General features: G+C 72.2%; 49 protein-coding genes and 5 pseudogenes (1 of these 54 running past the window's edge). 20 read left to right on the top strand and 34 right to left on the bottom strand.

Annotation, left to right across the window (positions count from 1 at the left end; all coding sequences use genetic code 11):
- Window positions 1-79: pseudogene (locus ABT245_RS46215) on the top strand (IS200/IS605 family transposase); the annotation flags it as partial.
- 360 nt (window positions 80-439) lie between these two features.
- Here ABT245_RS46215 and ABT245_RS29420 read toward each other — a convergent pair.
- Window positions 440-1,687, bottom strand: a complete 1,248-nt coding sequence (locus tag ABT245_RS29420) for a helix-turn-helix domain-containing protein (protein ID WP_351739055.1) — start codon at window positions 1,685-1,687, stop codon at window positions 440-442.
- Window positions 1,688-2,147: 460 nt separating this feature from the next.
- On the opposite strand from ABT245_RS29420, the gene ABT245_RS29425 reads away from it, so the two are divergent.
- Complete coding sequence (locus ABT245_RS29425) at window positions 2,148-2,813, top strand: pyridoxine/pyridoxamine 5'-phosphate oxidase (RefSeq protein ID WP_351739057.1); 666 nt, start codon at window positions 2,148-2,150, stop codon at window positions 2,811-2,813.
- Between the two features lie 12 nt (window positions 2,814-2,825).
- On the opposite strand, the gene ABT245_RS29430 is transcribed toward ABT245_RS29425, so the two are convergent.
- The 3 genes from ABT245_RS29430 to ABT245_RS29440 all read right to left on the bottom strand — a co-directional run bounded on the left by ABT245_RS29430 (window position 2,826) and on the right by ABT245_RS29440 (window position 4,365).
- On the bottom strand, window positions 2,826-3,341 hold the full coding sequence (locus tag ABT245_RS29430) for a GNAT family N-acetyltransferase (protein ID WP_502982219.1): 516 nt from the start codon (window positions 3,339-3,341) through the stop codon (window positions 2,826-2,828).
- A gap of 182 nt (window positions 3,342-3,523) precedes the next feature.
- Window positions 3,524-3,916, bottom strand: a complete 393-nt coding sequence (locus ABT245_RS29435) for a Zn-ribbon domain-containing OB-fold protein (protein WP_351739060.1) — start codon at window positions 3,914-3,916, stop codon at window positions 3,524-3,526.
- On the bottom strand, window positions 3,916-4,365 hold the full coding sequence (locus tag ABT245_RS29440) for a DoxX family protein (RefSeq protein ID WP_351739063.1): 450 nt from the start codon (window positions 4,363-4,365) through the stop codon (window positions 3,916-3,918). The genes ABT245_RS29435 and ABT245_RS29440 overlap by 1 nt, the downstream gene beginning before the upstream one ends.
- 310 nt (window positions 4,366-4,675) lie before the next feature.
- Here ABT245_RS29440 and ABT245_RS29445 point away from each other — a divergent pair, with 310 nt between their 5' ends.
- From ABT245_RS29445 to ABT245_RS29460, 4 genes are all read left to right on the top strand, one after another.
- Window positions 4,676-5,860 (top strand): flavin-containing monooxygenase, encoded by a 1,185-nt coding sequence (locus ABT245_RS29445; protein ID WP_351739066.1) that lies wholly within the window; start codon window positions 4,676-4,678, stop codon window positions 5,858-5,860.
- A gap of 263 nt (window positions 5,861-6,123) precedes the next feature.
- Window positions 6,124-8,352 (top strand): acetate--CoA ligase family protein, encoded by a 2,229-nt coding sequence (locus tag ABT245_RS29450; protein WP_351739069.1) that lies wholly within the window; start codon window positions 6,124-6,126, stop codon window positions 8,350-8,352.
- Between the two features lie 35 nt (window positions 8,353-8,387).
- On the top strand, window positions 8,388-9,173 hold the full coding sequence (locus tag ABT245_RS29455; RefSeq protein ID WP_351739252.1) for an enoyl-CoA hydratase/isomerase family protein: 786 nt from the start codon (window positions 8,388-8,390) through the stop codon (window positions 9,171-9,173).
- A 288-nt stretch (window positions 9,174-9,461) separates the two neighbouring features.
- On the top strand, window positions 9,462-10,061 hold the full coding sequence (locus ABT245_RS29460; RefSeq protein ID WP_351739071.1) for a flavin reductase family protein: 600 nt from the start codon (window positions 9,462-9,464) through the stop codon (window positions 10,059-10,061).
- Between the two features lie 65 nt (window positions 10,062-10,126).
- Here the strand turns inward: ABT245_RS29460 and ABT245_RS29465 are convergent.
- Window positions 10,127-10,717 (bottom strand): annotated as a pseudogene (locus ABT245_RS29465) (MFS transporter); the annotation flags it as partial.
- A gap of 633 nt (window positions 10,718-11,350) precedes the next feature.
- Window positions 11,351-11,515 (bottom strand): hypothetical protein, encoded by a 165-nt coding sequence (locus tag ABT245_RS29470; protein ID WP_351739074.1) that lies wholly within the window; start codon window positions 11,513-11,515, stop codon window positions 11,351-11,353.
- A gap of 416 nt (window positions 11,516-11,931) precedes the next feature.
- Between ABT245_RS29470 and ABT245_RS29475 the strand changes: the two genes are divergently transcribed.
- From ABT245_RS29475 to ABT245_RS29485, 3 genes and pseudogenes are all read left to right on the top strand, one after another.
- Window positions 11,932-12,240 (top strand): hypothetical protein, encoded by a 309-nt coding sequence (locus tag ABT245_RS29475; protein WP_351739077.1) that lies wholly within the window; start codon window positions 11,932-11,934, stop codon window positions 12,238-12,240.
- Complete coding sequence (locus tag ABT245_RS29480) at window positions 12,233-12,787, top strand: hypothetical protein (protein WP_351739080.1); 555 nt, start codon at window positions 12,233-12,235, stop codon at window positions 12,785-12,787. The genes ABT245_RS29475 and ABT245_RS29480 overlap by 8 nt, the downstream gene beginning before the upstream one ends.
- A 181-nt stretch (window positions 12,788-12,968) precedes the next feature.
- Window positions 12,969-13,496 (top strand): annotated as a pseudogene (locus ABT245_RS29485) (helix-turn-helix domain-containing protein); the annotation flags it as partial.
- On the opposite strand, the gene ABT245_RS29490 reads toward ABT245_RS29485, so the two are convergent.
- From ABT245_RS29490 to ABT245_RS29500, 3 genes are all read right to left on the bottom strand, one after another.
- Window positions 13,418-14,467 (bottom strand): alcohol dehydrogenase catalytic domain-containing protein, encoded by a 1,050-nt coding sequence (locus ABT245_RS29490; RefSeq protein ID WP_351739083.1) that lies wholly within the window; start codon window positions 14,465-14,467, stop codon window positions 13,418-13,420. The pseudogene ABT245_RS29485 and the gene ABT245_RS29490 overlap by 79 nt on opposite strands.
- Window positions 14,467-15,624 carry an acyl-CoA dehydrogenase family protein gene (locus ABT245_RS29495; RefSeq protein WP_351739086.1) on the bottom strand — a complete coding sequence of 386 codons (1,158 nt, stop codon included), beginning with the start codon at window positions 15,622-15,624 and terminating at the stop codon, window positions 14,467-14,469. The genes ABT245_RS29490 and ABT245_RS29495 overlap by 1 nt, the downstream gene beginning before the upstream one ends.
- 396 nt (window positions 15,625-16,020) lie before the next feature.
- Window positions 16,021-16,932: an SDR family NAD(P)-dependent oxidoreductase gene (locus ABT245_RS29500; protein WP_351739089.1), complete on the bottom strand. Its 912-nt coding sequence runs from the start codon at window positions 16,930-16,932 to the stop codon at window positions 16,021-16,023.
- Between the two features lie 84 nt (window positions 16,933-17,016).
- Here ABT245_RS29500 and ABT245_RS29505 point away from each other — a divergent pair, with 84 nt between their 5' ends.
- On the top strand, window positions 17,017-17,943 hold the full coding sequence (locus ABT245_RS29505; protein WP_351739091.1) for a cyclase family protein: 927 nt from the start codon (window positions 17,017-17,019) through the stop codon (window positions 17,941-17,943).
- A gap of 206 nt (window positions 17,944-18,149) precedes the next feature.
- On the opposite strand, the gene ABT245_RS29510 is transcribed toward ABT245_RS29505, so the two are convergent.
- The 5 genes from ABT245_RS29510 to ABT245_RS29530 form a co-directional block, all read right to left on the bottom strand.
- Window positions 18,150-18,614 (bottom strand): ATP-binding protein, encoded by a 465-nt coding sequence (locus tag ABT245_RS29510; protein ID WP_351739093.1) that lies wholly within the window; start codon window positions 18,612-18,614, stop codon window positions 18,150-18,152.
- A gap of 18 nt (window positions 18,615-18,632) precedes the next feature.
- The gene (locus ABT245_RS29515) at window positions 18,633-18,770 is read right to left on the bottom strand and encodes a hypothetical protein (protein ID WP_351739096.1); all 138 of its coding nucleotides are present in this window, start codon (window positions 18,768-18,770) and stop codon (window positions 18,633-18,635) included.
- 398 nt (window positions 18,771-19,168) lie between these two features.
- Window positions 19,169-20,095: an acyl-CoA dehydrogenase family protein gene (locus ABT245_RS29520; protein WP_351739254.1), complete on the bottom strand. Its 927-nt coding sequence runs from the start codon at window positions 20,093-20,095 to the stop codon at window positions 19,169-19,171.
- A gap of 8 nt (window positions 20,096-20,103) precedes the next feature.
- Window positions 20,104-21,237, bottom strand: a complete 1,134-nt coding sequence (locus tag ABT245_RS29525; RefSeq protein ID WP_351739098.1) for an acyl-CoA dehydrogenase family protein — start codon at window positions 21,235-21,237, stop codon at window positions 20,104-20,106.
- The gene (locus ABT245_RS29530) at window positions 21,237-22,430 is read right to left on the bottom strand and encodes an amidohydrolase family protein (protein WP_351739101.1); all 1,194 of its coding nucleotides are present in this window, start codon (window positions 22,428-22,430) and stop codon (window positions 21,237-21,239) included. The genes ABT245_RS29525 and ABT245_RS29530 overlap by 1 nt, the downstream gene beginning before the upstream one ends.
- 187 nt (window positions 22,431-22,617) lie before the next feature.
- Here ABT245_RS29530 and ABT245_RS29535 point away from each other — a divergent pair, with 187 nt between their 5' ends.
- Window positions 22,618-24,135 carry a class I adenylate-forming enzyme family protein gene (locus tag ABT245_RS29535; RefSeq protein ID WP_351739103.1) on the top strand — a complete coding sequence of 506 codons (1,518 nt, stop codon included), beginning with the start codon at window positions 22,618-22,620 and terminating at the stop codon, window positions 24,133-24,135.
- Window positions 24,136-24,138: 3 nt separating this feature from the next.
- On the opposite strand, the gene ABT245_RS29540 is transcribed toward ABT245_RS29535, so the two are convergent.
- Both ABT245_RS29540 and ABT245_RS29545 read right to left on the bottom strand, forming a co-directional pair.
- Window positions 24,139-24,651: an EF-hand domain-containing protein gene (locus tag ABT245_RS29540; RefSeq protein ID WP_351739105.1), complete on the bottom strand. Its 513-nt coding sequence runs from the start codon at window positions 24,649-24,651 to the stop codon at window positions 24,139-24,141.
- A gap of 954 nt (window positions 24,652-25,605) precedes the next feature.
- A complete protein-coding gene (locus tag ABT245_RS29545; protein WP_351739107.1) occupies window positions 25,606-25,986 on the bottom strand; it encodes an STAS domain-containing protein in 381 nt (126 codons plus the stop codon).
- 353 nt (window positions 25,987-26,339) lie between these two features.
- Here ABT245_RS29545 and ABT245_RS29550 point away from each other — a divergent pair, with 353 nt between their 5' ends.
- Window positions 26,340-26,918 (top strand): sigma-70 family RNA polymerase sigma factor, encoded by a 579-nt coding sequence (locus ABT245_RS29550; protein ID WP_351739110.1) that lies wholly within the window; start codon window positions 26,340-26,342, stop codon window positions 26,916-26,918.
- Window positions 26,915-28,246: a maleylpyruvate isomerase mycothiol-dependent enzyme family protein gene (locus ABT245_RS29555; protein WP_351739113.1), complete on the top strand. Its 1,332-nt coding sequence runs from the start codon at window positions 26,915-26,917 to the stop codon at window positions 28,244-28,246. The genes ABT245_RS29550 and ABT245_RS29555 overlap by 4 nt, the downstream gene beginning before the upstream one ends.
- A gap of 295 nt (window positions 28,247-28,541) precedes the next feature.
- On the opposite strand, the gene purU is transcribed toward ABT245_RS29555, so the two are convergent.
- Both purU and ABT245_RS29565 read right to left on the bottom strand, forming a co-directional pair.
- The gene (purU, locus tag ABT245_RS29560) at window positions 28,542-29,423 is read right to left on the bottom strand and encodes a formyltetrahydrofolate deformylase (RefSeq protein WP_351739115.1); all 882 of its coding nucleotides are present in this window, start codon (window positions 29,421-29,423) and stop codon (window positions 28,542-28,544) included.
- Window positions 29,424-29,469: 46 nt separating this feature from the next.
- On the bottom strand, window positions 29,470-29,970 hold the full coding sequence (locus tag ABT245_RS29565; RefSeq protein ID WP_351739118.1) for an SCO4402 family protein: 501 nt from the start codon (window positions 29,968-29,970) through the stop codon (window positions 29,470-29,472).
- 117 nt (window positions 29,971-30,087) lie between these two features.
- On the opposite strand from ABT245_RS29565, the gene ABT245_RS29570 reads away from it, so the two are divergent.
- A complete protein-coding gene (locus tag ABT245_RS29570; RefSeq protein ID WP_351739121.1) occupies window positions 30,088-31,404 on the top strand; it encodes an ABC transporter substrate-binding protein in 1,317 nt (438 codons plus the stop codon).
- A 24-nt stretch (window positions 31,405-31,428) separates the two neighbouring features.
- Here the strand turns inward: ABT245_RS29570 and ABT245_RS29575 are convergent, their stop codons facing one another.
- On the bottom strand, window positions 31,429-33,120 hold the full coding sequence (locus ABT245_RS29575; protein WP_351739124.1) for a hypothetical protein: 1,692 nt from the start codon (window positions 33,118-33,120) through the stop codon (window positions 31,429-31,431).
- A 271-nt stretch (window positions 33,121-33,391) separates the two neighbouring features.
- Window positions 33,392-34,777 carry an NsdA family TPR-like regulatory protein gene (locus ABT245_RS29580; RefSeq protein WP_351739127.1) on the bottom strand — a complete coding sequence of 462 codons (1,386 nt, stop codon included), beginning with the start codon at window positions 34,775-34,777 and terminating at the stop codon, window positions 33,392-33,394.
- A gap of 273 nt (window positions 34,778-35,050) precedes the next feature.
- On the opposite strand from ABT245_RS29580, the gene ABT245_RS29585 reads away from it, so the two are divergent.
- The 3 genes from ABT245_RS29585 to ABT245_RS29595 all read left to right on the top strand — a co-directional run bounded on the left by ABT245_RS29585 (window position 35,051) and on the right by ABT245_RS29595 (window position 38,600).
- Window positions 35,051-35,704 carry a bifunctional DNA primase/polymerase gene (locus ABT245_RS29585; protein WP_351739130.1) on the top strand — a complete coding sequence of 218 codons (654 nt, stop codon included), beginning with the start codon at window positions 35,051-35,053 and terminating at the stop codon, window positions 35,702-35,704.
- Window positions 35,705-36,225: 521 nt separating this feature from the next.
- On the top strand, window positions 36,226-37,017 hold the full coding sequence (locus ABT245_RS29590; RefSeq protein ID WP_351739133.1) for an ABC transporter ATP-binding protein: 792 nt from the start codon (window positions 36,226-36,228) through the stop codon (window positions 37,015-37,017).
- Window positions 37,014-38,600 carry a transporter gene (locus ABT245_RS29595; protein ID WP_351739136.1) on the top strand — a complete coding sequence of 529 codons (1,587 nt, stop codon included), beginning with the start codon at window positions 37,014-37,016 and terminating at the stop codon, window positions 38,598-38,600. The genes ABT245_RS29590 and ABT245_RS29595 overlap by 4 nt, the downstream gene beginning before the upstream one ends.
- A gap of 168 nt (window positions 38,601-38,768) precedes the next feature.
- Here ABT245_RS29595 and ABT245_RS29600 read toward each other — a convergent pair whose 3' ends face one another.
- Together ABT245_RS29600 and ABT245_RS29605 are read right to left on the bottom strand one after the other, a co-directional pair.
- Complete coding sequence (locus ABT245_RS29600; RefSeq protein ID WP_351739139.1) at window positions 38,769-39,626, bottom strand: alpha/beta fold hydrolase; 858 nt, start codon at window positions 39,624-39,626, stop codon at window positions 38,769-38,771.
- Between the two features lie 506 nt (window positions 39,627-40,132).
- A complete protein-coding gene (locus ABT245_RS29605; protein ID WP_351739142.1) occupies window positions 40,133-40,825 on the bottom strand; it encodes an iron-dependent transcriptional repressor DtxR in 693 nt (230 codons plus the stop codon).
- A gap of 223 nt (window positions 40,826-41,048) precedes the next feature.
- On the opposite strand from ABT245_RS29605, the gene ABT245_RS29610 reads away from it, so the two are divergent.
- The gene (locus ABT245_RS29610) at window positions 41,049-41,804 is read left to right on the top strand and encodes an SIS domain-containing protein (protein WP_351739145.1); all 756 of its coding nucleotides are present in this window, start codon (window positions 41,049-41,051) and stop codon (window positions 41,802-41,804) included.
- Window positions 41,805-42,068: 264 nt separating this feature from the next.
- Here the strand turns inward: ABT245_RS29610 and ABT245_RS29615 are convergent, their stop codons facing one another.
- Window positions 42,069-43,487 carry a PAS domain-containing protein gene (locus ABT245_RS29615; RefSeq protein ID WP_351739148.1) on the bottom strand — a complete coding sequence of 473 codons (1,419 nt, stop codon included), beginning with the start codon at window positions 43,485-43,487 and terminating at the stop codon, window positions 42,069-42,071.
- A gap of 699 nt (window positions 43,488-44,186) precedes the next feature.
- Between ABT245_RS29615 and ABT245_RS29620 the strand changes: the two genes are divergently transcribed.
- Entirely contained in the window at window positions 44,187-45,149 is a 963-nt protein-coding gene (locus tag ABT245_RS29620; RefSeq protein WP_351739151.1) for an isopenicillin N synthase family dioxygenase, read from the top strand.
- A 21-nt stretch (window positions 45,150-45,170) separates the two neighbouring features.
- Here the strand turns inward: ABT245_RS29620 and ABT245_RS29625 are convergent, their stop codons facing one another.
- Window positions 45,171-46,271: a citrate synthase 2 gene (locus ABT245_RS29625; RefSeq protein WP_351739154.1), complete on the bottom strand. Its 1,101-nt coding sequence runs from the start codon at window positions 46,269-46,271 to the stop codon at window positions 45,171-45,173.
- A gap of 232 nt (window positions 46,272-46,503) precedes the next feature.
- Between ABT245_RS29625 and pdxH the strand changes: the two genes are divergently transcribed.
- Complete coding sequence (gene pdxH, locus ABT245_RS29630; RefSeq protein WP_351739157.1) at window positions 46,504-47,178, top strand: pyridoxamine 5'-phosphate oxidase; 675 nt, start codon at window positions 46,504-46,506, stop codon at window positions 47,176-47,178.
- A gap of 85 nt (window positions 47,179-47,263) precedes the next feature.
- Here pdxH and ABT245_RS29635 read toward each other — a convergent pair whose 3' ends face one another.
- The 10 genes and pseudogenes from ABT245_RS29635 to ABT245_RS29680 all read right to left on the bottom strand — a co-directional run.
- Window positions 47,264-47,863: a TetR/AcrR family transcriptional regulator gene (locus ABT245_RS29635; RefSeq protein WP_351739160.1), complete on the bottom strand. Its 600-nt coding sequence runs from the start codon at window positions 47,861-47,863 to the stop codon at window positions 47,264-47,266.
- Window positions 47,851-48,123, bottom strand: a pseudogene (locus ABT245_RS29640) (enoyl-CoA hydratase); the annotation flags it as partial. The gene ABT245_RS29635 and the pseudogene ABT245_RS29640, both read right to left, overlap by 13 nt.
- 173 nt (window positions 48,124-48,296) lie before the next feature.
- Window positions 48,297-48,614 (bottom strand): annotated as a pseudogene (locus tag ABT245_RS29645) (acyl-CoA dehydrogenase family protein); the annotation flags it as partial.
- Window positions 48,615-48,617: 3 nt separating this feature from the next.
- Entirely contained in the window at window positions 48,618-50,510 is a 1,893-nt protein-coding gene (locus ABT245_RS29650) for an acetyl/propionyl/methylcrotonyl-CoA carboxylase subunit alpha (protein WP_351739163.1), read from the bottom strand.
- Window positions 50,511-50,520: 10 nt separating this feature from the next.
- Entirely contained in the window at window positions 50,521-52,119 is a 1,599-nt protein-coding gene (locus tag ABT245_RS29655; RefSeq protein ID WP_351739166.1) for an acyl-CoA carboxylase subunit beta, read from the bottom strand.
- Window positions 52,116-53,792, bottom strand: coding sequence for an acyclic terpene utilization AtuA family protein (locus ABT245_RS29660; protein WP_502982220.1), 1,677 nt, complete (start codon window positions 53,790-53,792; stop codon window positions 52,116-52,118). Before ABT245_RS29660 ends, ABT245_RS29655 begins: the two co-directional genes overlap by 4 nt.
- Entirely contained in the window at window positions 53,789-54,592 is an 804-nt protein-coding gene (locus ABT245_RS29665) for a TIGR03084 family metal-binding protein (protein ID WP_351739169.1), read from the bottom strand. Before ABT245_RS29665 ends, ABT245_RS29660 begins: the two co-directional genes overlap by 4 nt.
- Window positions 54,593-54,879: 287 nt before the next feature.
- Window positions 54,880-55,719 carry a GNAT family N-acetyltransferase gene (locus tag ABT245_RS29670; protein WP_351739172.1) on the bottom strand — a complete coding sequence of 280 codons (840 nt, stop codon included), beginning with the start codon at window positions 55,717-55,719 and terminating at the stop codon, window positions 54,880-54,882.
- Between the two features lie 132 nt (window positions 55,720-55,851).
- The gene (locus ABT245_RS29675; RefSeq protein ID WP_351739175.1) at window positions 55,852-56,052 is read right to left on the bottom strand and encodes a hypothetical protein; all 201 of its coding nucleotides are present in this window, start codon (window positions 56,050-56,052) and stop codon (window positions 55,852-55,854) included.
- A gap of 2 nt (window positions 56,053-56,054) precedes the next feature.
- Window positions 56,055-56,240 carry the final stretch of a radical SAM protein gene (locus ABT245_RS29680; protein ID WP_351739178.1) on the bottom strand. The gene runs 933 nt beyond the window's last position, so 186 of the gene's 1,119 nt are visible here — the last part of the coding sequence; its start codon lies beyond the right edge, outside the window — the gene reads right to left on this strand; the stop codon is at window positions 56,055-56,057.

Raw genomic sequence — 56,240 nt, forward strand, 5'->3', positions numbered from 1 at the left:
GTATTTCTCCGCATCGTGCGGCGGAGCACCGTTGGCGATCGTCCGCCAGTACATCGAGCAGCAAAAACGTCCGCTCTAAAAGTGCACGTCAGAGCAATCTTGAGATGCATTCATCCCCGGCGTGAACGCCGGGGCTTTCTGCAAGGAACCCGGTAATCGCAGCTCCAGCGCCTGCACGGTCACGCTTGACGTCGTGGGCCAGTGCGCCCAGGCTCGGAAACTCAAGGATCGGCACTCGCCTCCACGCACCCGATGCCGCCTCGTACAACTCCCGGCGGCGAACGCGGTCCACGGCGCATCTCTGCGTGATCACTGCATCCCCGGCCCTGGGTCGGTGGACCGGGTACGGCGATCGTAGCTGTATGACGTAGCGTCACACCATGATGTACACGTGGTAGTTCACGACGCACGGTCAGCGAACCGCCACGCTGCGTGGTATCTAGCCGACAACGCCGAGGTAGGCGGCCATGTCGCGCATCTCGGCGGTCAGAGTGCGCTTCCGCTTACCCAAGATCTCTTCCATGGTCTCGGCGGCCATGCTCTGATGCCTCAGCCACTCCGGGGCCGTTTCTCGGACCTGCGACAGCTCTTCCATCGCTGCCGACAGGTCACCCGTGCGGATGTGTGCGCGCGCCAGGTCGAGGGTGAATCGGTTGCCGTCGTTGGTGCTGGGCCTGCCCAGGCGTTTCCACGCCTTCGGAGACAGGGCCTCTTCCTCCCCCGCCTTACGCACGACCGTACGGGCGTCACCGATCAGCATGGAGTCTTCAAGTGCCTTCACAGCTGCGGTAACCGGTCCGAAGACAGACCAATGCCGGGAGACGTTACGGTGCGCCGTACCGACCGCTGTTGCCGCCACGCGTGCGGCATTGCGGTACTCCTTGGCTTCCTCGGGGCGGTTGTTGCGTGCGGCTGCCGCGGCGGCTTCCATCGCGAGTCCGCCCCATGCCGCGTAGTGGTCGGGCTCGGCCTTGGTGATCTTCGGCTCCACCACGTCCATGCTCGAAGCGGCGATACGTTCAGCTTCCTCGAACCGGCTTTGCCGCACCAACAGCCAGCACATACCGCCGACTCCGGAAGCGGCGGCGAGCATGTCCCCAGCGTTCTTGGCGTCGGTCACCGCTGCCGTGAGGGCGGTATAAGCGATGTCATACTGCCGCACCTGCGTCAGGTAGGTGCCTGCCAAGCGCTGGGCCTCAGCGCGGGCCAGCAGGGCCTGCCGGTGCTCTTCTCCGCTGTCGTAGTAGGCGACCGCCCGCCCGGCATCACGCAACAGTCCCGGCAACTGCGAAGCAACGCTCTTGTAGCTGTCCGAGAAGTAGAGGACCCGCGCGTCCTGAACCGTCCGGCGGAACACTCGTAGGTCGGGCTCCTCGTCGGCCGTCTCCGCTACCGGGTCGGCGAGTCCTACCGCTGGGGTCAGCGCGGCCCGAAGCTGAATCAGGTTGACGCGGTTCGACTCCTCGGCCTGCCCCACCGGTTCCGGGGCGTCCGAGGCCATGAGCGCGGCCGTGGTCACGTTCAGCGCGCGGGCGAGGCCGTGCAGCGTCTCCATGCGGACCGTACCGCCCTGCTCGACCTTCCGCACGGTTCCTGGCGATACGCCTGCCGCGTGGGCTAGTTCTTCCTGGCTCAGACCGGTGCGACGCCGGTGCTTCCGTACGTTGTCCGCAAGCTCAGTCGTCATCTGCTCACCTACCTCCAGCGCCACGGTACGCCGGACGGGCGAACTGGCCGGAGTTGTTACGGCAGATGCTTTCAAGCATCCGCGATTCGGCCGGTCCTGCGCGTTCGGAAGCGGCCCGAACAATGAGCCGTCCCGCTCGACCCCCTGCGCGACAAGGCCCCTTGGCCCGTCCGGAATCGAGCGAGTGCGATTCCGGTGCCGCGTCCGCGATCGATTCCGGTGCCGCGTCGTCGTACGGTGCACCGCCGAGCCGTCAAGATGCGGCACCGATCTGCGCGGAGTGCTCGGCGACATCGCCGGCGCGCGTGGGCCGGCACGCCGTTCATCCGGCCCGTACCTCTCGGTCGCTGTCGTCCGGTACGGCGTCGATCTTCGCCGGGCCCATGTCCAGCGGCCAGGCATCCTGGCTCACCGAGATAAGGATCCGTCGCCGGAGTGACGGCCGGGTCATACTCGGCCCATGGAAACCGATCTTCACGAGCTGTTGCGGTCGCTGCGGGTGTGGGACCCGGCGGTCACGGAGCTGCCGCCCTTCGACCCGGCCGCCGCCCCCGACACCCCCCTGCCCCTGTTCACCACGTGGTTCGCGGAGGCGGTAGCGGCCGGTCAGCCCGAGCCGCACACGATGTCGCTGGCGACGGCGGACGCGGACGGCAGGCCGGACGTGCGGATCGTGATGCTGCACGGCGCGGACCCGGCGGGCTGGTCGTTCGCCACGCACGCCACCAGCCGCAAGGGCCGCCAGCTGGCCGAACGGCCGTACGCGGCCCTCGCTTTCTACTGGCCGGTGCTGGGCCGTCAGGTCCGGGTGCGGGGGCCGGTCGCGCCGGCCCCGCCGGAACAGGGCCAGGCGGACCTGCACGCGCGTTCGACGGGGGCGCTGGCCGCGGCGCTCACCGGCCGCCAGAGCGAGGTGCTGCCGTCGCCGGAGGAGCTGCGGCGCGCCTCGGAGGCCGCCTGGCGGCAGGCTCAGGAGGATCCGACGGCGCCGGTACCGACCTGGACGCTGTACCGGCTCCGCCCGGCGGAGGTCGAGTTCTTCCAGGGGGACGCGCACCGCCGCCATGTACGCCTCACCTACACGCACCGGGAAGGGCGCTGGGCCCGGGAACTGCTGTGGCCGTAAGCCCGCGCCCGGCTACTCGCCCGTGCCGAACCCGTACACCGCGAAGTCGGCGACGGGCCGGTATCCGATCCTCTGGTACAGGCCGTTGCTCGTCGGGTTGGCGAGGTCCGTGAACAGCAGGACCTCCTGGGCGCCCGCCTGCCGTGCCGCTTGGCTCACCATCGCGGTGACGGCCCCCGCGTAACCGCGTCCGCGCAGGTCGGCCGGGGTGTACACGGTGGTCACCCGGATCTGGTCCGCGATCTTCGAGGTGACCGCGGCCATGGTGACGGGGGTGCCGTCGGGGATCTCCCAGACGGTGACGCCGCCGTGCGCGATGCGGCTGTCGGCCCAGTCGGCGGCGAAGGCCGCGGAGGCGGGCCGGCCGACCGCCGCGGTGAACTCCTCGTACCAGCGGCGCACCAGCTCCCGGTCCGGCGGTCCCGCCGCCCTCGCCCGGCCCTGCGGCGTCGGCTCAGGTGCCGTCAACTCGCCGAGGCGGTACAGCCGTTGCCGCTGGCGGAGGCCGTCGGCCGGGCCGCCCGCCATGCGCTGCCAGGCCGCCGCGAACGTCCGGCCAACGCCCCGAAGGGGCGCGAGGCTGTATCGATTTGCGGCTCCGCCGCGATGGGGGTCCCCCCTGTTCGAGCGAAGCCGAGAACTTGGGGGAGCGACCAGCCACAACGGCGCCGCACACGCAACGACACCACACCGCGGCATCCCCGGAGGGGCTATGTGGGGCGGAACACGGGCACGCCGACGCGGAACGTCACCGTCAGATCCGCGCCCGCCCGGAGGGCTGTCGCGTCGCAGTCCACCAGTTCCGTCATCATCCGCGGCCCCTCCGCGAGGTCCACGACGGCGGCGACGTACGGCGTGCGCTCACCGAAGGGCGGCAGGTCGTTGCGGTGCACCACGGACCAGGTGTAGAGCGTCGCCCGACCGCTCGCCCGCTCCCAGCCGACGTCCTCGCTCCAGCAGTGCGGGCAGAACTCCCTCGGGTAGTGGTGCGCCCGGCCGCAGGCCCGGCAGCGGCGCAGCAGGAGCCGGCCGTCGGCCGCCGCGTCCCAGTACGGCCGGGTGAAGGCGTCGACCTCCGGTCGGTCGAAACCCTCCGCACGCATCAGAACCACCCGAGCGCGGCGTCGAGGGACCACGTCTGCCACGCCATGCCGAACAGCCCGACGACCGAGATGAGCGCCATCATCGAGTTCTGCCCCTGCTCGGCCCAGTCGTGGATCATGAGGACGAAGTAGACGAGGTTCAGCAGCGCCCCGCCGGCCAGCGCGAGCGGGGTCAGAAAGCCCAGCACCAGGCCGACGCCGAGGGCGAGTTCCGCGTACAGGACGACGTACGCCATCGTCCTCGGCCGGGGTTTCACCACGATGTCGAAGCCGGAGCGGACCAGGGTCCAGCGGTGTTTCGCCGCGATGTCCGCGGCCCATGTGATGCCGCTGCCGCGCCGGAGCCAGGCCTTCCTGTCCTTGTGCCGCCAGCTCTCCAGCCACCACAGCCCGAGCCCGACGCGCAGCACCGCCAGCCACTCGGCACCGCTGAGCCAGATCGTGTCCATGGACCCTCCCCGCCCGCCGCTTCGAATCTGACGGTATGTCAGTTCAGCTAGTTCAGCGGACGCCCGGCGCGCACGCAAGGCCGGCACCGCAACCGGACCACCGCAACATCCCTTGGAACCAAAGGAACTTGACCGCAACCGGACTTGTCCGCAACCGGGCGGACCGCGCGGGCACACACCGGGATTCGCGCACATCCGAGTGCCGCATGTCACAAACCCCGCCCACTCCCCCCACACCCGTGATCAATCCGGTACCAATTCCGGTCTTGACCGAGACCCATCAACGATGTGCGTGATTACGCTCGCGCTCATGGCCGTCTCCCGCGCCTCCGCGCAGCACCCCACGACACCCGCCGACCGCCCCGTCTATGTGATCGGCGCCGGACCCGGCGGGCTGGCCGCCGCGCACGCGCTGCGGACCCGTGGCGTACGGGCCGTCGTCCTGGAGAAGGCCGACCGGGTCGGGGCGTCCTGGCGGCGCCACTACGACCGGCTCCGGCTGCACACCACCCGCCGCCTGTCAGCACTGCCCGGGCTGCCGATCCCACGCCGGTTCGGGCGCTGGGTGGCACGCGACGACGTGGTGCGGTACCTGGAGAAGTACGCCGAGTTCCACGCACTGGAGATCGTCACCGGGGTCGAGGTGTTCCGCGTCGAGCGGTCGGCCGACGGGACGGGCTGGCTGCTGCGCGCCTCCGGCGGCCGTGAGCTGACCGGCAGTGCGGTGGTGGTCGCCACCGGGTACAACCACACCCCGTACGTGCCCGACTGGCCGGGGCGCGACGCGTACCTGGGCACGTTCCTGCACGCCGGCGAGTACCGCAACGCCGAGCCGTACGCCGGGCGTGACGTGCTGGTCGTCGGGGCGGGCAACACCGGCGCGGAAATCGCCGTCGACCTGGTGGAGGGGGGCGCATCTCGGGTGCGGCTGTCCGTGCGCACCGCCCCGCACATCGTGCGGCGGTCCACGGCGGGGTGGCCCGCCCAGCACTCGGCCGTACTGGTACGGCGCCTGCCCGTCGCGCTCGTCGACCGGCTCGCCCGGCCGATGGCGAGGATGAGCGTGCCCGACCTGTCCGCGTACGGGCTGCCGCGACCGGAGACCGGGCTGTACAGCCGGGTCACCGCGGGGGCGATCCCGGTGCAGGACGTGGGCCTCGTCGACGCCGTACGGTCCGGCCGGGTCGAGGTCGTGGCCGCCGTCGAGGGCTTCGAGGACGGCAAGGTGGCCCTCGCCGACGGCGGCCGGCTGTCGCCCGACGCCGTGATCGCCGCCACCGGGTACACGCGCGCCCTGGAGGGCCTGGTCGGCCATCTCGACGTACTCGACGCGCGCGGCAGGCCGGTCGTGCACGGCGGTCACACCCCGGCAAACGCCCCCGGCCTGTACTTCACCGGCTTCACCAACCCCATCAGCGGCATGCTCCGTGAAGTGGCACTCGACGCCGAGAAGATAGCGAAGAAGATCGCGACGCGATCATCACGGGGAGCGTGAGGCGGACAGCACGGCAAGCGCACCCCGGGCCGACACAGCGAGCGCAACGCGGGACGACACAGCGAGCGCAACGCGGGACGACACAGCGAGCGCAACGCCGGCCGGCACGGGGACTGCGAAGCCGGCCGGCACGGGGACTGCGAAGCCGGCGGCAGCCACGTCTCAAGTGACTTTGCCCGCACAGGCGTTCCTGACGCTGCGTCAGTTCAGTAATCTGACGTAGCGTCAGTTAATTGTGCTGTCACACAGGAGCGGGCGGACCGATGCTTGGATCGACCCACGGCACCCTCACCACCGACTCCCGCCGGGCCCGGATCATCGCCTGCGACGAGCAGCGCCCCGGGGCCGCCGTCCACGGCCGGGCGGCCGACGTGGACGACCTCGACGTCAGCGGACGGCCGCTGCACGCGGACGTACCGGACCTGGACCGCTTCTTCCGCCCCCGGTCCGTCGCCGTGATCGGCGCCTCGGACACGGAGGGCCGGCCGAACACCGGTATCACCCGGCAACTCCTGTCCTGGGCCGACCAGGTGGGGGCACGGGTGCACCCGGTGCATCCGACCCGGCCGGCCGTCTTCGGCATCCCCTGCGCCGCCTCCGTCGCCGACCTGCCCGAACGCGTCGACCTCGCGGTGCTGCTGGTCGCCGACCCCCTGCCGCTGATCGCGGAACTCGCCGACGCCAAGGCGCGGTTCGCGGTCGCCTTCGCCTCCGGGTTCGCGGAGACCGGTGCGGCGGGCGCCGCGGCCCAGGCCGAACTCGCCGCCGCCGTACGGGACTCCGGGCTGCGGCTGCTCGGGCCGAACACCAACCTCAACGCCTTCGAACGGTTCCGGGACGACCTCCAGGGGCCCGCGATCGCGCTCATCACCCAGTCAGGCCACCAGGGGCGCCCGGTCTTCGCCCTCCAGGAACTGGGCATCCGGCTCTCCCACTGGGCGCCCACCGGCAACGAGGCCGACCTGGAGAGCGCCGACTTCATCTCCTACTTCGCCGAGCGCCCCGAGGTCGGCGCCATCGCCTGCTATGTGGAGGGCCTCAAGGACGGCCGCTCCTTCCTGCTGGCCGCGGACCGGGCCGCCCGGCGCCGGGTGCCGGTGGTCGCGGTCAAGGTGGGACGCACGCAGGCGGGGGCCCGCACCGCCGCCTCCCACACCGGCAAGCTGACCGGAGCGGACGACGTGGTCGACGCGGCCATGCGGCAGTACGGAGTGATCCGGGTCGACGGGCTGGACGAACTCCAGGACACCGCCGCCCTGTTGGCCCGGTCCCGGCCCCCGCGCGCCGACGGTGTCGTCGTCTACTCGATCTCCGGCGGCACGGGCGCGCATGTCGCCGACCTGGCGGCCGGCGCGGGACTCCACCTGCCGGAGCTGTCCGCCGGCCGGCAGGCGGAGCTGCACCAGTGGATACCGGAGTATCTGAGCGTGGCCAACCCGGTCGACAACGGCGGCCATCCGGTCGGCGACGAACGCGGCCGGAAGATCATCGACGCGATTCTCGCCGACCCCGAGGTGGGGGTGCTCATCTGCCCGATCACCGGGCCGTTCCCGCCGCTGAGCGACCGGCTCGTACGGGACCTGGTGGACGCGGCGGAGACCACCGACAAGCTGGTGTGCGTGGTGTGGGGGTCGCCGGTGGGCACCGAGCCCGCCTACCGCGAGGTCCTGCTCGGCTCCTCCCGGGTGGCCACCTTCCGCACGGTCGGCAACTGCCTCACCGCCGTCCGCGCCTACCTCGACCACCACCGCTTCGTACGCGCCTACCGCTCCCCCTTCGAGGAGGCGCCACGCTCCCCCTCGCCCTCCTTCCGCAAGGCGCGGGCACTGCTGCGGCCGGGGCAGCAGCTGAGCGAGCACGCGGCGCAGCAACTGCTGCGCGCCTACGGCATCCGGGTGCCGCGCGAGCAGCTGGTGACCAGCGCGGCGGGCGCCGTGCGGGCGGCCGGGCAGGTCGGCTATCCGGTGGTGATGAAGGCGTCCGGGACGCGGATCGCCCACAAGACCGAGCTGGGCCTGGTGCGGATCGGGCTGACGTCGGCGAGCCAGGTGCGGGACGCCTACCGCGAGTTGACCGACACCGCGCGGTACGAGGACGTCTCGCTGGACGGCGTCCTGGTGTGCCAGATGGTCGAGCGGGGCGTGGAGATGGTCGTCGGCGTCACCCACGACGACCTGTTCGGGCCGACCGTCACCGTGGGCCTCGGCGGGGTGCTGGTCGAGGTGCTGCGGGACACGGCCGTGCGGGTGCCGCCGTTCGGCGAGGAGCAGGCCCGGGACATGCTCGGCGAACTGCGCGGACGGGCACTGCTCGACGGGGTGCGGGGGCGGCCGCCGGCCGATCTCGACGCGCTCGTCGAAGTCGTCCTGCGGGTGCAGCGCATGGCCCTGGAACTCGGCGGCGAACTGGCCGAGCTGGACATCAACCCGCTGATGGTGCTGCCCCAGGGGCAGGGCGCGGTGGCCCTGGACGCGCTGGCGGTGTGCCGGTGACCGGCAAGGCGCCGGCGGGGGCGTCCGGTGGCGCGGTGACGGGGATACGGCACGAGGTGCGCGACCGCGTCTCGCGCATCACGCTCGACCGGCCCGAGGCGCTGAACGCCCTCACCCCCGAGCTGCGCGAGCGCCTCATCGCGCTGCTGGCGCAGGCGTCCGCCGACCCGGACGTACGGGCCGTGGTGCTCACCGGGACCGGGCGCGGCTTCTGCGCGGGGGCGGACCTGCGGGGCGGCACGGCGAGGGGCGAGCGGGTCGCCGGTGATGTGGCGCGCATGCTGCGGCTCGGGGCGCAGCGGCTGATCGCGGCCGTACTGGACTGTGAGAAGCCGGTGCTGGCCGCGGTGAACGGCACGGCGGCCGGCCTCGGCGCGCATCTCGCGCTCGCCTGCGATCTGGTCCTGGCCGCCGAATCGGCCCGCTTCATCGAGGTGTTCGTGCGCCGCGGCCTGGTGCCGGACGGCGGCGGCGCCTATCTCCTGCCCCGGCTGGTCGGCCCGCAGCGCGCCAAGGAGCTGATGTTCTTCGGCGAGGCCCTGTGCGCGGCGGACGCGCAGCGGCTGGGGCTCGTCAACCGGGTCGTGCCGGACGGGGAGTTGGCGAGGACGGCGGGGCTGTGGGCGGAGCGGCTGGCCGCCGGGCCGACCCGGGCGCTCGCCCTCACCAAGCAGCTCGTCAACGCCTCCCTCGACGCCGACCGGGCCACCGCGTTCACCGCCGAGGCGACGGCCCAGGAGATCAACATGACCACCCAAGACGCCCAGGAGGGCCTGACAGCCTTCGCCGAGCGCCGAGATGCCGTCTTCAAGGGCCGCTGACCGCCACGACGCCTCAACGGCACAGCCCGTTCCCGGACCACCGGGTTCCAGAGCCGCCCGTCTCCGGGACCACCGAGTCCGGCCACAGGCTTCCGGGACGGCTGGATTCCAGCGCTACCCGCTTCCAGGACGACCCACTTCCGAGCAGACCCGCTTCCAGGACCACCGGATTCCAGCGCTGCCCGCTTCTGAACCACCGCGGGCTCCAGGACTCCCCTTCCCGGGGTCGCCGGCTTCCGCCGCCGGGGCTTCCTATCTGACGGATCGTCAGCTTCAATGTGGGGTGTGATGGGACACGCAGGGATGGCGGCCGCCGCCGTCCGCTACCTCAGGTCCGTGCCGGGCTCCGCCGGCCCCGTCGAGCCGCTGCCGCGCCCCGATCTGCGATGCGTCCGCGAGGACGAGCGGGCGCCGGTGGACCGGACGGAGTTCCGCCGGGTGCTCGGCCACTTCGCGACCGGCGTGACGGTGATCACGGCACCGGCCGCCCAGGGCGAGACCTCCCCGGCCGGCTTCGCCTGCCAGTCCTTCTCCTCCCTCTCCCTCGATCCCCCGCTGGTCGCCTTCATGGTGGGCCGTACGTCGACGACCTGGCCGCGCATCGCCCGCGCGGGCGTCTTCTGCGTCAACGTCCTCGCCGCGGACCAGGGCGACCTGTGCCGCGCCTTCGCGGTGAGCGGCGCGGACAAGTTCACGGACGTCCCCCACGACGCCGCCCCGGTCACCGGCTCCCCCCGGCTCGCCGGGACCGCCGCATGGATCGACTGCACGATCCACGCGGTGCACACGGGCGGCGACCATCTGATCGTGGTGGGCCGGGTGACCACCCTGGGCACCCCCGCCCAGAACACCCCACCCCTGCTGTTCCACTGCGGCCGCTTCCTCTAGGGCGTGTTTCGAAGGTCCCGTCCGGCCCGCCCTCCGGGCGGACGACGCTACTTTCGAAACACGCCCTAGCCGAGTTGCCGGTCCAGGCGGGCCGGACCGACCGGGTGGGCGGCCGTTGCCGGGGTCGGTGGGTGGCGGCGGATGATCAGGGCCATGAGGGCCGCTGCCGCGCACAGGGTGCCGGAGGCGTACCAGACCATGTCGTAGGAGCCGAAGACATCACGGCAGACGCCGCCCAGGTAGGCGACGAGGGCCGCGCCGATCTGGTGGGAGGCGAGGACCCAGCCGAAGACGATGGCGCTGTCCGTGCCGTACTGCTCGCGGCACAGGGCGAGGGTGGGTGGCACGGTGGCGACCCAGTCGAGGCCGTAGAAGACGATGAAGAAGACCATCGGCGGGTGGATGCTCGGCCCGAGCAGCATGGGCAGGAAGAGCAGGGAGATCCCGCGCAGGGCGTAGTACACGGCGAGCAGACGGCGCGGCTCGAAGCGGTCGGTGAACCAGCCGGAGGCGATCGTGCCGACCACGTCGAACACGCCGATGACCGCGAGCAGCGAGGCCGCCGCCGTGATGGGCATGCCGTGGTCGTGGGCGGCGGGCACGAAGTGGGTCTGGATCAGGCCGTTGGTGGAGACGCCGCAGATCGCGAAGGTGCCGGGACGACTCGGCCCACCTTCACCAGGAAGCGCAGACCCTACGGGAACGGCTCGACGGGTTGGCCTTGTCCTACGCCTCCGGGTCCATCACCCTGTCCCAGATGACGGCCGGTACCGAGGCGATCCGGGCCAGGCTCGACGAGGTCGACGAGAAGCTGTCCGGTGTCACTGGCCTGCCCCCGATCGACCCCGTATCGGGCATCGCTGGCCTGATTCAGGACTGGCCGAGCACTCCGCTCCCCGTCCGTCGAGCGTGGGTCAAGTTCGTCACCACGATCACGCACGATGCACACGAACGGCTTCAAGAAGGCGGCGAAGATGACCGTGGACGACTACATGACCGTGGAGTGGAACCACACCGCCGACGACGAACAAGACGCGTAGCCTGCCTCGCTCGACTGGCCCCGCTCTCACCAGAAGGCGGGGCTTCGTCATGCCTGATCAGAAAGGGGGCGGCTCTTGCCCCGCTTCATGGAGCCGGTCGGTCAAGCCGTCGTAGTCGAACTCCACCGGCATGGGAGCCGCGTACGCGTCGCCGAACCAGCGTCGCCGCTGTTCCTCTTGCTTGACCTTGCCAAGGTCCAGATCACTGGACCGTCCGGCACCTTGCCTGTCTTCGCGAGCCAGCCCTCTTTACGCAGCCTGGCCAACGATCTTGTTGACCGTCTGCTCTGGAGCCTTCCCGCCGTAGCCGAGCTCCCTGGCGATCGTCCCGTTGGAGGGGCACACGTTCTCGCCCGTCTCGTAGTCCGCGTACAACCCCATCGCGACGCCGACCAACTTCTCTGCGGGCTTCATGTCAGAGCGCACCAGCGCGCGACGCCACACGTGTTCCTGTATCGCGGACTTCCCCTTCCTGAAGACACATCCGCCCCGCCTACGTCACGGGGGGGACCCGCAAACGTACACGCCACGCAAGGGAAAAGCGCAGGTCACTGCATGTGAGCCGCCTCTCAAAATGAGGCCGCGTGCGAGCCCGCCCTCGCTACGCTGATGCGATGAGCCAACAAGACAGCGTCCCTGACTACGACCTTGCGTTCGCCCTCCCGGTATCCGGCTTCGAACTGGTCAAGCGGGGCCGACTCTGGCTCGGCTCCTTCGCGTTGCCACCATTGCCGTCAGGGCATCGCCTCCGTTGAACACCTCTGCGGGAGAGTGGAGTTGAAGCAACGTGCGCATTGCTCGCCAAGTAGAGCTCGCCGTACTGTGACCGGGTGGCAACCTTCAACCAGGCCAACCAAACCGTCGGCGTTCAGCACAACGCCGAGAACATGATCGTCGGAACGCCGACCTCGATGGCGGATCTTACTGCTGGACTGAACGGCCTCCTGAGGCAAGCGCAGCGGATGGAGCCACCCCTGCCTCCCGAGGCACAGGCGGAGCTGGAAGCCGCCCGTGATGCCGCAGTGTCTGGCGACACCGTAGAGACGGGAGGGCGGCTGCGACGGGTTCTTGAGATGGGCAGCCTGGCCACGGGCATTGGGAGTCAGGTCGCCGCCATGCTTGGGGCGCTCGGTGGGTGAAACTAGATTCCACCAGCAGAATCAGTACGTAGGTCAGCAGTTCAACGCCGATCGCCAGGAGTTTGCCGGCGCGAGGGTCGGCACCGATTACACCGTCGTGGGCGGTCTCATGACCGTCAACTACTACACCGACCCCGTGGGCGCAGAGCATTGCCGTACTGCCGTCGATGTGCACTTGATGCTATGGAAACTTGTCGATCTCGCCGTCAAGTTTCGGAAAGTCCCAGAGACAAACAAAAGTAAGGGAGATCAGTTCCACGAGTTCCGGTCGCTGATGGACGCGATCGAGGAGGTCGTCGACGAGGTCGATCGACGCCTACGTCGGCTGTACGCCGTAACGGGATCAGATGGCCGAGCATTGGAGATCGCCGAGAGGATCATTTCGATCCAGTGCATTGCCATGATGGTGGCAAATGCGCAAGCTACGGGCAGAGCCATGGAGCCGGACGAGGTCCAGCATCTGGAAACCTGGCCTTCCAGTACGTCTCTGTGGCGCCACTTGCGGTCCCTTCACGAAGAATTCCGAGCCCTGGCCATCAAGCCTTGAGCGGCCCTGAAACCGTGGCGCGATCTTGGCCGGTAAGACGTGGCGGTCGAGCAATACCCCTTCAAGGGGGCATACCCCACCCCTCCCCCCTTCCCTTTGGCGTCGTCTCGGCGGCCCGCTTCGCACGGTCCCTCCTGGACCTTGTGACCATGGTCGACACCCTTCGAGAGCGGGGCATCGCCTGCACCTCGTGCGCCGCGACCACGGCACCGCCGTCGCCAACGAGGTGGCCCGCAGCATGGTCGTACCGCCGCACCGCGACGGCGGCCAGGCGCAGTACATCCACCGGCCGGTGCCGGAGCCGCAGTCGGCCACCACGACCGCCGCCCGCGCCTGGGCGCTGGGCCGCCTGAACGAGCCGATCCAGCTGCGCGACCTGGCCGAGCAGGAGGCCATGTCGGTACGCACCTTCACCCGCCGCTTCCGCGAGGAGGTCGGCGTCAGCCCCGGCCAGTGGCTCACCCAGCAGCGCGTCGAACGCGCCCGGCACCTGCTGGAGTCCACCGACCTCTCCGTCGACCAGGTGGCCCGGGACGCGGGCTTCGGCACGGCCCAGTCGATGCGCCAGCATCTGCAGACGGCGCTCGGTGTCACACCCACCGCGTACCGGCGCACCTTCCGCGCGGACGGTCAGAAGGTCAGCACCGCCCGGGCCAGCCGTCCCGCCGCCGCGTCCGCCCGGGCCCTGTCGAAGTCCTCGACCGGGTAGGTTCCGGTCACCAACTCGTCCAGCAGCAGCCGCCCTTGGCGGTACAGCTCGGCGTACAGGGCGATGTCGCGCTGCGGGCGTGCCGAGCCGTAGCGGCAGCCGAGGATCGACTTGTCCAGGTACATGGCGGAGACCAGGAAGGACGCCTCGGCCGTGGCCGGCGGCACCCCGAGCAGGACCGCCTGCCCGTGCCGGTCCAGCAGATCGACCGCCCGGCGGATCAGGTCGGTGTGGCCGACGCACTCGAAGGCGTGGTCCGCGCCGGTCGGCAGGACATCCCGCACCGCGTCCGTCGAGGTCAGGAAGTCGGTCGCGCCGAACCGCCGGGCCACCGCCTCCTTCGCCGGATTGGCGTCCACCGCCACGATCCGCAGCGCGCCCGCGATCCGGGCGCCCTGGACGACGTTCAGACCGATCCCGCCCGCGCCGATCACCAGCACGCTGTCCCCGCGCTCCACCCGGGCCCGGTTGAGCACGGCCCCCACCCCGGTCAGCACCCCGCAGCCGATCAGCGCGGCGCACGGCAGCGGGACGTCCTTCGGAATGCGGACCGCCTGCACCGCCTTGACGACCGTGCGTTCCGCGAAGGCCGAGTTGGACGCGAACTGGAACAGCGGCTCCCCGCCACGGGTGAACGGCCGGCCCGGGCGGCCGATGGCCCGGCGGCACATGGTCGGCCGGCCGCGGTCGCAGTCCGCACATGTGCCACAGTTCGCGAGCGTGGATAACGCCACATGGTCGCCGGGGGCCACATGTGTTACGCCCACACCGACCGCCTCCACCACCCCTGCGCCCTCATGGCCCAGCACCACCGGAACCGGGAAAGGTATGGTGCCGTCCACTACCGACAGATCGCTGTGGCACAGCCCGGCCGCGGCGACCGCGACCAGCACCTCGCCCGGGCCCGGATCCCGTACCCGAAGGTCGTCGACGACCCGTATCCGCTCACCGTCGAACACCACACCGCGCATCACACGACTCCCCTCGACCCCTTTGGCTCCCTCGGCAGGCCGAGCACACGCTCGGCGATGATGGTGCGCTGAACCTGGTCGGAGCCGCCGTAGATGGTGTCGGCCCGGGAGAACAGGAACAGGTGCTGCGCCGGGTCCAGTGCGTACGGCTGCTGCGGGGACCAGTCCGCCGGTCCTGCGGCGGCCGCCGCGCCCCGCACCCGCACCGCCAGTTCGCCCAGCCGCTGGTGCCAGCCCGCCCACAGCAGCTTGGCCACGCTGGGCGCGCCCGGGTCGTCCGCGCCGCCCAGGGTGCGCAGGGCGTTCCAGCGCATGGTGCGCAGTTCGGCCCACAGCCGGACGAGGCCGGCGCGCAGGACCGGGTCCGCTGCCGCGCCGGTCCGCACGGCCGTGCGCACGACCTGCTCCAGTTCCCGCGCGAAGCCGATCTGCTGGGCGAGCGTCGACACCCCGCGTTCAAAGCCGAGCAGGCTCATCGCCACCCGCCAGCCCGCGCCCTCACCGCCGACGACGTGCTCCACGCGTGCGTGCGCCCCGTCGAAGAAGACCTCGTTGAAGTCGCTCGTGCCTGTCAGCTGCCGGATCGGACGGACCTCGATCCGGCCCGGCTGGTCCATGGGTACGAGCAGGAAGCTGAGCCCGTGGTGCCGGCGGGAGTCCGGGTCCGTGCGGGCCAGCACGAAGCACCAGTCGGCCTCGTGGGCGAGGGAGGTCCAGATCTTCTGGCCGCTGACGCGGTAGCCGTGCGGCCCGCGTACGGCGGTGGTGCGTACGCCCGCCAGGTCGGAACCCGCGCCCGGTTCGCTGTAGCCCTGGCACCACAGCTCCTCGCCGGCCGCGACGGGCGGCAGGAAGCGGGCCTTCTGCTCAGCGGTGCCGTGCGCGATGAGGGTGGGGGCGAGCAGGTTCTCGCCGATGTGCCCGGAGCGTGGGGGCGCGCCCGAGCGGGCGTACTCCTCGGCCCAGGCGACCTGCTGGGTGAGGCCGGCGGTGCGGTTGCCGTAGCCCGGCTCCGGCCAGCCCAGACCTATCCAGCCGGCCTTGCCGAGCGTGCGTTCCCAGGAGCGGCGGTCCTGGGTGGCGCCGGCGTGCGCGGCGAGCCAGTCGCGGGCCTCGGAGCGGAATGCGTTGTCCTCTGGCGTGAAGCCGAACTCCATGGTGCGTCTCCCTGCGCGGGGCGTTGGGCGGGGGCGGGGTCGCGCGCCGTTGGGCGGGCGTTGTCGGCCGATTGCGGGTGCGGTGGGCTGGGGCGGGGTCGCGCCGTGGGGGCGGGCGCCGGCCGTTGTCTGCGGGCGCGCTGTGGCTTGTCGCGCAGTTCCCCGCGCCCCTTTGCGCGCTGTGGCGGGCGCCGGCCGTTGGCTGCCGGTGCGGTGGGGCCGGGGCGGGGGCGCGCCGTGGGGACGGGCGCTGTCGGCCGGCTGCCGGTGCGGTGGGGCTTGTCGCGCAGTTCCCCGCGCTCCTTCGGGGACTGTCGGGCCGTGGGCTTTCCGCGCGGCGGAGCCGCATGTCGCTGTAGCGCCGCGCCCCTATTGGGGCGCTGCCCGGTGGCGGAGTCATGTGTTTGGGTGGGTGTTTGAGCGGGCTGCCTTTGCCATTGCCGGCAGTTGGGACAGCAGGGGCATCGGGTCGGTGCCTACCGTGCCGGGCAGGAAGTCGGCGATGCGTTCCGGGGTCCAGGTGCCCTCCGTGTAGGCGGCGCGCAGTTCGCGGGGCTGGGCCCAGACGGCGATCTTGGGGCCGGCGATCGTGTACACCTGGCCGGTGACGGGCAGTTCGCGGGCGCGGTCGGAGAGCAGGTAGACCACGAGCGCGGCGACGTCCTCCGGTTCGCCGATCTCCGTCAGCTCCATCGGGACCCCGGCCGACATCCGGGTGCGGGCCACGGGCGCCACGGCGTTGGCGGTCACCCCGTACCGGTGCAGGCCGAGCGCCGCGCTGCGGACCAGGGAGATGATGCCGCCCTTCGCGGCGCTGTAGTTGGCCTGGGACACCGAGCCCTGGTGGTTGCCGCTGGTGAAGCCGATCAGCGTGCCGGACCGCTGTTCGCGCATGACCGCGGCGGCGGCGCGGAACACGGTGAACGTGCCCTTGAGATGGGTGGCGAGCACCGGGTCCCACTCCTGCTCGGACATGTTGAACAGCATCCGTTCCCGCAGGATCCCGGCGACGCAGACGACCCCGTCGAGGCGGCCGTACGCCGACAGGGCCGTCTCGACGACCCGCCGGCCGCCGGCCATCGTGGAGACGTCGTCGGCGACCGCGACCGCCTCGCCGCCCGCCGTCTCGATCTCCTTGGCCACGCTGTCGGCGACCTCGCTGCTCGGCGCGGTGCCGTCAGTCGCCACGCCGTAGTCGTTGACGACGACCCGCGCTCCCTCGGCCGCCGCCGCGAGGGCGACCGCGCGGCCGATGCCCCGCCCGGCGCCCGTGACGGCGACGGCCTTGCCTGCCAAGAAGTTCCCCACGCCCGGCCCCTTCCCGCGGTTTCTGACGGACCGTTAGATTTTATGGCGCCGCAGACAGCCGGAGACAAGCCCCGGGAGGCCACGATGTCCTTGCCCGACGAGTTCCACGCCATCGCCAAGCGTGTGAACAACTGGGGCCGTTGGGGGGCGGACGACGAGATCGGCACCCTGAACCTGATCACCGACGAGGTGGTCCGGCAGGCCGCGGCCACCGTCCGCTGCGGGCGCCGAATCCCGCTCGCGCTGCCGCTGCACCGGGACGGTGTGCAGACCGGGATGATCCCCGGCCGGGTCAATCCGCTGCACGCGATGGTGCAGATCAACCAGGAGGTCTTCGGGCCGGGGACGGTCGCGTGCAGCGACGACGCCGTGACGATGGGCCTTCAGGCCGGCACACACTGGGACGCACTGACCCATGTCTCGCACTCCGGGAGGCTCTACAACGGGCGGTCCGCCCACACGGTGTCGGCGCACGGCGGCGCGGAGTTCGGCGGCATCGACAAGGTCCGGCACCTGGTCTCCCGCGGGGTGCTGCTGGATGTGGCACGCGCGCGTGGCGTGGACCGGCTGGAGGGCGGGCACGCGGTCACCCCGGAGGATCTGGAGGCGGCCGAGGAACTGGCCGGCACCCGGGTGCGGGCCGGTGACGTGGTGCTGGTGCGCACGGGGCAGATGCGGGTGTACCTCGCGGGCGACAAGCACGGTTACGCCCATCCCTCGCCGGGTCTTTCGGTGCGCACCCCGGAGTGGTTCCACGCGCGCGACGTCGCGGCCGTCGCGAACGACACGCTCACCTTCGAGGTCTTCCCGCCCGAGATCGACGGGCTGTGGCTGCCCGTGCACGCCCTCGACCTGGTGGAGATGGGGATGCTCCAGGGGCAGAACTGGAATCTCGAAGAGTTGTCCACAGCCTGTGGAGAAGCGGGCCGGTATGCCTTCCTGTTGTCGGCGATGCCCGAACCGTTCGTCGGCGCCACGGGTACGCCGGTCGCCCCGGTGGCCATTGTCTGAGGCTTCTTCCGGGGCTCCGGCCCGACCCACACTCGACAAGGGCTTCCGTCACCGAGCCCTTGCCGTCCCCTCGCGGCGAATCGCAGACCACAAGCGTGATCAAACGGTCACGACGCGTCAACACCCGTACGGGGATTTATTGCTTATGCCCTCTTCATACGGGGTGCGCACGGATGCATGGACCGGCGCATCGCCGTGCCCTGCGGCTACACCGCCTCGAACGCCAGCCCCTCGTACGCGGATCCGCCGCCCCCGTACGCCGCCGCCGCGCTCCCCCGGGGCCGGTCGCACCGGTCGAGTTCGCACCAGATGCGCTTGCCCCCGCCCTCCGGGCTCCAGCCCCAGCGGTCGGCGAGGCCGTCGACGAGCGCGAGACCCCGGCCGCCGGTCGCCTCGCCGCCGGCACACCGCGGCACCGGCGCCCGGGCGCTGGTGTCGGCCACCTCCAGGCGCACCGTGGCCGGCTCCGCCGCCGTACCGGGCAGTGAGAGCCTGAGGACGGCGGGACAGCCGGTGTGCACCACGGCGTTGGTCACCAGCTCGGACACGAGCAGGATCAGGATCTCGGCCAACTGCTCGTCGGCCGCTATCCCGGACCCGGCGAGCCGTGAGCGCGCCCATCTGCGGGCCCGCCCCACCTCGGCGGGGTCGGGTCGGATCTCCAGCTGCACTTGAAGCACCTGCACCGCTCACACCATCCGAACCGGCGGACACATGACCCGACGCCACGCGCACGCCACGACGAGGGCCGCGACGAGCACCACGACGAAGGCCACGATCGTAGCCATCTTCTGCATGGGCAGGACAACGACCACAGCAAGGGTCACGGAACGTGACTCCCTTACGAGACAGCATGGTTGACGTACAGTCACCCCAACAAGCGCTTCGGGCATATTCCAGCGCGAAGGAGTACGCGTGCGGCATACTGTGCGACGCTCGCGGCGGGGGGCCGCACGGGCGGGGACGAAAGCCCCGATCGCCCCGCGAGCAGCGGCGCGCACCGCCGGATGCGGAGCCACCCCAGGGGCAACACCGGCATGGCTCGTGCTCGGAACCGCTCGCATCCCACACAAGGTACCGGAGGGGACGGCCGACTCCGGGCCGTGACGAGTCATGCGGAGGACACAAGCTGATATCGACGCTCCGTGATCCGCTGATGCCACGATCCGTGACATCCACGAGGGGTGTGCGGAACCCCGGCGGCCCGGCGGGTTCTCCCCGGCCGTCAGCCGGCCAGATCGGCGGCGAGCAGTTCCGCCCCGTCCGTGCCGCCCCCGCCGCGCCGGGCCCGCAGCCATGCCCGTTTCAGCTGGAGATGAACCTCGGACTCCCAGGTGAAGCCCATGCCGCCGTGCACCTGGAGGCAGTCCCGGGCGCCGCGCACGGCCGCCTCGTCGGCGAGCAGCCGGGCCGCCGCGATGTCCACCGGGTCACCGGTGACGGCCGCCGCGTACACCGCCGCGCGCGTCGTCTCGGCCCGCACCAGCATGTCCGCGCACAGATGTTTGACCGCCTGGAACGCCCCGACGGGCTGTCCGAACTGCTCACGCGTCCGGGCGTGTTGCACGGCCAGTTCGCACACGCGCGTGGCCGTGCCCAGTTGTTCGGCCGCGGTGAGCAGGACCGCCACGGGGTCCGGCGCGACGGGGTCGGCCGCCTCGCCCGCCGTCCCGGCCCTGGCACCGCCCCCGGCCCCGCGCCGGGCCCCGGCCGGAGGCACCCGGTGCAGCGGGGTCAGCGGATCCACGGACCGCACCGGCATCGCCGCGGAGGCGTCCCCGCGTACCACGTCGGCCGCCGCCAGCCACTCCACGAGGCCCCCGTCCACGGCCGTCACCACCGCCTCCCCGGTGGCCGCCCCGGGCACCGTGCCGGCCGCCAGGTGGGTGGCCACCAGCGGGCCGGGCAGCAGCGCCCGGCCGGCCTCCTCGAAGGCCAGCACCGCCTCCGGCAGCCCGGCCCCCGCCCCGCCGTCCGCCTCGGGCAGCCGCAGCGCGAACAGGCCCGCCGCGCCCAGCTCCCGCCACAGCGTCCGGTCCAGGCGGGGCGGCCCGAGCGCGGCCCGCGGCTGCCACGCGTCCCGCCGCCGGTCCAGCAGCTGCCGCACCCCGTGTTGCAACGCTCTCTGTTCGCCGGTGAGTTGGAAGCGCATCCGGCCGCTCACCGCCCCTTCGGCAGGCCAAGAATCCGTTCGGCCACGATGTTCCGCTGGATCTGCGAGGTGCCGGCGGCGATGGTGTACGACAGGGAGGACAGCCGGTCGAGTACCCACGGCCGGTCCAGGTCGAGGCAGTCCGCGCCGAGGACGTCGGCCGCCGTGTCGTACAGCTCCTGACGGGCGTGCGAATACCTCAGTTTGAAGACCGAACCGCCGGCCCCGGGCACCCCGCCGACCCGTTCGGCCTCGCTCACGTTCCACTGCGTCAGCCGCCACAGGGCCCGGAACTCCGCGTTGAGCGCGCCGAGCCTGCGGCGCAGCGCCGCATCGTCCCAGCGGCCGCCCGCGCGGGCCTCACGGGCGAGTTCGCCCAGCACCCGGCGGCAGGCGATCACCTCACCGGCGAAGGCCGTGCCGCGCTCGAAGGAGAGCGTCACCATGGTCACCCGCCAGCCGTCGTTCTCCGCGCCGACCCGGTTGGCCACCGGCACCCGCACCTCGTCGAGGAAGACCTCGGCGAACTCCGCCGACCCGGCGAGCGTGCGCAGCGGCCGTACGGTGACGCCCGGGGCGTCCATGGGCATCGCCAGCCAGGTGATGCCCCGGTGCCGCGGCGCGTCGGGGTCGGTGCGGACCAGCAGTTCGCACCAGTCGGCGACCTCGGCGTGCGACGTCCAGATCTTGGACCCGCTCACCACATAGTCGTCGCCGTCCCGCCACGCGCGCGTGCGCAGCGCGGCGAGGTCGGATCCGGCGTCCGGTTCGCTGAAGCCCTGGCACCACACCTCCTCGCCGCGCAGGATCGGCGGCAGCCAGCGCGCCCGCTGCGCGGCCGTGCCCTCCGCGGCGATCGTCGGGCCGGCGTGCAGCAGCCCGACGAAGCCCGCGCCCACATAGGGCGCGCCCGCCCGCTCCGTCTCCTCCAGGAAGATCAGCCGCTGCGTCGGGGGCGCGTCCCAGTGCACGTCGGCGTACCCGGCGTCGTACAGCATCCGCTGCCAGCCGAGGTCGTAGGCGCGGCGCGCGGGCCAGTCCTGCGGGGACGGACCGGCCGGCAGGGTGGGCAGCGCCTTGGCCAGCCACTGCCGCAGCCGCGCCCGGAAGTCCTCCTCCTCCGGCGTGTACGACAGGTCCACTAGCGGTCCAGGTCGAGGCCGAGCATGCGGATCGCGTTGCCCCGCATCAGCTTGTACACGGTCTCCTCGTCGAGGCCCTTCACATGGTCGAGGGCGACCTCCTTGGTGTGCGGGAAGGTCGAGTCGACGTGCGGATAGTCGGTCTCGAAGGTGGCGTTGTCGCGGCCCACGGCATCCAGGGACGCGATCCCGTGCTTGTCGCGGAAGAAGCAGCAGAAGATCTGCCGGTAGTAGTACGTCGACGGCGGTTCCGGGATCAGGTCGCGCACGCCGCCCCAGGCGCGGTGCTCCTCCCAGACGTCGTCGGCGCGTTCCAGGGCGTACGGGACCCAGCCCATCTGGCCCTCGGAATACGCCAGTCTGAGCCGCGGGAACTTCACCAGCACGCCGCTGAACAGGAAGTCCATCATCGAGGCCATCGCGTTGTTGAAGCTGAGCGAGGCCTGTACGGCGGGCGGCGCGTCCGGCGAGGCGGCCGGCATCTGCGAGGAGGAGCCGATGTGCATGTTGACGACGGTCCCGGTCTCCTGGCAGGCGGCGAAGAACGGGTCCCAGTGGCCGGAGTGGATGGAGGGCAGCCCGAGGTGGGTGGGGATCTCGGAGAAGGTCACCGCCCGCACCCCGCGCTCGGCGTTGCGCCGGATCTCCGCGACCGCCAGGTCCACGTCCCACAGCGGGATCAGACACAGCGGGACGAGCCGGCCGCCGCTGCCCGCGCACCACTCCTGCACCATCCAGTCGTTGTAGGCGCGCACACAGGCGAGCGCGACCTCCTTGTCGTGGGCCTCGGCGAAGGTCTGCCCGCAAAAGCGCGGGAAGGTCGGGAAGCAGAGGCTGGCCTCCACGTGGTTGAGGTCCATGTCCTTGAGCCGCTCGACGGGGTCCCAGCAGCCGGGCCGCATCTGCTCCCGGGTGATCCCCTCCAGGGTCATCTCGTCGCGGTCGAAGCCGACGGCGGCGATGTTGCGCTTGTAGGGGAACTTCAGGTCCTCGTAGATCCACCAGTCGGTGGGCTGGCCGTCCGGGTCCATGGTGATGCGGTACTTGCCGCCGATATAGGCCAGTTCGCCGATCCCGGCGGTGAGCGGCTTGGGCCCGCGGTCCCGGTACTTCGCCGGCAGCCAGGTCTCGAAGAGGTGGGCGGGCTCGATCACATGATCGTCGACGCTGATGATGCGGGGCAGTTCGGGCATGGGTCCCCTCCGCCTGACGTGATACTGACGGCCGCCGTATCTGATGGGCTGTCAGAAATCCTCCGGGCAGGAGACTAGTCGCGCACCCCTGGACCGACAAGGCGCACGGCCCTACGCTCTCCGCACTGTCTGACGCTCCGTCAGTTTGCTCGGTCAGCCTGCTCGGTCAGCCGAAGGGGGGGCGGGGATGGACACCGCCGCACACGAACTGAGCACGTCCCGCACGCTCTGGCAGCTCCTCGCCCGCCGCGCCGCGCTCACCCCCGACCGTCCGGTGTTCCTCCAGGACGACCGGACGCTGACCTTCGGCAGCCTGTGCGCGGGCGCCGAGCGGGTGGCGGCGGGCCTGTACGGCATGGGCGTACGGCCCGGCACGGTCGTCGCCTGGCAGCTGCCCACCCGCATCGAGACGGCCCTGCTGTCCTTCGCGCTGGCCCGGCTCGGCGCCGTGCAGTCGCCGGTCATCCCCTTCTACCGGGACCGGGAGGTCGGCTTCGCGCTGCGTGAGTCCAGGGCGGAGTTCTTCGCCGTACCGGGCACCTGGCGCGGGTACGACCACACGGCGATGGCCCGGCGGCTGGGCGCGAAGGGGGTCTTCGAGGCGTACGACACACTGCCCGACGGCGATCCCGGGCGGCTGCCGCCCCCGCCCGCCGAGGGCACCTCGGTGCGCTGGATCTACTGGACCTCGGGAACCACCTCCGCCCCGAAAGGCGTGCTGCACACGGACCGTTCGCTGATCGCGGGCGGCTCCTGCCTCGCCCACGCGCTGCGCCTCGGACCCGACGACGTGGGCTCGATGGCCTTCCCGTACGCGCACATCGCCGGCCCGGACTACACGGTGATGCTCCTGCTGTACGGCTTCCCGGCGGTGCTGTTCGAGCAGTTCGCGCTGCCGGCGGCGCTCGCCGGGTACCGCAGGCACCGGGTGACGGTGGCGGGCGGCTCCACCGCCTTCTACTCCCTGTTCCTCGCCGAGCAGCGCAAACGGCCCGGCGAGAAGATCATCCCGACGCTGCGGCTGCTCGCCGGCGGCGGGGCGCCGAAGCCGCCGGAGGTGTACCACGCCGTGGTCCGCGAGATGGGCGTGCAACTCACCCACGGCTACGGCATGACCGAGGTACCGATGATCACCATGGGGGATCCGCAGGACACGGCCGAGAACCTGGCGACGGCGGAGGGGCGTCCGCCGCGGGGGATGGAGATACGGATCGTCGACGGGGAGGTGCGGCTGCGCGGGGAAGCCGTGTGCCGGGGCTATCTGGACCCGGCGCAGACCGCGGAGGCGTTCGACGAGGACGGGTTCCTGCGCACCGGCGACCTCGGGTACCTCACCGACGGCGGGCACCTGGTGCTCACCGGCCGGCGCAAAGACGTGATCATCCGCAAGGGCGAGAACATCTCGGCCAAGGAGATCGAGGACCTGCTGCACCGGCATCCGGCGGTCGGGGACGTGGCGGTGATCGGGCTGCCGGACGCGGAGCGCGGGGAGCGGGTGTGCGCGGTGGTCGAGCGGGCCGTACCGCCGCCCGAGGGCAGGGAGTTGACCCTGGAGGCGGTGACGGCGCACCTGCGCGCGCAAGGGCTGTCGGTGCACAAGCTGCCGGAGCAACTGGAGGTGGTGGACGCCCTTCCGCGGGGCGAGACGCTGCGGAAGGTGCTCAAGTACGAGCTGCGGGAGCGCTTCTCGGGCACCGGGCGGTGAGCGTCACTCCGGCACCGTGAAGTAGCGGGCGAACGCGGGGACGATCTCCGCCTCCCCGACCCGGCCGTCGCCGTCGCTGTCCAGCGCGGCGGCCACCGGCCCCGCGATGTCCTCCGGGACGCCGAGGATCCGCAGCACGCGCGCGGTGTCGTCGACCGTGGCCGCTGCGTCGCCGTCGGTGTCCGCGACGGCCAGGGCCGCGTGCAGGAAGGGGCGGGCGATCTCGGCGAACCGCTCGGGGTTGTCGCGCAGGCGCTTGACCGCGCCGGTCACGAACTCCTCCCGGGTGATGCGCTGGTCGCCGTCCCGGTCCGCTATCCCCGCCATGCCCTGCCAGAACGCCTCGGCGCCCGCGTACAGCGCCTGACCCTTGTCGGAGCGGGCCGCCGTGCCGAACTCGGCGAGCAGCGCCTTGGCCGCCGCGCTGAAGTCCTCCCGGTCGATCCAGCCGTTGCCGTCCTGGTCGAAGGTGGCGAACCGGGCTGCGATCCGGCGCTCGTACTCGGTGCTGACCATGTCTTCTCGGGCCGCCTTAGGTCACGTGGGATCCATCTCGCACGGAGCGTACGACGCCTACGCCACCCACGGAGCGACAAGCCGACGCTTGTGCCAAGACCGCGGGAATTCCGCAACAACACCGTCACCCCAAAACAGACGACACCCTGACACCGGGGGCAGGAGCGACAACGCCACACCGGACCGGAGCGATGACCCCACGCCGAGACGGACACGGCGGCGGCACGCAGAGCGGACACAGCGGTCTCGTGCCGACGGGTGCGGCGATCTCATACCGGGACAAGGCCGATGGCCCCACGCTGGGGCGGGAGCGACGGTGGCATGCCGGAACGGGCACGGCGGTCTCACACCGACGCAGGGCCGCGGTGGCATGCCGGGGCGGGCACGGGGCCGGGCGACGGTCTCACGCCGAGACAGGCACGCGGCTCATGCCGGAGCGGGGGCGGTGAACACATGCCGGACGGGCGACGGCGCCATGCCAGGACGGGCACACGGCCCCACGCCGAGGCGAGGACGGTGGCGGACTCACGCCGAGACAGGAACGGCGGCGTCAGCCCGAGACAGGCACACGGCCCCACGCCAAGACGGGCGCGGCGGTGGAACGCAGAGGCGGACGCGGCGGCCTCATACCGACGGGGGGGGCTGCGGTGGCATGCCGGGGCGGGCACGGGGCCGGGCGACGGTCTCACGCCGAGACAGGCACGCGGCTCATGCCGGAGCGGGGGCGGTGAACACATGCCGGACGGGCGACGGCGCCATGCCGGAACGGGGGGGAGGGCCTCTCACATCTGGGTGGCCGGCGCGGCGGTCTCGTGCCGGCGGGGACGCGGCACCACGCCGGGGCGGGCGCGGGGGGCTTGTGGCGAGGTGGGGGCGGGGTGCAATGCCGGGGTAGGCAGGCGGTTCCGCGGCAGGGTGGGGGCGACGGCGCCGTGCCCTGGGGTGCCGGTGGGGTCAGGCTGTGAGGGGGTCGGGGGCTTCTTCTGTGGCTGTTTTGAGGTTGGGGTGGATGTCGAAGAGGCGGCGTACGCCGAGGGCGCCGAGGACTCGGTTGACGTGTGAGCCGTCGTCGGCGCCCCGGGCGGGCAGGATCAGCCGCAGCCGGCCGCGGCAGGAGCGGATGAGGCGACGGGTGGCTATCAGCACGCCGACCCCGCTGGAGTCGCAGAAGAAGACCTCGGAGAGGTCCACCACGAGCAGGCGGTGTCCCTCGGCCACCGCGTCGTGCACCCGCTGACGCAGCACCGGCGAGGTCACCAGATCCAGTTCGCCCGACACCCGCAGCACGGCCCAGCCGCCGCGCTCGTCCTCGGTCACTGTGAACGCCACCACCACGCCTTTCGCTCGCCGGGACCTCCCGGCCCCATCCAGACCCACCCCGAACCGAACCGCCCCGAACCGTCCCGAACCGTCCGGAAACGGAAGTTCCTCCTACGCTTCCTTGCAGCGCGGCTGCCCAGCGGCCGTTCCCCGAAACACACCAGCAGAAACGAAAAACCGGAAGAAGAGGCTTGTTCCAGTCGTCTTCGATCCTGTTCGATCGGATGTGGACGCCCGCCAAGGTCCTTTACCACCTGCGGTCCGCCGGGGGTGGGCAATGCCGCAAAGGCGCGTGCTCCACCGGAAGTGCCGATTACATTCGTGGAGATGGTGGGTAGGCGCTGGACAGGGCAAGGGGAGGGGGCCGCATGGCGAAGAAGGGCGCACCGCCCCGCTGGGACCGCACGATGCAGCAGCGGCTCGCGCGCGGCGAGGCCGCGGCCCTCGGCGAGTTGTACGACCGCTTCGCCTCACTGGTGCACGGCCTCGCCCACCGCGTACTCGGCGACGATGAGGCCGCCGACGGCATGACCCGCGAGGTCTTCGCCCACGTCTGGGAAAACCCCGACGCCTACGACCCCCGGCAGGGCCCGCTGCGCTCCTGGATGGCCGCGCTGACCCACCGGCTCGCCGTGCAGCGGCTGCGCGCCACCGAGACCGCCGCGCTCGCCCAGGGCGCCGACGCCGAGTCCCGCGCCGAAGAACTGGAGCGCAAGGTGCGCCACGCCTCGGTCGCCGCCCGCGCCGACTACATCGTCCACTCCATGCCCGCCCCGCTGCGCGCCGCCCTGGACCTGGCCTACGTCCAGCGCCGCGACTACCGGCAGACCGCCGCCGATCTCGGCGTCACCGAGGACGAGGCCCGCCGCCGGCTCCGCCTCGGCCTGCAACTGCTGTCCACCGCCCACGACACCGGGACGCCCCCGGAAGACGGGGGCGCGCGGTGAGCGGAGCGGAGTGGTCCGATGCGCATCACCACCACGAGGAGCCGGACGGCCCGGGTGCCGGCAGCGGTGCCGGGCATCCGCCGGGGGCGGGCGGCCCCGACGGCCCGCGGCCCGGTGACGGCCCCGAACCTGACCGCCCGCCGCGCATCCCGATGCCCCGTGCCTCCGTCGAGGACGGCGGGCGGCCCCTGCCCGAGCCGGACGCGGTGGCGCCCGCCCCGACGCTGCCGCACGGCGTGCTGAGATCACTGCTCGGCGCGTGGGCGCTGGCCGCCTGCTCGGTCGGCGAGACCGCCGCCGTCGAGGAACATCTGGGCGAGTGCGGCACCTGCGCCGACGAGGCGCGGCGGCTGCGCGAGGCGGTCGGTCTGCTGCACCGGCCCGAGAGCCTCGACCTGGACCCGGCGCTGCGCACCCGGGTCCTCGCGAACTGCCTGGACCGGCGTCCGCCGCGTATCCCGCTGCCCGAGTGGGCGACGCCGTACGACGCCGAGACCGCCCGGCTCGACGCGCTGCTCCAGGACATCGGGACCGCCGAATGGCACGCCCCGGTGCGGCTGCGCTGGTTCAAGGGCGACGCGGCCACGAGCCGCCGTACCACCGTCGCCGGGGTGATCGCGCACCTGCTGTCGGTGGACGGTCTGGTCGCGGTGGCGCTCGGCCTGGAGGACCCCGTGGCCCAGCGGGGCGTGACGGGTGGTCCGGCCGCGCGCACCGAGGCGTACTGGCGGGCCTCGCACTTCCCGCCGACCCGTGCCGTGCGGGTGCCCTGGCGGCAGCAGAGCCACAACCTGGTGCGGACGGTGTCCTTCACCGGTGGCAGCGCCGGGAAACTGCCCATCCCCTACGGCGACTTCACCCTGCCGCTGCATGACGCCATGCTGGACCGGGCCTTCGAGTGCTGGGTGCACGCGGAGGACATCGCGGAGGCGGTGGACTACCCGTACGGACCGCCCGCGCCGCGCCATCTGCACCGCATGATCGACCTGGCCGCCCGGATGCTGCCCGGGGCGCTGGCGGCCCGGCGGCAGGCGGGGCTGGCCGCCATGAGCGGCACCCCGCACCTGGTCGCGGCCGGGCGCCCGGGCCGTAGCCTCCGGCTGGAGATCGAGGGCGAGGCCGGCGGCGAGTGGCTGATCCCGCTCGACTCCCCGGGCGCGGCGGGCTCCGCCGAGCTGGAGGTGGCCCATGTCGCCCTGGACGGCGTGGAGTTCTGCCGACTGGCCGCGGGCCATGTGCCACCGCAGGAGGCCGCGGCGGGCCAGACAGGTGACCGCGAGGCGATCCGCGAAGTCCTGTTCGCCACCGCGGGGTTGAGCCGGATGTAGCAAACCGTGGGCGCGGGTCGCGGTGCACCGGCGGCTCATGGGGGTTGTCCGCGCAGTTCCCCGCGCCCCGGAGGTCGGACCGGCTGAGCCCACTCGACCGGCACAGATGCCCGAGCTGCTAGGGCGTGTTCCGAAAGTCCCGTCTGCCCCGCGACGCCTGGCACGCACGCTCGCTGCGTTGTCGGGCTCGTCCAAGTACGTCCAGTACGAGGACGACCCTCCGCCTTGCGATCGCACGCACCAGACGCCGCGGGGCCCGCCCTTCGGACGGACGACGCGACTTTCGAAACACGCCCTAGGCGAAGACCACCGTGCGCCGCCCGTTGAGCAGAATGCGCCGCTCCGCATGCCACTTCACGGCCCGCGCCAGCGCCTGGCACTCCACGTCCCGGCCGATCGCCACCAGCTGGTCCGGGGTGACGTCGTGCCCCACCCGCTCGACCTCCTGCTCGATGATCGGGCCCTCGTCGAGGTCGGCCGTCACATAGTGGGCCGTGGCACCGATCAGCTTCACCCCGCGGGCGTGCGCCTGGTGGTACGGCTTGGCGCCCTTGAAGCTCGGCAGGAAGGAGTGGTGGATGTTGATGATCCGGCCGCTGAGCCGCTTGCACAGGTCGTCCGAGAGGACCTGCATATAGCGGGCCAGGACGACCAGCTCGACCCGCTGCTCACGGACGATCTCCAGCAGCCGCTCCTCGGCCTGCTCCTTGGTGTCCTTGGTCACCGGGATGTGGTGGAAGGGGATGTGGTACGACTCCACCAGCTCGCTGAACTCGGTGTGGTTGGAGACCACAGCCGCGATCTCCACCGGCAGCGCGCCGATCCGGGCCCGGAACAACAGGTCGTTGAGGCAGTGGCCGAACTTGCTGACCATCAGGACGATGCGCATCTTCTCGTCGGCCCGGTTGATCTGCCAGTCCATCTGGAACGAGTCACCGATCGCCGCGAAGCTCGCCCGCAGCTTGTCCACGGTGACCGGGGCCTCCGCCGAGAAGTGGACCCGCATGAAGAACAGTCCCGTGTCGTGGTCGCCGAACTGCTGGCTGTCCTCGATGTTGCACCCGGTCATGAACAGATAGCTCGACACGGCGTGCACGATGCCCTTTTTGTCCGGGCACGAGAGGGTCAGGACGTACTGGTCGGACGGGGCCGCGGCCCGGGTGGACTGCTCGTTCATGCAGGACAGGGTCCCACATCCGTCCCGAGACGGGAGGCACGGCCCGCTACGCGGACCGGGTCACGATGCGCAGCACCTCAAGGCTGCGCGGCGGCACCTCGGGATCGTCGCCGTCGCTCATGGACATCCGGACGTGCGCGTCCCGCGCCGCCCGCACCGCCTCCGGCCAGCCCTGGTTTTCGAGGTACGCGGCGACCGGCGCGTCCGGGCCGACCTGGTGCATGATCCGCAGCACCCGCAGCACGGCGGTGTCGACGAGCGCCGCCTCCTGGGAGTCCCGGAAGATCGTGCCGACGTACTTCTCGGCGGACCAGTTGTCCAGCCAGGTGTCCTCCACCAGCCGGTACACGGCGTCGGTCACGTCCCCGTACCCGTCGACGCCGGCCAGCCAGACGTCCCGCTGGAACACCGGATCGGAGAGCATGTGCAGCGCGGAGCGCACATTGCTGCGCCAGCGCCACCACGGCATGTCATTCAGTGGCATGCCGCCCATGGTGGAGGAGCGACGGCCGCGACGGGAAGAGTTCTCCGAACCTTGCACGGTCACCGATCGTACGTTCCCCGGCGGCGGCTCCTGACCGACCCCCGTAATTCACCCCTATGTCACCTTTGGTTGACCTAGGGGCACTCGCCGGTTAGCGATGTGGCGGAATCGTGCCTGAGCATGACCGGCAGGCGACGCATCCGCAGGACCCTTCCCCCAGCCCTCCCCCGGCCCGTCAAAGCCACCGCGCTGTCCGCGGGCGCGCTGGTGGCCTGTGTCTCGCTCACCGCCGGATGCGGGATCATCCCGGGTACCGCGGGCGGCTCGGAGGGCGACCCGATCAAGGTGATGACCTGGGCGCCGCAGGACGCCGGCGCCACCGACAAGGCCGGCATGCCCGCCGTGGCCACGGCCTACGCCCGCTGGGTCAACTCCCAGGGCGGCATAGCCGGCCACAAGCTCAAGGTCCTGACCTGCAACGACCACAACGACGCGGTGGGCGCGGCGAAGTGCGCCCGGCGGGCGGTGGACGAGAACGTGGTCGCGGTCGTCGGCTCCTACAGCCAGTTCGGCGACTCCTACTTCGCGCCGCTGGAGGGCGCGGGCATCCCGTACCTGGGCGGCTACGGCGTGACGAACGAGGAGTTCACCAGCGCCCTGTCCTACCCGGTCAACGGCGGCCAGCCCACCCTGATGGCCGGTCTCGGCAAGGCGCTCGCCGGCAGCTGCGGCCCCGTCGCCCTGATCCGGCCCGACAGCATCGCCGGCGACCAACTGCCCGAACTCATCGACTCCGGGCTGGACTCGGGCGGTCATGACGCGGCGAAGGACCAGCTCGCGCCCGAGGACGCCACCGAGTACAGCAGCCAGTCCGAGCAGGCGCTCAAGGCGGCGACCGCGGACCCGCTGCGGAAGGGGTGCGTGGTGCCCGCGCTCGGCGGCCGCACGGACACCTTCATGGACTCCTTCCGGCGCGCCCGCGGGGACTACCCGGAGGTGCGGACCGCCACCGTGCTCGGCAGCGTCGACCAGAGCGTGATCAACGCGACGGGCGGCGCGAGCGGTCCGTACGAGGGCTCGTACGTCACCGGCTGGTACCCGGTGGCCTCCGACAAGCGCTGGGACACCATGAAGAAGGTGATCAACAAGGAGGCCTTCGGCGACAACCGGATCGACCCCGCGGACGCCGGGGTGCAGACCACGTGGATCGCCTACACCGTGCTGCGGGCCGTCCTGGAGAAGATCGGCGACGGCGAGGTGAGCGCCGACACCGTGCGCCGGACCCTGAACTCCGGGTTCCAGATCTCCACGGGCGGGCTCACCCCCACCCTCAGCTGGCCCCAGCAGGGCCAGGGCAAGCTCGCCTCCGTCGGACTGTCCCGCCTGGCCAACGCGCAGGTGACCCTCCAGGTCGTACGCGGCGGCCAACTGGCGGCGGCCAAGGACGGGGGCGTCGTGGACGTCACCAAGACGCTGCTGAACGCCAACCTCGGCTGAGCCTGCGGCGCCCGCCGCCCCGGCTCACAGCTGGGTCGGCTGGCGCTGCGTGAGGCCGTACGTCTTCGCGATCGTGTTCCACAGCGGCGCCGCCTTGCCTTTCTCCGCGGTCGCGGTGCCGCTGTCCCGGTTGCCCGCCTGGGTCTGGCCGGTGCTGCGGGCCTGCCCCTTCTTGCAGCCGTGCTTCCCGGCGGTCTGGTCAGCCCAGGCCGCGTAGTGGTCGTCGGCCGACGCCGAGGCATGCCACGCCTTGGTGAGCGCGGTGGTCAGCTCGGCGTGGTTCGGCAGCTTGTCCACGGCCAGCTGCGACAGGCGGGTGACCAGCTCGGAGCGCTGCTTGGCCGCGTCCCGCAGATCCGCGGCGGCCCGGTCCAGGTTCTGGCAGGACTTCACATCGGACACCGCCTTGATCACCGAGGCGCGGCTGCTGCCGCTGTCGGCGAGCAGCTTGTCCAGGGCGACGGCCTGCTGCTCTGCGGGGTCGGCGGACGGCGACGGCGACTTCTCCTCGGCGGGGGCCGAGGCGGCGACCGTCTTGTTGCGGTCGCCCTGGTCGTCGCCGCCCCCGCCGCTGAGCAGCGCGCCGGCGCCGACCCCGAGGACGACGATGCCGATGCCGGCGGCGGCGATGAGCGGCACCCGCGAGCGGGACCGGCCGCCGCGCCCCGCGCGCCCGCCGCCGTCCTGCCCGCCGCGCCGTCCGCCGCCCGGGCCCTGCGGGGCGTAGGCGGGCTGCGGCTGCCCGGGGTACGGGTCCTGCGGCTGCTGGATGGGCGGCATCTGCTGGGTGGCCGGGGCCGGTCCCGGACCGTCCGCGGCGCCGCGGAAGAGGTTGTCGAACTCGGCGGGCGGCTGCCGGTCACCGCCCGGAGCGCCGCCGTACGGGGCGGCCACCGGGGCGATGTACTGCGTGGCCTCCGCGTCGGGGCTGGGGCCCGCGGACTGCGGCTGGTCGGCCCGCCCCAGGACGCGGGTGTCCTCGGCCGACGTCTCGGGCGGCAGCGCGCCCGGCGCCACCGGCGGTATGTACTGGGTGGCACCCTCGTCCACGGGAGCCGGGGCGGGGCCGGGGCCGCCGGCGGCGACGGGCGGCAGGAACTGGGTGGCACCCTCGTCCGCGGGAGCCGGGGCGGCGGCCGGCGGGAGGTACTGCGTCGCGTGGTCCCCGGCGGCCGCGGGGAGCGGGGCCGCGTACGGCTGCTGCTGCGGGGCGCCACCGCCGGCGTAGGGCTGCTGCTGGGGGGCGCCACCGCCCGCGTACGGCTGCTGCGTCGCGTCGCCGCCGGGGCCGTACGTCTGCTGCTGCACGCCGTGCGCGCCGGAGCCGTACGCCGGCTCCTGCGGGGACCGGCCGCCGTACGACGGTGCCGGTGCGCCCTCCGGGGGAAGCGGGCCGGCGCCCGGGGCGGGCGGCTCCTGGGGCGTCCACGGGGCGGACTGCCCGCCGGGAGCTGCCCATTCCTGCGCGCCGGCCGGAGCCCAGCCCTGGCCGGGCTGGGGAGCGGCGGTCTGCTGCTGGTCGGGGCCCCAGGGCCGGTCCCACGACTGGCCGCCGGCCGGCGCGGCGGCCGGGGGTCCGGCAGCCGGGGCCGCCGGCTGGTTCGCGGCCGGCCGCGGGGCGGGTCCGCCCGTCATGCCCGGCAGCAAGGGCTCGCCGCCGTCGGAGGGCAGCACGATGCCTTCGCGCGCGGGCTCGCCCTGTCCACTCTGCGTCACCGGGACTCCTACGAATGGGGGACCTTCGGAATCGTCGGCTCACGCTACCGGGTCTCCCGAGCCGGGTGCCACGCAGCACAGGGCGCGACCTTCTTCCCTGTGACGTCTGTAACAAACCCGCCTCGCGGCGCGCTGTTCATGGGCACGTCCGCGCGCCAACGCATCGTTTCCCGCACGTTCACACAGCCGACGGACCGCCGTTCACGCACCCAGACGGGCCGTCGCTCACGCACCCGGCGGGCCGTCGGTCACGCCACGGCCGGTGACCGCCTCACGCGGCCTGCTGAAGGTCGAGTCGCGCTCCGAACTCCCGTACCACCGGCTCGTCCCGGAACGGCTCAAGACGCTGCTGGAAGTCCTCCAGATACTCGGCGCCGCGGTTGGACCGGAGCGTCCCGAGGAGTTCGACCGCCTTCAACCCGGTGTGGCAGGCCTGTTCGATCTCGCGTTGCTGCACCTGTGCCGTGGCGAGCAGCACATAGTCGATGGCCCGCCTGCGCGCCCGCTGCGCCGGGTGCCCGGCCAGCGACTGCTCCGCGTACCGCGCGGCCGCCTCGGACTGCCCGAGGTCACGGTGGCAGTGCGCCAACTCGTCCGACAGATAGGCCTCGTCGAAGTGCGCGATCCACGCCGGATCGTCCCCGGATTCCGCGTCCGCCGACTCCATGGCCGCGATCGCCCGCCCGGACGCCGTCTGCGCCGCCCGTACGTCGCCCAGCAGCGCGTGCCCACGCGCCTCGGCCGCATGGAACATCGCCTCGACGCGCGGGGTGACGCGGCCCCGCGCCCCCTCCTGGGCCGCCCGCGCCAACTGCGCGATCTCACGCGGGTTTCCGAGCTGCGCGGCCAGATGGCTCATGGACGCGGCCAGCACATAGCCGCCGTATCCGCGGTCGCCCGCCGCCTGCGCCAGCCGCAGCGACTGGATGTAGTACCGCTGGGCAAGACCGGGTTGGCCGGTGTCGATGGCCATGTACCCGGCCAGTTCGGTCAGTCGGGCCACCGTGGCGAACAGATCACGGCCGACCGCCTCCCGGTAGGAGCCGGCGAGCAGCCCGGAGACGACACTGTTGAGGTAGTGCACGACCACCGGGCGCACATGCCCGCTGCCGTACTGATGGTCGAGGTCCACGAGCGACTGGGTCATCGCGCGCACGGCCGCCACGTCCGACTGCCCCACACGCGCGCCCGCCTGCCGCGCCACCTGCGCGTCCGGCGCCGAGATCAGCCAGTCGCGGCTCGGCTCGACCAGCGCGGACGCGGCCACCGACGAACCGGACAGGAAGTCCCTTCGGCCCACATCGCTGCGCCACAGCTCACAGACCTGCTCGATCGCCCCCAGCACCGTCGGCGAGAACTGGAGACCGACACCCGAGGCCAGGTTCTTGCCGTTGGCCATCCCGATCTCGTCGATGGTGACCGTACGGCCCAGCTTGCGGCCCAGCGCCTCCGCGATGATCGCCGGAGCGCGTCCACGCGGCTGCTGGCCGCGCAGCCAACGGGCCACGGATGTCTTGTCGTAGCGCAGGTCGAGGCCGTGCTCGGCGCCGCACATGTTGACCCGGCGGGCCAGCCCGGCGTTCGAGCACCCCGCCTCCTGGATGAGCGCCTGCAACCGTTCGTTCGGCTGCCGCGCGACGAGAGGCCTTGCGGCCATGGCATACCCCCTGCGAACCCCTGGAGCGAAAAGATCCAGCTGCGAAGATCAATGCCCCGCCTCATACCGAAAATGCGGGACATGCACGGATTGCCGGAGTAAAGGCTGGTACCGGCCCCAGAGGTGGCTACCCCAGTCACACCCTGCCTCCTCCCGCGCGCCCCCACGGATGCACCCATGCGCCCCAGTTGAGGAATCGATGCTCCTCCCCCGCGCGCGGTCCTGTCATCGCACTGGCCGTAACCGGAGGTGGGCGCGGGAGTTGAGAGGTGCGTGGAAGAGACGATCGCCGGCGCCGAAGCCGCCAAGATTCCGACGCAGCGCGGGGCATCGCTGCTGGAAACCGCCGTTCGCTACGCCGAGGAGCGGCACTGGGACGTGGTCCCCGGCACCTGGTTGGAGGCCGCCGGCTGGGAGCAGCGCTGCTCCTGCGGCAACCCCGTGTGCGCCGCCCCCGGCGCACACCCGGGGCGCGCGGACTGGGCGGCGCAGGCGACCGGGAGCGCGAGCGTCGTCCGCCGGCTGTGGCAGAAGCAGCCGCGGGCTTCGATCCTGCTGCCGACCGGCCGTACCTTCGACGCGCTGTCCGTCCCGGAGTCGGCCGGGTTCCTGGCGCTGGCCCGGATGGAACGGATGGGGCTGGCGCTCGGGCCGGTGACGCTCACCCCGGACCGGCGGATGAACTTCTTCGTCCTGCCGGGTGCGGCCCTGAAGCTGCCGGAACTGGTCCGCGGGCTGGGGTGGTCGGTTGGGTCCCTGGATCTCGTCGTGCTGGGCGAAGGCGCGTATGTGGCTGCGCCGCCTACGCGGTTCGGGTCGTGGGGGGCCGTGCAGTGGGCCTGCCGGCCTACTGTGGCGAATCGGTGGTTGCCGGATGTGGAGGAGTTGATTTCGGCGTTGGCGTATGCGTGCGGTAGGGATCGGTAGCGGGGCGCCTATGCGTCTGCGTGGCTGAGGAGTTTTGGCGAGTGCGGCGTGGTGGGGGCCGTGCGCCTAATCGTCTGCCTGGCTGAGGAAGCTTGGCGGGCGCGGCGTAGTGGGGGCCGTGCGCCTAATCATCTGCGTGGCTGAGGAAGCTTGGCGGGCGCGGCGTGGTGGGGGCTTGGCGCGCAGTTCCTCGCGCCCCTGGTGGGGTGGGGCTTGGGTTGTGCGGTGAGTGCGGGGTGGTGGGGCGTTCGCCTAATCGTCTGCCTGGTTGAGGAAGCTTGGCGGGTGCGGCGTAGTGGGGGCCGTACGCCTAATCATCTGCCTGGCTGAGGAAGCTTGGCGGGTGCGGGGTTGTGGGGGCCGTTCGCCTAATCGTCTGCCTGGTTGAGGAAGCTTGGCGGGTGCGAGGTTGTGGGGGGCTTGGCGCGCGGTTCCTCGCGCCCCTGGTGGGGTGGGGGCGGCGTTCGGTTAGTCGTGGCTGTGGTTGCTTGTGGTCCTTACGGTCGCCGTAGGGTGCTGGTATGACGGAGGTAGCGGGAGTGGGCGGGGTCGCCGTGTGTGTGCGGGGGCTCTGGAAGCGGTTCGGGCAGCAGGTTGCCGTTGCCGGGGTCGATCTGGAGCTGCCCGCGGGGAAGTTCATCGGGCTGGTGGGCCCCAACGGCGCCGGGAAGACCACCACCCTGTCGATGGTGACCGGGCTGCTCCGCCCCGACCAGGGAAGCGTCGAGGTGGCCGGCCACGACGTGTGGCGGGACCCGGTGGCCGTCAAGGCACGGATCGGCGTACTCCCTGAAGGACTACGGCTGTTCGAGCGGCTTTCGGGGCGCGAACTGCTCTGCTACTCCGGGCGGTTGCGGGGCCTGCCCGGGCCCGAGGTGGACAAGAGGGCCACCCAACTGCTGGACGTACTCGATCTCGCCGGGGCCCAGCACAAGCTCGTCGTCGACTACTCCACCGGCATGCGCAAGAAGATCGGGCTCGCCGCTGCCCTCCTGCACAACCCCGAAGTCCTCTTCCTGGACGAGCCGTTCGAGGGCGTCGACCCGGTTTCCGCGCAGACCATCCGGGGCGTCCTTGAGCGGTACACGGCCTCCGGCGCCACCGTCGTCTTCTCCTCCCACGTCATGGAACTCGTCGAGTCGCTGTGCGACTGGGTGGCCGTGATGGCGGCGGGCCGCATCCGCGCGACCGGCCCGCTGCCCGAGGTGCGCGGGGAGCACTCCACCCTCCAGGACGCCTTCCTGGAACTGGTCGGCGCGCAGGGCCGCGACGCCGGATCCGATCTGGACTGGCTGGGCGGCGGCGCCCGATGAGCGACGTCACCGCCACCGTCGTACGGCTGAAACTGTCCCTGTTGCGCAACGGGCTCAGGCAGTCCGGCGGCCGGCGGGCCGCCTTCATCGCCTCGGCCGTCATCGCGCTGCTGTTCGCCGCGCTGCAACTGCTCGGCCTGCTCGCGCTGCGCGGGCACGCCCACGCCGACGCCGTCGCCGTGCTGGGCACGGCCGTGCTCGCGCTGGGCTGGGCCGTGATGCCGCTGTTCTTCCCCAGCGGGGACGAGACGCTGGACCCGACCCGGCTGGTGATGCTGCCGCTGCGCCCCCGCCTGCTGGTGCGGGCCCTGCTGGCGGCCTCGCTGGTCGGCATCGGCCCGCTGTTCACCCTGCTTCTGCTGGCCGGCTGCGCCCTGGCGGTCGCCCGGGGCGCGGCGGCCTACGGCACCGCCGTCGTCGCGGTCCTCCTCGGGCTGCTGGTGTGCGTGGCCCTCGCCCGGGCCGTGGCGGCGGCCAACGTACGGCTGCTGACCAGCCGGAAGGGCCGCGATCTCGCGGTGCTCAGCGGGCTGGTCATCGCGGTCGGCGCGCAACTGGTCAACTTCGGCGCGCAGCGGCTCGGATCGGCGGGGCTCGGGCAGCTGTCCCCGGCCGCCGATGTGCTGCGCTGGCTGCCGCCCGCCTCCGCGGTGGGCGCGGTGCACGCGGTCAGCGAACGGTCCTACGGCACGGCCGTGGCCCAACTGCTGCTGACCGCCGCGGCGTTGGCGCTGCTGGTCGCCGTGTGGGTGCACAGCCTGACCCGGCTGATGACCGCGCCCGACGGCTCCACCCTGCCGACCGCCGCCAGCGGCGCCCGCGAACGCGCCTCGACCGGGCTCGGGCGGCTGCTGCCCGCGGGCCGCACCGGCACGGTCATGGACCGCTCCCTGCGCTACATCTGGCGCGACCCCAAGACCAAGGCCGCGTGGGTGACCTCGCTCGCCATCGGCCTGATCGTGCCGGTGTTCAACGCGTTGCAGGGCACCGGTTCGATCTACTTCGCGTGCTTCGCCGCCGGGATGCTCGGCATCCAGATGTACAACCAGTTCGGGCAGGACACCTCCGCGTTCTGGATGGTGGCCGGGACCATCTCGTCCAGCCGGGACGCGTATGTCGAACTGCGCGGCCGTGCGCTGGCGCTGCTGGTGATCACCCTGCCGTACGCCACCCTCGTGACCGTGCTGACCACGGCCATGCTGGGCGACTGGCCCCGGCTGCCCGAGGCGCTCGGCCTGTCCTTCGCGCTGCTCGGGGCGATGCTGGCGACCGGCGCGTGGACCTCGGCCCGCTTTCCGTACTCCATCCCGCAGGAGGGCTACAAGAATGTGGCGCCCGGGCAGGCCGGCCTCGCCTGGATCGCGATCTTCGGCGGCATGGTCTCGGCGGCCCTGCTGTGCGCGCCGGTCATCGCGCTCACCATCTGGCTGAACGTGAGCGCGGGCGGCGACGCCTTCACCTGGCTGCTGCTCCCGGTCGGCGCCGCCTACGGCGCGACGATCACCCTGCTGGGGCTGCGCCTCGCGGCCCCCCAGACGGCGGCCCGTCTCCCGGAAATCCTGACAGCGGTGAGCAAGGCCTGACCACCCCCCACGGCACCTGCGGCGCAACAGGCCGCCGTAGCCGGAGGTGTCACCGCCTTGGCCGCAGTGGCTGCCGGCGGCGGTGGCGCCCGTAGCGCCGCCTGTGGCGGCCGGTGGGACCCATGCCCGCGCAGCGTCCTCCGCTCGCGCCCCGTGAGGGGGGCGTTTTCAGGTTGTGGTGACCGTGTTCAGGAAGGGTTCGATCGCGGTGCGCCAGGCTTCTGGGCGGTCGTAGTGGAGGAAGTGGCCCGCGTCGGTGACCTCCGCGTACTGGCCCTGGGGCAGGACCCGGACCATCTCCTGGGCCTCGGCGCGGCCCAGCTCGCCGTCGAGGCCGCGGACGACCAGGGTGGGGCAGCGGACCTGGGCCAGCTCCTCCCAGTGCGCGTCGTAGACCCAGGTCTCGCGGGACGTCAGCATCCGCTCGGGCTCGAAGACGGGCCGCCAGCCGTCGGCGGACTCGTGCATGACCTCGGCGAAGAACGCGCCGCGTGCCGGGTTCGGCCGGTCCACCCAGGGGTCGTCCTCGCCGAACCACTTGCGTACGTCGGCGAGCGTGGCGAAGGGCACGGGCCAGGACTTGAACCAGTCGGCCCACTCGCGCTGCGAGGCCCCGCCCAGCGCGGAGGCCCGCATGTCACAGATGATCAGCGCCCGCACCAGGTCGGGACGCTTGGCGGCCAGCTGCCAGGCGGTGAGCGCGCCCATGGCATGGCCGATGAGCACGGCCGGGCCGAGACCGAGCTGCTCGACGGCGGCCTCGGCGTCCTCGATGTAGGCCTCGCGGGTGTAGGCGACCTCCGGGGGCTTCTCGCTCTGCCCGTGGCCGCGCTGGTCCAGTGCGATGGCCCGATGGCGCTCGGAAAGCCAGCGTGCGGTGGCCGCCCAGTGCGAGGCACGCCCCATCAGGCCGTGCAGTAACAGCACCCCGGGCCCGTGCTCCGGGTCCGTCTTGGGAGGGTCGGCGAACTCCCAGGCGGCCAGGCCCACGCCACCCGCTCCCCTCACGTCGATACGCCGTGCCATGCGCTGGCACCCCCCTAGCTCCGCTCGGACCGTACCGCTGTCCTGCCGTCGTACCGCTGCGTTGCCCAGCTGCTGCCGAAGACGGCCGCCAGATTATCGAATACCTATTCGGAACTGCTGCCTCTGCGGGCAACACCCCTCATTCGAGTGACCCCCGGTGAGGAATGATCGTCGCCACCGAGGGGAGTTCTTACGCGGGAGGCGGACCACTCGGGGAAAACGGTCCGCGGGGATGACCCTGAGAGCTCGGGGCTCCGGGTCAGCACAGGGGAGGACAGGCCCCGGCGCCGCACGGCGCCGGGGCCCTCCCCCTGCCTGCGGCACATCCTCCCCACCCCCCTGTGGTCATATGCCTCTCGCGACAGCCTTGCACGGGAACCGTCGAAGCGCTGCCATTCGGCGTACCGAATCCTGGATGCGGCAGCGTTCGCCCCGGCGCCCGACCGGCGCGCGCCGGGCACGGGAGCCGATGGCGGACCCCGGACGCCGGCCCGGGCGCCGGGCGCTCAGCGCTTGGCGACGAACACGTGGGAGGCCACGTCCGACTCCAGCTCGGCCGCCTCACCGCTGCTGCCCACGAGCACACCGCCCGCCGACTCGGTCACGCTCACCACCGAACCGGGCTGCACGCCCGCCCGGCGCAGCGTGTACATCAGCTGCGCGTCGGTCTGGATCGGCTCGCCGATACGGCGGACGACGACCGTCTTGCCGTCCGCGCCCGGATCGAGGTCCGCCAGCGACACCATGCCCTCGTCCAGGAACGGGTCGGCCCCGTCCTTCTCGCCCAGCTCCTCCAGGCCCGGGATGGGATTGCCGTACGGCGACTCGGTCGGGTGGCGCAGCAGCTCCAGGACGCGGCGCTCCACCGCCTCGCTCATCACGTGCTCCCAGCGGCACGCCTCCGCGTGCACCTGCTCCCACTCCAGGCCGATCACGTCGACGAGCAGGCACTCAGCGAGCCGGTGCTTGCGCATCACGCGCGTGGCCAGTCGGCGGCCCTCGTCGGTCAGCTCCAGGTGCCGGTCGCTCGCCACCGAGACCAGGCCGTCACGCTCCATGCGCGCCACCGTCTGGCTCACCGTCGGCCCGCTCTGGTCCAGCCGCTCGGCGATGCGGGCGCGCATCGGGACCACGCCTTCCTCCTCCAGTTCGAGGATGGTGCGGAGGTACATCTCCGTAGTGTCGATCAGTCCGGACATACGTGCCCCTTGATTACCTGTGCCGGAGGCTCACCGCTCTCCGGCGTGCGCTGGCCCTGGCCTCAATTCTGACGCATACCACTGACAACCGTGCCGCACCGCCGGAGCCAGCGGGTGACGACCGCGTGCGCGGCACGCCCAGGAGCATCCCACCGCGTATTGACAGCGCACTGGTCCAGACCGCACGGTGATCCGCGACACAGACGCTGCGAAGGGGCACCGCATGAGCGACGGCACACCGGCTGACCAGTTCTTCGACGCCGCCATCGGCCTGCTGCAACGGGCCCGTGACGAGGAGTCCGCGGCCATCGCCGCCGCCGGCACGCTGCTGGCCGACACCGTCGAGGCCGGCGGCCGGCTGTTCGCCTTCGGCGCCGGCCACTCCTCCCTGGCCGCCCAGGACCTCGTCTACCGGGCCGGCGGTCTCGCCCTGATGAACCTGCTCCCGGTCCCCGGGGCGGTCGGCGTCGACGTCGTCCCCGCCACCCTCGGCTCCGCCCTCGAACGCGTCGACGGTCTGGCCACCGCCGTCCTCGACACCTCGCCCCTCCGGGCCGACGACGCCCTCGTGATCGTCTCGCTGTCCGGGCGCAACGCCCTTCCCGTGGAGATGGCAGTGCACGCCCGCTCGCTGGGGGCCAGGGTGATCGGCGTGACCTCGGTGGCGTACGCCGCGCAGACCTCGTCCCGGCACGCCTCCGGCACCTACCTGAAGGACCACTGCGACATCGTCCTCGACTCAAAGATCGCGGTCGGCGACGCGGAACTCACCCTCGACACCATCCCGGCGCCCTTCGCCCCCGCCTCCACCGTCGTCACCACCGCGCTGCTCCAGGCGGTCATGGCCACGACGGCGCAGACCCTCGCCGCGCGCGGCACCGAACCGCCCCTGCTGCGCTCCGGCAACGTCGACGGCGGCCACGAGTGGAACGCCCGAATCATGAACGAGTACAGCAACCGGATCTTCTACCGCCACTGACCCCCGGAGCCGGCGCTCCCAAAGGACAAAGAGGCGCGGGGAACTACGCGCCCAGCCACGACGCCGCCGCAGACGAACAACGAGCCACAGGGACCGCAGGCGCGCGGGGAACCGCGCGAGAGGCCCCCACGCCGCCGCGGACGAACAACGGCCCGCGACACCCGCCTACACGGCGGCGGGGCCAAGACGCCCAGCCGGACAGCGCCCCGAAGAGGCGCAGGAACTGCGCGAGCAACCCCCCACACCGCCGCGGACGAACGCGGCTCACCCAGCGGAGCGCGCCGCCAGGTCCAGCGCCGCCGCGATACGGGCCGCCACATCCTCCGCATACGTCGCGTCGACGCGTTCGAAGCCGGCGCGTGCCGCACCGCGCAGGAACGTCACCACACCCAGCGTGCGCCCCCGGCTGCGCAGCACCGCGCACAGCGCGTGCACACAGTCCCCGGGCCACTGCCGGGCCAGCGCCCACTCGCGGGCCCGCTCCGCTGACATGCCGCCGGCGTCGGCCCGCACCGTCCCGCCCCGCTCGACGCACTGCAGCGCGGGGTGGCCGTCCTCGTAGCGCACCGGCAGCCCGGCCGCGCCGGTGAGCAGGCTCGGCCCCGGCGCACCGGAAGGGGTCGCGGCGATCCGCACCAGCCGCGCCCGCGCCGCACCGTCGTCGCCCGGCGGCGGACCCGCCACCCGGTCGATCAGCGCATGGTCGGCGAAGCCGGCGAGCGCGAAGTCGAGATGGACGGTCGCCGCCTCCGCCGGGTCCTCGCACTCGGCCGCCGCACGGGCCGCCCGGTGCATCTGGTTGGTACGGAAGCGCAGCAGCGACGCCTCCTGCTCGCCCTGCTTGGCCTCGGTCACGTCCTGGAACAGCCAGCCCACCCCGAGCGGCACCGGCTCCTCCGCGAGCGGCGAGGCGAGCCGCAGAAAACCGCTGCGCCAGCACCGCCGCCGCTCGCCCTCCGGGGTGCGCACCGCCACCCACATCTCGGCCGGCGCGGGCGGCGCGCCCTCGGCCAGCACATGGGTGAGCGCGCCCTCCAGCTCCTCCACACCCTGCGCGAGCAGTTCGCCCAGGGGCCGGCCGAGCGCGGACGTACGCCCGATGCCCAGCGCCCGTGCCGCGTGCGCGTTCACGACGGCGGGCCGCAGATCGGCGTCGACGAGCACGACCCCCCACGCCGCGTCCTCGAACAACGCCTCGCTCAGCGCGATCGACCGCTCCAGGTCGATCTGCGCGTGCACCTCGCTGAAGGCGCAGTACACGCCGGCCGGCTTGCCGTCCGGACCGCGCACCGCAGCGGACTGGGTGCGCACCAGGACCCGGCCGCCGTCCTTGGTGACCAGCGCGAACTCATGCACCTGCCGGCCGGGCGCGTGCATCGCGGACAGCAGCCGGCCCTCGATCTCCTCGGCGTCGGCGCTGCGCACCGCCCAGCCCGCGAATCCCTGCCGCCCCACCGCCTCGGCGGCGGTCCAGCCGAGGATCCGCTCCGCCTCCCGGTTCCAGTGGGTGACCACGCCGTCCGCGTCGAAGGCGCACAGCGCCGCGTCCATCCCGTCCAGCAGCGCGGCGAGCAGATCGGAGCCGCCCGGGTCCTCCGGAACGGACGCGCCCGCGCCGCCGTCCCGCTCGGGCTCGTCCGGCCCGAGTTCGTCGGTGGTCCCACTACGCCGGGAAGCACTCACCCTGGACCCCCTGCAGGCTGCGTCCGCACACACGGCGCGAGAATTCGCTCTTCGTCCTTCATTCAACTCGAACGTGACACAGCACACACCGGGTTCCCGCAAGATTGAGAAAATCGTTGCAGACCCGCTTCCGTGCCGCCTTCGCCGCACGCCGCAAGGGGATCGTCAACGCCTCCGAAAATCCCTTGAACACCCGTCGCCTCCTTCTTAGGGTGACTCGTACGTGAGAAAGGAGGTGATCGGGTACATGAGTGAAACCCGGACGCGCGAGGTGGCTGCGGGCTAGCGGCCTGCCACCACACCCAGTGCGGTGCCGGACCGGCGTGGGCAAGCGACACGCAGCCGGCCTAATCCAACGCAGTCACCCGACCCGCGGGCTCGCCGGTACGTCCGGCCGGCTTCTTCGTCGTTCGACGGAGGACCCGAGTCCGCGGGTCGTCTGCGTCCGCGGGTCGTCTGCGTCCGCAGGTCGTCTGCGTCCGCGGAGACAACCGCCGAGGGGAGGGGCGTTACCCTTGGCCCATGCTTGCGATGCTCGTTCGGCGCCGTCATGTGGACTTTCTGCGCGTCACGAGCATGGCCTGTCGGCGCATCACCTGACCGGCCCCCTTCGCCAGACCGTTCTTCCCGCCGAGGCACCCGCGGCTGCGCCCACCCTTGACGGCTGCCCGGGCCCGTACACCCCGCGGACGCACCCCCATGACGCTTCCCCCGTCGTACGACCACCTGCCCATCATCGATCTGTCGGCCGCCGACCGCGGGCCGCAGGCCCGGACCCTGCTGCATGCGCAACTGCACAGCGCCGCCCACGACGTCGGCTCCTTCCAGCTCGTCGGGCACGGCGTGCCCCGTGCCGAGAGGGAGGCGTTGCTCACCGCGACGCGTGCCTTCTTCGCCCTTCCCGAGGCCGACCGGCTCGCCCTGGACAAGGTCAACTCGCCGCACTTCCGCGGCTACACCGGCGGGGTTGGCGGCCGGTGCGAGCGGTTCGACATCGGCCCGGAACGCCCGGCGTGCGTCCCCGGTCCCGGGGAGCCCGCGTACGGGTGGCTCGAGGGCCCCAACCAGTGGCCCGCCGCCCTCCCCGCGCTGCGTACCGCCGCCCTCGCCTGGATCGACCGGCTCAGCGGCGTGGCCCGGCGGCTGCTGCGCGAACTGCTCACCGCGATCGGCGCTCCCGCCGGCTTCTACGACCCCGTACTCGGCGAGCGCGCCCACCCGCGCCTGAGGCTCGTACGGCCTGCCGGGAGCGCGGGCGACGGCACCGGCCGGGCCGCCGGCGCGCACCAGGACCGCGGTTTCCTGACGCTGCTGCTCCAGGACACCGTCTGCGGCTTTCCCGAGGTACTGCCGCTGGACGGCGCCTTCGTGGTCGGCATCGGCGACCTGCTGGAGGCGGCGACCGACGGCTATCTGATCGCCGCCGACCACCGGGCCCTCGGCCCCACCGGGCGCTTCTCCGTCCCGTTCTTCTGCGCCCCGCGGCTCGACGCGCGCGTGGCGCCGCCGCCGTTCCCCTACGCGGGCGCGGCGCCCGGCTTCACCGCCGCCCCGGACGACCCGCTGGGCGCCGAGTACGGCCATCACGCGCTGAAGGACGAGTTGCGCGCCCACCCGCGGGTCGCCCGGCGCCACCACGGGAAACTGCTCGCAGCGGCGTGAGAAGCCTCCTGGGGCGGCTGCTCAGCGGGTGATGGCCTCGTGTCCGGCGACCTCGCGGGGGCTGCGCGGTCCGGGCCCCACATAGCGCGCCGAGGGCCGCACCAGGCGTCCCGTCCGCTTCTGCTCCAGGATGTGCGCCGACCATCCCGCGGTCCGGGCACAGGTGAACATGGAGGTGAACATCTGCGCGGGTACCTCGGCGAAATCCAGCATGATCGCCGCCCAGAACTCGACGTTGGTGGCGAGGACCCGGTCCGGGCGGCGGTTGTGCAGTTCCTCCAGGGCCGCCTTCTCCAGTGCCTCGGCGATCTCGTAGCGCGGCGCGCCCAGCTCACGGGCGGTGCGGCGCAGCACGCGCGCGCGGGGGTCCTCGGCGCGGTACACCCGGTGTCCGAAGCCCATCAGCCGCTCGCCCCGGTCCAGGGCCTGCCTGACGTACGCCTCGGCGTCGCCGGTCCGCTCGATCTCCTCGATCATCCCGAGCACTCGGGAGGGCGCGCCGCCGTGCAGCGGACCCGACATGGCGCCCACCGCGCCGGACAGCGCGGCGGCCACGTCGGCGCCGGTGGAGGCGATGACGCGGGCGGTGAAGGTGGAGGCGTTCATGCCGTGTTCGGCGGCGGAGGTCCAGTAGGCGTCGACGGCCGCGACATGCTTGGGGTCCGGCTCGCCGCGCCAGCGGATCATGAACCGCTCGACGATCGTCTGCGCCTTGTCGATCTCCCGCTGCGGCACCATCGGCAGTGTCTGGCCGCGCGCCGACTGGGCGACGTAGGACAGGGCCATCACGGCGGCGCGGGCGAGGTCGTCGCGGGCCTGCTCCTCGTCGATGTCGAGCAGCGGTTTCAGTCCCCACACGGGGGCGAGCATGGCGAGCGCCGACTGCACATCGACCCGGATGTCGCCGGAGTGCACGGGGATCGGGAACGGCTCGGCGGGCGGCAGGCCGGGGTTGAAGGCGCCGTCCACGAGCAGCCCCCACACGTTCCCGAAGGAGACGTGACCCACCAGTTCCTCGATGTCGACGCCCCGGTACCGCAGGGCGCCGCCCTCCTTGTCCGGTTCGGCGATCTCCGTCTCGAATGCGACGACTCCTTCGAGCCCGGGTACGAAGTCGGACATGGGGCGGCTCCTCATGGTGTGTACGGCGCAGGCCGAAACGCGGGTACCACCACGGTTCCACGGTCACGCTCAGGACTCGCGGTCCGGGCGGTCACCCCGGTGATGCCCCGATCGGCCGATGCTCACCCGACCGCCTGGGCATCAGCACCATAACCCCGGGTGCCAGTGTTGGGGAGGGTCCGCGGCACTCGGTGCCATATGAGTGCGGAGAGGTATACGGCAGGATGACCGGGTGACCGACCGCGACCCCCTTCTCGATCCCGCCGCCATGCGCAAGCACTACCGGGTGGAAGGTCTCGACGAGACCGACCTGGCCGCGCACCCGATGGACCAGTTCGCCCGCTGGTTCGAGCATGCGGCGCTGGCCGCGGCGCACGGCACGCTCTACGAGCCGAACGCGATGGTCGTCTCGACGGCGGACGCCGAGGGCCGTCCCAGCTCCCGGACGGTCCTGCTGAAGCACTACGACGAGTACGGCTTCGTCTTCTACACCAACTACGACTCCCGCAAGGCCCGTGAGCTGGCCGGCAACCCGTATGTGTCCGTGGTGTTCCCCTGGCATCCGATCGCCCGCCAGGTCGTCGTCTCGGGTACCGCCCGGCGCACCGGCCGCGACGAGACCGCCGCCTATTTCCGCACCCGTCCGCATGGTTCCCAGCTGGGTGCCTGGGCCAGCGCCCAGTCGTCGGTGATCCCGTCCCGGGCCGGTCTTGAGGCGTCCTACGCCGAGTTGGCCGCCCGCTATCCGGAGGGCGAGCAGGTGCCGGTGCCGCCGAACTGGGGCGGTTTCCGTATCGCGCCGCGGACGGTCGAGTTCTGGCAGGGCCGCGAGAACCGGCTGCACGACCGGCTGCGTTACGTCGCCGAGCCGGACGGCTCCTGGCGGCTGGAGCGGCTGAGCCCCTGACGGGTCGGCCGGGCGGGGGCGCGCGGGACAGTCCCTGCGGCGTCCGGTCGGCGCGGCCCGGCGGTGGTGTGCCTGTGCGCGGTTCTCAGGCCAGTGCTTCGTCCAGGAGGATCGTCCACTGGGCGACCACGCGTTCACGGCGGGGTGTGTCGTCGGTGAGGAGGTTGGCCAGGCCGAGCCCGCGGGCCATGTCGAGCAGTCCCTGCACGGTTTCGCGGACGCCGGGCCTGGACTCGTCGGCGCCGAGCAGTTCCACCGCTGTCCGGTGGGTCTCACGGCCGACGTGGGCCTCCAGTTCGGTCACCCGGGGCCGCAGTTGCTCCTCCTCGCCGGCGGCGACCCACAGGTGCAGGGCGGCGCGGAAGAGGGGGCCGGTGTACAGGTCGACGAGGGCGGCGACGGCGGCGGGGCGGTCCGCGGCGCCGTCCGGGAAGAGGGCGCGCAGGGCGGCGGTCCGCTGCTCGGCGACGTATTCGACGGCCGCCGTGAACAGGTCCTCGCGGGTGCGGAAGTGGTGCTGGGCCGCGCCGCGGGAGACGCCCGCGCGTTCGGCGACGACCGAGACGGTGGAGCCCGCCCAGCCGTGCTCGGCGAGGCAGGCCACGGCGGCTTCCAGCAGCCGCTGCCGGGTGGCCCGGCTGCGGTCCTGCTTGGGGTGGCGGTCGGCTGCGGTCACAGCACCCATGGGGCATCCCGTCGTTCGAGGAAGGCCGTCATCCCCTCCCGGGCCTGTGCGGAGGAGAACAGCCGGGCGGAGAGCGCGGTCAGGTCGGCCGCCGCCCGGTCGAATGTCTCCAGCACCCTAGCCGTGAGCAGGCGCTTCGTCGCGGCCAGGCCCTGGGGCGAGGATCTGCGCAGGCCGTCGAGGACGGGGGCGAGTGCCGCGTCGACGTCGTCCCCGTAGAGGGTCAGCAGGCCGATGCGGGTGGCTTCGGCGGCGGTGAGGGCGGCGGCGGCGCGCCGGTGGAGACGGTCCAGTCGGGTGTAGGTGAGGGTGGTGCCGTCCACGCCGTCGATCAGCGCGGGCCGGTCGCCGAACTCGGCGGCCCGGCCCAGGACGGCCTCGTGGATGGGCAGTTCCAGGGGCGGGACGTCGGCGTACTCGCTGCGGAACACGGTTCCTCCTCGCGGGCCGGGCGGGCGAGGACCGTGCCGCAGATCGCGGGCGAGACGACCAGCATGAGCAGCGGACAGCCGGCGGCACCCAACTCCTCCAGGACGATGGCGAGTTCGGTGATGCCGCCGCCCCCGCCGCCGTATTCCTCCGGCAGGTTGACGCCGAGGTAGCCGAGTTTGCCCGCCTCGGACCACAGTTCGGCGGGGTGGCGGCCCTCGGCGACGGTGCGGGCGAGGTAGTCACGGCCGTACCGTGCGCCGAGGGCGGCCACGGCGGCCCGCAGTGCCGTGTGCTCTTCGGACTCGATGAGGGTGGTCATGCGTTACCTCCGCGTGCGGCTCGTCCGTGGTTGCTCGCGCGATTCCCCGCGTTCCTGGGCTTGTTCGACCACCGCCAGCACCATGCCTGGCTCCACCTGCTGTCCCGGACTGGCGTGCAGGGCGCTGAGGGTGCCCGTGCCGGGGGCCGAGATCCGGTGCTGCATCTTCATCGCCTCCAGCCAGATCAGGGGCTGGCCCGCCTGTACGGGGGCACCCTCGGCCAGGCCCTCGGCGATGCGGACGACCGTGCCCGGCATCGGCGCCAGCAGGGAGCCGGGGGCCACGTGGACCGCCGGCTCCGGGAGACGGGGCAGGGCCGTGAGGGTGGTGGCGTTCACGTGCACCTGGTCGCCGTAGCGGGCGATCTCGAAGCGCCGCTGTACGCCGTCCACTTCGAGTACGACCCTCCCCGCGTCGGCGTGGACGACCCGCACGCCGTCGGCAGCGAGGCCCTGGCGGGTGTGCCGGTAGCTGACCTCGTGTTCCTCGCCGGCCATCAGATAGCGCTTGGTCTGCGGCTGCGAGGGCAGGTTGCGCCAGCCGCCGAACCGGGAGCGGCCGTGCGCGTCGGCGAGCGCGGCGGCCAGCGGGGCGTACGGGTCGGGGGCCGGGGCGGTGAGGTCCGTGAGGTGGCGGTCGTAGAAGCCGGTGTCCATGCGTCCCGCCGTGAACTCCGGGTGCCGCAGGGACCGTACGAGCAGATCGCGGTTGGTGACCGGGCCGTGCACGGCCGCCCGCTCCAGGGCGCCGGACAGCCGGCGGATCGCCTCCGCGCGCGTGGGGGCGTGCGCGACGGCCTTGGCGAGCATCGGGTCGTAGTGGACGCCGATGGCGTCGCCGTCGGAGTAGCCGGTATCCAGGCGGATGCCGTCCGGTACGGCCAGACGGTGCAGGGTGCCGGTCTGCGGGGCCCAGTCGCGGGCCGGGTCCTCGGCGTACAGGCGGGCCTCGATCGCATGCCCACACGCGCGTGGCGGCCGGTCCGCCAGGGCGTGGCCCTCGGCGACGCGGATCTGCTCGGCCACCAGGTCGATGCCGAACACGGCCTCGGTGACGGGGTGTTCGACCTGGAGGCGGGTGTTCATCTCCAGAAAATGGGCCTTGGCGCCGGTGACGAGGAACTCGACGGTGCCGGCGCCCACGTATGCGACGCGGCGGGCGGCGCGTTCGGCCAGCGCGTACAGTTCGTCGGTGAGGGCCGGCTCCAGGCCGGGTGCGGGGGCCTCCTCGATCACCTTCTGGTGGCGGCGCTGGAGCGAGCAGTCGCGGGTGCCGAGCGTCCACACCGTGCCGTGCGCGTCGGCGAGGATCTGCACCTCGACATGGCGGCCGTCCTCGACGTACGGCTCGACGAAGACCTCGCCGTCCCCGAACGCGCTCACCGCCTCGGCCCGCGCGGCCTCAAGGGCGGCGTCGAGCCGGTCCAGGCCGCGCACGATCCGCATGCCGCGGCCCCCGCCGCCCGCCGCGGCCTTCACCAGCACCGGCAGGTCGGCCGCGGTGACCTCGCGCAGCGGCGCGAGGCCCATCAGCTCCTTGGCGCGCGTCTTGGAGGCCATCGCCTCGATCGCCTCCGGGGGCGGCCCGATCCACACCAGGCCCGCGTCCAGGACGGCGCGCGCGAAACCGGCGTTCTCGGCCAGGAAGCCGTAGCCGGGGTGCACGGCGTCCGCGCCGGCGGTCACGGCGGCCTGCACGATCAGGTCGCCCCGCAGATACGTCTCGGCGGGCGCCGCGCCCGCAAGGCGTACCGCGGTGTCGGCCACGCGCGCGTGCAGGGCGTTCCCATCGGCGTCCGAGTGCACGGCGACCGTCCGGATGCCCAGGTCGCGGCAGGTGCGAAAGATCCGGCAGGCGATCTCGCCCCGGTTGGCCACAAGGACAGAAGTGATCACGGCTGGTCCCTCACATCCGGAAGACGCCGAAGCCGCCCCGCACACCCTGGTAGGGCGCGGTGTGCAGGGCGGACAGGCACAGGCCGAGGACGGTACGGGTGTCGCGCGGGTCGATGACGCCGTCGTCGTACAGCCGCCCGGACAGGAACATCGGCAGCGACTCGGCCTCGATCTGCTGCTCCACCATGGCGCGCAGCGCCGCGTCGCCGTCCTCGTCGTACGGCTGTCCCTTGGCGGCGGCCGACTGGCGGGCCACGATCGACAGCACCCCGGCGAGCTGCTGCGGGCCCATGACGGCCGACTTGGCGCTGGGCCAGGCGAACAGGAACCGCGGGTCGTAGGCGCGTCCGCACATGCCGTAGTGGCCGGCCCCGTAGGAGGCGCCCATGAGGACCGACAGATGCGGCACCGTGGAGTTGCCGACCGCGTTGATCATCATCGCGCCGTGCTTGATGATGCCGCCCTGCTCGTACTCCCTGCCGACCATGTAACCGGTGGTGTTGTGCAGGAACAGCAGCGGGATGTCGCGCTGGTTGGCGAGCTGGATGAACTGGGCGGCCTTCTGCGACTCCGGGCTGAACAGCACACCCTGCGCGTTGGCGAGGATGCCCAGCGGGTAGCCGTGCAGAGCGGCCCAGCCGGTCGTCAGGCTCGTCCCGTACAGCGGTTTGAACTCGTCGAAGTCGGAGCCGTCGACGATCCGGGCGATCACCTCGCGCGGGTCGAAGGGGGCCTTCAGGTCGCCCGGGACGATGCCGAGCAGGTCCTCCGGGGCGTACTTCGGCGGCTCGGCCGGGCCCGGATCGGGGTACGCCTTGCGGTGGTTGAGGCGGGCCACCACCCGCCGCGCCTGCCGCAGGGCGTCCTGTTCGTCCACGGCGAAGTGGTCGGCGAGCCCCGACACGCGCGCGTGCATCTCCGCGCCGCCCAGGGACTCGTCGTCACTCTCCTCCCCGGTGGCCATCTTCACCAGCGGCGGACCGCCGAGGAACACCTTCGCCCGCTCCTTGACCATGATCACGTGGTCGGACATGCCGGGGATGTAGGCGCCGCCCGCGGTGGAGTTCCCGAAGACGACGGCAACGGTGGGGATCCCGGCGGCGGACAGCCGGGTCAGGTCCCGGAAGACGGCGCCACCGGGGATGAAGATCTCCTTCTGCGAGGGCAGATCGGCGCCGCCCGACTCCACCAGGCTGATGCAGGGCAGCCGGTTGGCGAGCGCGATGTCATGGGCGCGCAGCGCCTTCTTCAGGCTCCACGGGTTGCTGGCGCCGCCGCGCACAGTGGGGTCGTTCGCGGTGATCAGACACTCGACGCCTTCGACCACGCCGATGCCGGTGACCAGGGACGCGCCGACGGTGTGGTCGCTGCCCCAGGCGGCCAGCGGCGACAGCTCCAGGAACGGCGTGTCCGGGTCCAGCAGCAGTTCGACGCGCTCGCGGGCGAGCAGCCTGCCGCGCCGCCGGTGCCGCTCGACGTACTTCGGGCCGCCGCCCGCGAGTGCCTTCGCGTGCTCGGCGTCCAGCTCGGCGAGTTTCGCAAGCATGGCCTCGCGGTTCGCCCGGTGCTCGGCGCCGCGCACGTCGACGGCGGAGGAAAGGACCGTCATAGCAATGCCTCCGGGATGTCCAGGTGGCGGGAGCGCAGCCATTCGCCGAGGGCCTTGGCCTGCGGGTCGAAACGGTGCTGGGCGGCGACGCCCGCGCCGAGGATGCCCTCCACGGTGAAGTTGAGGGCGCGCAGACCGGGCAGCACATGACGGGTCACGGTCAGTGGCCGGCTCTCGGGTATCAGCTGCCGGAATCTGTCGGCGGTCAGTTCGTGCGCCAGCCACCGCCAGGCGTCGTCGGTACGGACCCAGACACCGACGTTGGCACTCCCGCCCTTGTCGCCGCTGCGGGCCCCGGCGACCAGCCCCAGCGGCGCCCGCCGGGTCGGCCCGACGGGCAGCGGCATCGGCGGGTCCGGCTCCGGTACGGCGTCGAGCACCCGGCTGTCCTGGGGGCCTGGCACGGGGATACGGCGCCCGTCGTGGAGGACCGCCACATGGTCGACGGCACCATGGGGGACGTACACATCCTCGAAGACCCCATAGGGCGTGCCTTTCCCCGGGGGCGCGAGCACATGGAAGCCGGGGTAACTGGCCAGCGCCAGCTCGACGGCGGCACCGCTGAGCGCCCGCCCGACGACCGCCTGGTCGCCGTCCCTGACGACGAGCCGCAGCAGCGCGCTCGCGGTCTCCTCGGTGTCCGCGTCCGCCCGGTCGGTGCGCACCAGATCCCACCGCACCTGCGCGGGCGGGGACTTGGCGAGCGCGTCGGCCATCTGCTCCCGCACCAGCGCCGCCTTGGCCTCGATGTCGAGCCCGGTCAGCACGAAGACGACCTCGTTGCGGAAGCCGCCGAGCCGGTTGAGGCCGACCTTCAGGGTCGGCGGCGGAGCCTCCCCGCGTACGCCCTCGACGCGCACCCGGTCGGGTCCGTCCTGGGTGAGCCGTACGGTGTCCAGCCGCGCGGTGACATCGGGCCCGGCGTACCGGGCGCCGCCCGTCTCGTACAGCAACTGGGCCGTGACCGTGCCCACGTCCACGAAGCCGCCGGTGCCGGGATGCTTGGTGACGACGGCCGTGCCGTCCTCATGGATTTCGGCGAGCGGGAAGCCGGGACGCCGGACGTCGCCCTCGGTGAAGAACGCGTAGTTGCCGCCGGTGGCCTGCGCCCCGCACTCCAGCACATGTCCGGCGACCACGGCGCCCGCGAGCCGGTCGTACTCCCCGGGCGCCCAGCCGAAGTGCGCGGCGGCCGGCCCTGTGACCAGCGCCGCGTCGGTCACCCGCCCGGTGACCACGATGTCGGCACCGGCCCGCAGACACTCCGCGATGCCGAAACCGCCCAGATAGGCGTGGGCGGCCAGGCCCGGGTGGGCGGCGGTCAGATCGTCGCCCGCCACGTGCGCGACCCGCACCGGGACACCGAGCCGGTCCGCCAACGCCCGTACGGCATCGGCGAGTCCGGCGGGATCGAGGCCGCCGGCATTGGTCACGATCCGGACGGACCGCTCGTGCGCGAGCCCGAGGCAGTCCTCCAACTGCCGCAGGAAGGTACGCGCGTACCCGGCACCCGGGTCCTTGAGCCGGTCCCGGGCCAGGATCAGCATCGTCAGCTCGGCGAGGTAGTCGCCGGTCAGCACGTCCAGTTCACCGCCGGTGAGCATCTCGCGCATCGCGTCGAACCGGTCGCCGTAGAAACCGGAGGCGTTGCCTATGCGCAGCGGTTCGGTCACAACCGCTCCTCCTGCCCGCGCCCGGACTCCCGCCCGGCACCCGGCGGCCCCGCGAACGCCTGCGCGATCTCCAGCCAGCGGTCGGCGTCGGCCCCCACCGCGCGCACCGCGAGGTCGGCCCGGTGGGCACGCCGGGTGACCAGCAGGCAGAAGTCGAGCGCGGGACCGGTGACGCGCTGCGCGGCGTCCTCGGGCCCGTACGCCCAGACCTCGCCGGACGGGCCGACAACCTCCACCCGGAACTCCTCGGCGGGTGCGGGCAGCCCATGGACGCCGAAGGAGAAGTCCCGGGCTCGCACACCGATGCGGACCACATGCTTCAGCCGGTCGGTGGGGGTGCGGACCACACCTAGGGCGTCCGCCACGTCCTGCCCGTGGGCCCAGGTCTCCATGAGCCGGCCGGTGGCCATGGATGCCGCCGACATAGGCGGGCCGTACCAGGGGAAACGCGCGCCGACGGGCGCCGCACGCAGGGCCAGGTCGAGCGCGGCCCGCCCTTCACGCCACCGCGCCAGCAGCGCATCGGGCGCCAACCGGGCCCCGTCCGCCGCGCCCTCATCGACGAATGTTTCCGGTGCGGCGAGGGCCTTCTCTGCCAGCTTCTGGAACGCGTCCGCGTCGGTGACCGCGAGCAGCGCGGAACGGTCGGTCCAGGCGAGGTGCGCGATCTGGTGGGCGACGGTCCAGCCCGGCGCGGGCGTGGCGAGCGCCCAAGCTTTCGGCGCCAGCTCTCCTACGAGTCGGTCCAGTTCGCGGCTCTCTGCGCGCAGGTCATCGAGGACGGGCATGGGGTCGGCCATGCGGAGGAGCATGGCAGCACCCCCAGAAACAATCAAGCACGCTTGCATGAATTGGTTTTCCACAACCCATCACTCGTGTGCGGCCGTTTCGCTACTCTCGGTGACAGGAGGTGGTCGGCATGCGAAGCCGCGAACTGGACCCCAGCGCATCGCCCTTGGACTACTACGGCCGTCAGCTGCGCCGGGCAGGGGAGACGGCGGGAAACTCACGCTGGCACAACTAGGCGAATCCGCCCCACAACCCGCAGCCACTCGAAAGGGTGAGCGCACGTAAGGGGCGAACGACCTCAGGCATCCCGCTGGCTGACGAACCCCAACGACGCCAGCCCCTCCGCCGCACACAATCGGTCGGAAGCCCCTCCCACCTCGGTCTGCAAAAGCTGGTACGCGGCACTGTGTTGATGACCCCAATGCATCGCCGCACGCCACAGGGCGCGACCGTAGCCGTGGCCGCGGTACTGGGGCAGCACGCCGAAGTACTGGGGCAGCAGGCGCGCGGCTCCGCCGACATCCGCCATGGTCTCCATGGGACCGATGGCGCCGACCACGCGGCCGTCGTGGAGGACGGTGAGGACCGGGCCCACGGTCCCGGCCCGCATCTGCTCGTGGAGAAACACAAACCCGTCCGCGGCCATCTGCTCGGCGAACTCCGTGAACCCGGCCCCTTCGTGCAGTTGTTTGTCCTCGTGCACCGACACGCCCGGAGCCTCCCCGGGCCCCTCGGCGAAGTCCTTGAGCTGGACTCGGGTCCCCACGCCCTGGGCGTACGCCTCAGGCTGCTCCGGGCCCAGGAACCACACCACTCGGGCTTTGGCGGCGCCGTGGACGGCAGCGAGCTTGCGGGCCAGGTCGGCGCCGGCGGACAGACTGTCAGGGGCCGCCCCGTAGACGTGGACCTTGACAACGCCGGCGCCGCGCTCGGCGAGCGTGGGCACGAGGGTCTGGTGCCGGCCGTGCTCGATGGCGCCGACCAGGACGCGCTCCGCCTTGCGCTCGGACCAGCGGCGGTCCTTGTCGTACGGAAGGAACCGGCCGGTCCCCGCGATCTCCACAACGGCCTCGAACAGCTCGGGCAGCGGGTTACCCGGGCGGACGGGTCCGAGGGTCGGCACGTACGGCACGGGCATCACAGGCTCAATCCAGCCCCAGTGAAAGCACATGCACGCACGCTACTCAGGGTGCACGCACGCCGCAGGCCCCGACCCGAGTTGGCGTCAGGGCCTGCGCGTTCACGACCGGATCAGGTGCAGATCAGCCCGCTAGTGCGGGTTGTCGTCGCCGGCGGCGCACGAGCACTTCGCGCTGTCCATCACGGTGTCCATGTCGGCGACCGGGGTGATCCGGGTCACCGGCACGGCCGGTGCCAGGACCGGCCGCGTGAAGTACGGCCGACCGTCCTGGGCGGGCCCGTCGCCCGGGAGCGGGCGACGCGGCGAGATCTCGACTGCTACAGCGGTCATCTTCACCCTGCTTTCTTCTGTCCGTGCTGGCAGTAAGCCGCCAGCGGGGCCTTCGCCTCCTGGTAGTGCTTGGCCAGGGGCCTGCACACGCGGCAGGAACCGGACAGGGCGCATCCTGAACACCCTCCGGTGCGAAGCATCAGGCGGTCCGCGATCGCGCCCAGCCGGGCAAGGCCCTGGATTCCCTC

The sequence above is a fragment of the Streptomyces sp. NPDC001508 genome, from assembly GCF_040298665.1.
Classification (GTDB): domain Bacteria; phylum Actinomycetota; class Actinomycetes; order Streptomycetales; family Streptomycetaceae; genus Streptomyces.

What these genes read in the sequence shown, in the direction of transcription:
- ABT245_RS29420 (WP_351739055.1), bottom strand. Translation starts at nt 1,687, where the DNA reads ATGACGACTGAGCTTGCGGACAACGTACGGAAGCACCGGCGTCGCACC.
- ABT245_RS29425 (WP_351739057.1), top strand. Translation starts at nt 2,148, where the DNA reads ATGGAAACCGATCTTCACGAGCTGTTGCGGTCGCTGCGGGTGTGGGAC.
- ABT245_RS29430 (WP_502982219.1), bottom strand. Translation starts at nt 3,341, where the DNA reads ATGGCGGGCGGCCCGGCCGACGGCCTCCGCCAGCGGCAACGGCTGTAC.
- ABT245_RS29435 (WP_351739060.1), bottom strand. Translation starts at nt 3,916, where the DNA reads ATGCGTGCGGAGGGTTTCGACCGACCGGAGGTCGACGCCTTCACCCGG.
- ABT245_RS29440 (WP_351739063.1), bottom strand. Translation starts at nt 4,365, where the DNA reads ATGGACACGATCTGGCTCAGCGGTGCCGAGTGGCTGGCGGTGCTGCGC.
- ABT245_RS29445 (WP_351739066.1), top strand. Translation starts at nt 4,676, where the DNA reads ATGGCCGTCTCCCGCGCCTCCGCGCAGCACCCCACGACACCCGCCGAC.
- ABT245_RS29450 (WP_351739069.1), top strand. Translation starts at nt 6,124, where the DNA reads ATGCTTGGATCGACCCACGGCACCCTCACCACCGACTCCCGCCGGGCC.
- ABT245_RS29460 (WP_351739071.1), top strand. Translation starts at nt 9,462, where the DNA reads ATGGGACACGCAGGGATGGCGGCCGCCGCCGTCCGCTACCTCAGGTCC.
- ABT245_RS29470 (WP_351739074.1), bottom strand. Translation starts at nt 11,515, where the DNA reads ATGAAGCCCGCAGAGAAGTTGGTCGGCGTCGCGATGGGGTTGTACGCG.
- ABT245_RS29490 (WP_351739083.1), bottom strand. Translation starts at nt 14,467, where the DNA reads ATGCGCGGTGTGGTGTTCGACGGTGAGCGGATACGGGTCGTCGACGAC.
- ABT245_RS29495 (WP_351739086.1), bottom strand. Translation starts at nt 15,624, where the DNA reads ATGGAGTTCGGCTTCACGCCAGAGGACAACGCATTCCGCTCCGAGGCC.
- ABT245_RS29505 (WP_351739091.1), top strand. Translation starts at nt 17,017, where the DNA reads ATGTCCTTGCCCGACGAGTTCCACGCCATCGCCAAGCGTGTGAACAAC.
- ABT245_RS29520 (WP_351739254.1), bottom strand. Translation starts at nt 20,095, where the DNA reads ATGCGCTTCCAACTCACCGGCGAACAGAGAGCGTTGCAACACGGGGTG.
- ABT245_RS29530 (WP_351739101.1), bottom strand. Translation starts at nt 22,430, where the DNA reads ATGCCCGAACTGCCCCGCATCATCAGCGTCGACGATCATGTGATCGAG.
- ABT245_RS29535 (WP_351739103.1), top strand. Translation starts at nt 22,618, where the DNA reads ATGGACACCGCCGCACACGAACTGAGCACGTCCCGCACGCTCTGGCAG.
- ABT245_RS29540 (WP_351739105.1), bottom strand. Translation starts at nt 24,651, where the DNA reads ATGGTCAGCACCGAGTACGAGCGCCGGATCGCAGCCCGGTTCGCCACC.
- ABT245_RS29550 (WP_351739110.1), top strand. Translation starts at nt 26,340, where the DNA reads ATGGCGAAGAAGGGCGCACCGCCCCGCTGGGACCGCACGATGCAGCAG.
- purU (WP_351739115.1), bottom strand. Translation starts at nt 29,423, where the DNA reads ATGAACGAGCAGTCCACCCGGGCCGCGGCCCCGTCCGACCAGTACGTC.
- ABT245_RS29570 (WP_351739121.1), top strand. Translation starts at nt 30,088, where the DNA reads ATGACCGGCAGGCGACGCATCCGCAGGACCCTTCCCCCAGCCCTCCCC.
- ABT245_RS29580 (WP_351739127.1), bottom strand. Translation starts at nt 34,777, where the DNA reads ATGGCCGCAAGGCCTCTCGTCGCGCGGCAGCCGAACGAACGGTTGCAG.
- ABT245_RS29590 (WP_351739133.1), top strand. Translation starts at nt 36,226, where the DNA reads ATGACGGAGGTAGCGGGAGTGGGCGGGGTCGCCGTGTGTGTGCGGGGG.
- ABT245_RS29595 (WP_351739136.1), top strand. Translation starts at nt 37,014, where the DNA reads ATGAGCGACGTCACCGCCACCGTCGTACGGCTGAAACTGTCCCTGTTG.
- ABT245_RS29600 (WP_351739139.1), bottom strand. Translation starts at nt 39,626, where the DNA reads ATGGCACGGCGTATCGACGTGAGGGGAGCGGGTGGCGTGGGCCTGGCC.
- ABT245_RS29605 (WP_351739142.1), bottom strand. Translation starts at nt 40,825, where the DNA reads ATGTCCGGACTGATCGACACTACGGAGATGTACCTCCGCACCATCCTC.
- ABT245_RS29610 (WP_351739145.1), top strand. Translation starts at nt 41,049, where the DNA reads ATGAGCGACGGCACACCGGCTGACCAGTTCTTCGACGCCGCCATCGGC.
- ABT245_RS29620 (WP_351739151.1), top strand. Translation starts at nt 44,187, where the DNA reads ATGACGCTTCCCCCGTCGTACGACCACCTGCCCATCATCGATCTGTCG.
- ABT245_RS29625 (WP_351739154.1), bottom strand. Translation starts at nt 46,271, where the DNA reads ATGTCCGACTTCGTACCCGGGCTCGAAGGAGTCGTCGCATTCGAGACG.
- ABT245_RS29635 (WP_351739160.1), bottom strand. Translation starts at nt 47,863, where the DNA reads ATGGGTGCTGTGACCGCAGCCGACCGCCACCCCAAGCAGGACCGCAGC.
- ABT245_RS29655 (WP_351739166.1), bottom strand. Translation starts at nt 52,119, where the DNA reads ATGACGGTCCTTTCCTCCGCCGTCGACGTGCGCGGCGCCGAGCACCGG.
- ABT245_RS29665 (WP_351739169.1), bottom strand. Translation starts at nt 54,592, where the DNA reads ATGGCCGACCCCATGCCCGTCCTCGATGACCTGCGCGCAGAGAGCCGC.
- ABT245_RS29670 (WP_351739172.1), bottom strand. Translation starts at nt 55,719, where the DNA reads ATGCCCGTGCCGTACGTGCCGACCCTCGGACCCGTCCGCCCGGGTAAC.
- ABT245_RS29675 (WP_351739175.1), bottom strand. Translation starts at nt 56,052, where the DNA reads ATGACCGCTGTAGCAGTCGAGATCTCGCCGCGTCGCCCGCTCCCGGGC.